50 protein-coding genes and 1 tRNA gene (2 of these 51 cut by a window edge) are annotated in these 57,506 nt (G+C 72.0%); 13 read left to right on the top strand and 38 right to left on the bottom strand.

Going from position 1 to position 57,506, the window contains the following annotated elements; genetic code table 11:
* Positions 1-766 carry the 3' portion of an MFS transporter gene (locus CUC05_RS07695; RefSeq protein WP_157965332.1) on the top strand. The gene continues 569 nt to the left of window position 1, outside the view, so the window shows 766 of its 1,335 coding nt (coding positions 570-1,335); its start codon lies beyond the left edge, outside the window; the stop codon is at positions 764-766.
* Here CUC05_RS07695 and CUC05_RS07690 read toward each other — a convergent pair.
* The 8 genes from CUC05_RS07690 to CUC05_RS07655 all read right to left on the bottom strand — a co-directional run bounded on the left by CUC05_RS07690 (position 763) and on the right by CUC05_RS07655 (position 13,133).
* Positions 763-3,435, bottom strand: coding sequence for a cell wall-binding repeat-containing protein (locus CUC05_RS07690; RefSeq protein ID WP_157965331.1), 2,673 nt, complete (start codon positions 3,433-3,435; stop codon positions 763-765). The genes CUC05_RS07695 and CUC05_RS07690 overlap by 4 nt on opposite strands.
* A gap of 64 nt (positions 3,436-3,499) precedes the next feature.
* On the bottom strand, positions 3,500-4,576 hold the full coding sequence (locus tag CUC05_RS25835) for a carbohydrate ABC transporter permease (protein ID WP_108665507.1): 1,077 nt from the start codon (positions 4,574-4,576) through the stop codon (positions 3,500-3,502).
* A gap of 2 nt (positions 4,577-4,578) precedes the next feature.
* Positions 4,579-6,222, bottom strand: a complete 1,644-nt coding sequence (locus CUC05_RS07680; protein ID WP_108665506.1) for a carbohydrate ABC transporter permease — start codon at positions 6,220-6,222, stop codon at positions 4,579-4,581.
* A gap of 74 nt (positions 6,223-6,296) precedes the next feature.
* On the bottom strand, positions 6,297-7,724 hold the full coding sequence (locus CUC05_RS07675) for an ABC transporter substrate-binding protein (protein WP_157965330.1): 1,428 nt from the start codon (positions 7,722-7,724) through the stop codon (positions 6,297-6,299).
* A gap of 70 nt (positions 7,725-7,794) precedes the next feature.
* On the bottom strand, positions 7,795-8,982 hold the full coding sequence (galT, locus tag CUC05_RS07670; protein ID WP_108665504.1) for a galactose-1-phosphate uridylyltransferase: 1,188 nt from the start codon (positions 8,980-8,982) through the stop codon (positions 7,795-7,797).
* An 85-nt stretch (positions 8,983-9,067) separates the two neighbouring features.
* Entirely contained in the window at positions 9,068-10,846 is a 1,779-nt protein-coding gene (locus CUC05_RS07665; protein WP_170127949.1) for a beta-galactosidase, read from the bottom strand.
* Positions 10,846-12,279, bottom strand: coding sequence for a glycoside hydrolase family 36 protein (locus CUC05_RS07660; protein WP_205712201.1), 1,434 nt, complete (start codon positions 12,277-12,279; stop codon positions 10,846-10,848). Before CUC05_RS07660 ends, CUC05_RS07665 begins: the two co-directional genes overlap by 1 nt.
* A complete protein-coding gene (locus tag CUC05_RS07655) occupies positions 12,276-13,133 on the bottom strand; it encodes a DeoR/GlpR family DNA-binding transcription regulator (RefSeq protein ID WP_108665766.1) in 858 nt (285 codons plus the stop codon). Before CUC05_RS07655 ends, CUC05_RS07660 begins: the two co-directional genes overlap by 4 nt.
* 106 nt (positions 13,134-13,239) lie before the next feature.
* On the opposite strand from CUC05_RS07655, the gene galK reads away from it, so the two are divergent.
* Positions 13,240-14,343: a galactokinase gene (galK, locus tag CUC05_RS24560; RefSeq protein WP_170127948.1), complete on the top strand. Its 1,104-nt coding sequence runs from the start codon at positions 13,240-13,242 to the stop codon at positions 14,341-14,343.
* A complete protein-coding gene (locus CUC05_RS07640; RefSeq protein ID WP_108665502.1) occupies positions 14,340-15,167 on the top strand; it encodes an aldose 1-epimerase in 828 nt (275 codons plus the stop codon). The genes galK and CUC05_RS07640 overlap by 4 nt, the downstream gene beginning before the upstream one ends.
* Positions 15,168-15,200: 33 nt before the next feature.
* Here the strand turns inward: CUC05_RS07640 and CUC05_RS25530 are convergent, their stop codons facing one another.
* From CUC05_RS25530 to CUC05_RS07615, 5 genes are all read right to left on the bottom strand, one after another.
* Positions 15,201-15,707: an HIT family protein gene (locus CUC05_RS25530; RefSeq protein ID WP_420810897.1), complete on the bottom strand. Its 507-nt coding sequence runs from the start codon at positions 15,705-15,707 to the stop codon at positions 15,201-15,203.
* Between the two features lie 487 nt (positions 15,708-16,194).
* The gene (locus CUC05_RS07630) at positions 16,195-17,187 is read right to left on the bottom strand and encodes a hypothetical protein (protein ID WP_108665500.1); all 993 of its coding nucleotides are present in this window, start codon (positions 17,185-17,187) and stop codon (positions 16,195-16,197) included.
* Between the two features lie 30 nt (positions 17,188-17,217).
* Positions 17,218-19,209 (bottom strand): threonine--tRNA ligase, encoded by a 1,992-nt coding sequence (gene thrS, locus CUC05_RS07625; protein ID WP_108665764.1) that lies wholly within the window; start codon positions 19,207-19,209, stop codon positions 17,218-17,220.
* Positions 19,210-19,275: 66 nt separating this feature from the next.
* Entirely contained in the window at positions 19,276-20,457 is a 1,182-nt protein-coding gene (locus CUC05_RS07620; protein ID WP_108665499.1) for a hypothetical protein, read from the bottom strand.
* A gap of 154 nt (positions 20,458-20,611) precedes the next feature.
* Positions 20,612-21,550 (bottom strand): hypothetical protein, encoded by a 939-nt coding sequence (locus CUC05_RS07615; RefSeq protein ID WP_157965328.1) that lies wholly within the window; start codon positions 21,548-21,550, stop codon positions 20,612-20,614.
* Between the two features lie 177 nt (positions 21,551-21,727).
* On the opposite strand from CUC05_RS07615, the gene CUC05_RS07610 reads away from it, so the two are divergent.
* Positions 21,728-22,933 (top strand): acetyl-CoA C-acetyltransferase, encoded by a 1,206-nt coding sequence (locus CUC05_RS07610; RefSeq protein ID WP_108665497.1) that lies wholly within the window; start codon positions 21,728-21,730, stop codon positions 22,931-22,933.
* A gap of 46 nt (positions 22,934-22,979) precedes the next feature.
* Here the strand turns inward: CUC05_RS07610 and CUC05_RS07605 are convergent, their stop codons facing one another.
* Positions 22,980-23,933: a helix-turn-helix domain-containing protein gene (locus CUC05_RS07605; RefSeq protein WP_108665763.1), complete on the bottom strand. Its 954-nt coding sequence runs from the start codon at positions 23,931-23,933 to the stop codon at positions 22,980-22,982.
* Between the two features lie 112 nt (positions 23,934-24,045).
* Between CUC05_RS07605 and CUC05_RS07600 the strand changes: the two genes are divergently transcribed.
* Together CUC05_RS07600 and CUC05_RS07595 are read left to right on the top strand one after the other, a co-directional pair.
* The gene (locus CUC05_RS07600; RefSeq protein WP_108665762.1) at positions 24,046-24,453 is read left to right on the top strand and encodes a rhodanese-like domain-containing protein; all 408 of its coding nucleotides are present in this window, start codon (positions 24,046-24,048) and stop codon (positions 24,451-24,453) included.
* Positions 24,450-25,055 carry a DJ-1/PfpI family protein gene (locus CUC05_RS07595; protein ID WP_108665496.1) on the top strand — a complete coding sequence of 202 codons (606 nt, stop codon included), beginning with the start codon at positions 24,450-24,452 and terminating at the stop codon, positions 25,053-25,055. Before CUC05_RS07600 ends, CUC05_RS07595 begins: the two co-directional genes overlap by 4 nt.
* Positions 25,056-25,071: 16 nt before the next feature.
* On the opposite strand, the gene CUC05_RS07590 is transcribed toward CUC05_RS07595, so the two are convergent.
* Entirely contained in the window at positions 25,072-25,917 is an 846-nt protein-coding gene (locus tag CUC05_RS07590; protein WP_205712199.1) for a MerR family transcriptional regulator, read from the bottom strand.
* Between the two features lie 60 nt (positions 25,918-25,977).
* On the opposite strand from CUC05_RS07590, the gene rpe reads away from it, so the two are divergent.
* Positions 25,978-26,667 (top strand): ribulose-phosphate 3-epimerase, encoded by a 690-nt coding sequence (rpe, locus tag CUC05_RS07585; protein WP_108665495.1) that lies wholly within the window; start codon positions 25,978-25,980, stop codon positions 26,665-26,667.
* Between the two features lie 97 nt (positions 26,668-26,764).
* Positions 26,765-26,840 (top strand) — tRNA-Val (locus CUC05_RS07580).
* Positions 26,841-26,956: 116 nt separating this feature from the next.
* On the opposite strand, the gene CUC05_RS07575 is transcribed toward CUC05_RS07580, so the two are convergent.
* From CUC05_RS07575 to CUC05_RS07545, 7 genes are all read right to left on the bottom strand, one after another.
* Positions 26,957-29,113 carry a DUF3152 domain-containing protein gene (locus CUC05_RS07575; RefSeq protein WP_157965327.1) on the bottom strand — a complete coding sequence of 719 codons (2,157 nt, stop codon included), beginning with the start codon at positions 29,111-29,113 and terminating at the stop codon, positions 26,957-26,959.
* Positions 29,114-29,158: 45 nt separating this feature from the next.
* Entirely contained in the window at positions 29,159-29,869 is a 711-nt protein-coding gene (locus tag CUC05_RS07570; RefSeq protein WP_108665493.1) for a hypothetical protein, read from the bottom strand.
* A 67-nt stretch (positions 29,870-29,936) separates the two neighbouring features.
* On the bottom strand, positions 29,937-30,950 hold the full coding sequence (locus CUC05_RS07565) for a prolipoprotein diacylglyceryl transferase (protein WP_108665492.1): 1,014 nt from the start codon (positions 30,948-30,950) through the stop codon (positions 29,937-29,939).
* Positions 30,951-31,060: 110 nt separating this feature from the next.
* On the bottom strand, positions 31,061-31,513 hold the full coding sequence (locus tag CUC05_RS07560; protein WP_108665491.1) for a cytidine deaminase: 453 nt from the start codon (positions 31,511-31,513) through the stop codon (positions 31,061-31,063).
* A complete protein-coding gene (locus tag CUC05_RS07555; protein ID WP_108665490.1) occupies positions 31,506-32,813 on the bottom strand; it encodes a hemolysin family protein in 1,308 nt (435 codons plus the stop codon). Before CUC05_RS07555 ends, CUC05_RS07560 begins: the two co-directional genes overlap by 8 nt.
* Positions 32,810-33,271, bottom strand: coding sequence for an rRNA maturation RNase YbeY (gene ybeY, locus CUC05_RS07550; RefSeq protein ID WP_108665489.1), 462 nt, complete (start codon positions 33,269-33,271; stop codon positions 32,810-32,812). The genes CUC05_RS07555 and ybeY overlap by 4 nt, the downstream gene beginning before the upstream one ends.
* Entirely contained in the window at positions 33,271-34,275 is a 1,005-nt protein-coding gene (locus CUC05_RS07545; RefSeq protein ID WP_108665760.1) for a PhoH family protein, read from the bottom strand. Before CUC05_RS07545 ends, ybeY begins: the two co-directional genes overlap by 1 nt.
* Positions 34,276-34,456: 181 nt before the next feature.
* On the opposite strand from CUC05_RS07545, the gene CUC05_RS07540 reads away from it, so the two are divergent.
* The gene (locus CUC05_RS07540; RefSeq protein ID WP_157965326.1) at positions 34,457-34,999 is read left to right on the top strand and encodes a hypothetical protein; all 543 of its coding nucleotides are present in this window, start codon (positions 34,457-34,459) and stop codon (positions 34,997-34,999) included.
* 22 nt (positions 35,000-35,021) lie between these two features.
* Here the strand turns inward: CUC05_RS07540 and CUC05_RS07535 are convergent, their stop codons facing one another.
* The 6 genes from CUC05_RS07535 to CUC05_RS07510 all read right to left on the bottom strand — a co-directional run bounded on the left by CUC05_RS07535 (position 35,022) and on the right by CUC05_RS07510 (position 41,360).
* On the bottom strand, positions 35,022-36,086 hold the full coding sequence (locus CUC05_RS07535) for a GGDEF domain-containing protein (protein WP_108665487.1): 1,065 nt from the start codon (positions 36,084-36,086) through the stop codon (positions 35,022-35,024).
* A 70-nt stretch (positions 36,087-36,156) separates the two neighbouring features.
* On the bottom strand, positions 36,157-36,600 hold the full coding sequence (locus CUC05_RS07530) for an AtuA-related protein (protein WP_205712198.1): 444 nt from the start codon (positions 36,598-36,600) through the stop codon (positions 36,157-36,159).
* A complete protein-coding gene (locus tag CUC05_RS07525) occupies positions 36,597-37,967 on the bottom strand; it encodes an acyclic terpene utilization AtuA family protein (protein WP_157965325.1) in 1,371 nt (456 codons plus the stop codon). The genes CUC05_RS07530 and CUC05_RS07525 overlap by 4 nt, the downstream gene beginning before the upstream one ends.
* Positions 37,964-38,554, bottom strand: coding sequence for a GNAT family N-acetyltransferase (locus CUC05_RS07520; RefSeq protein ID WP_108665485.1), 591 nt, complete (start codon positions 38,552-38,554; stop codon positions 37,964-37,966). The genes CUC05_RS07525 and CUC05_RS07520 overlap by 4 nt, the downstream gene beginning before the upstream one ends.
* Positions 38,547-40,214 carry an acetolactate synthase gene (locus CUC05_RS07515; protein WP_108665484.1) on the bottom strand — a complete coding sequence of 556 codons (1,668 nt, stop codon included), beginning with the start codon at positions 40,212-40,214 and terminating at the stop codon, positions 38,547-38,549. Before CUC05_RS07515 ends, CUC05_RS07520 begins: the two co-directional genes overlap by 8 nt.
* 81 nt (positions 40,215-40,295) lie before the next feature.
* Positions 40,296-41,360, bottom strand: coding sequence for an iron-containing redox enzyme family protein (locus CUC05_RS07510; protein ID WP_205712197.1), 1,065 nt, complete (start codon positions 41,358-41,360; stop codon positions 40,296-40,298).
* Between the two features lie 270 nt (positions 41,361-41,630).
* Here CUC05_RS07510 and CUC05_RS07505 point away from each other — a divergent pair, with 270 nt between their 5' ends.
* Complete coding sequence (locus CUC05_RS07505; RefSeq protein WP_108665483.1) at positions 41,631-43,838, top strand: molybdopterin dinucleotide binding domain-containing protein; 2,208 nt, start codon at positions 41,631-41,633, stop codon at positions 43,836-43,838.
* Here CUC05_RS07505 and CUC05_RS07500 read toward each other — a convergent pair.
* The 6 genes from CUC05_RS07500 to CUC05_RS07475 form a co-directional block, all read right to left on the bottom strand.
* Positions 43,828-45,000, bottom strand: a complete 1,173-nt coding sequence (locus CUC05_RS07500) for an FAD-dependent oxidoreductase (protein WP_108665482.1) — start codon at positions 44,998-45,000, stop codon at positions 43,828-43,830. The genes CUC05_RS07505 and CUC05_RS07500 overlap by 11 nt on opposite strands.
* Positions 45,001-45,015: 15 nt before the next feature.
* Positions 45,016-45,174, bottom strand: a complete 159-nt coding sequence (locus tag CUC05_RS07495; RefSeq protein WP_157965324.1) for a hypothetical protein — start codon at positions 45,172-45,174, stop codon at positions 45,016-45,018.
* Positions 45,175-45,462: 288 nt separating this feature from the next.
* Complete coding sequence (locus CUC05_RS07490) at positions 45,463-45,771, bottom strand: metal-sensitive transcriptional regulator (RefSeq protein ID WP_205712196.1); 309 nt, start codon at positions 45,769-45,771, stop codon at positions 45,463-45,465.
* Positions 45,768-47,981, bottom strand: coding sequence for a heavy metal translocating P-type ATPase (locus CUC05_RS07485; protein ID WP_108665480.1), 2,214 nt, complete (start codon positions 47,979-47,981; stop codon positions 45,768-45,770). Before CUC05_RS07485 ends, CUC05_RS07490 begins: the two co-directional genes overlap by 4 nt.
* On the bottom strand, positions 47,978-48,190 hold the full coding sequence (locus CUC05_RS07480; RefSeq protein ID WP_108665479.1) for a cation transporter: 213 nt from the start codon (positions 48,188-48,190) through the stop codon (positions 47,978-47,980). Before CUC05_RS07480 ends, CUC05_RS07485 begins: the two co-directional genes overlap by 4 nt.
* A gap of 42 nt (positions 48,191-48,232) precedes the next feature.
* A complete protein-coding gene (locus CUC05_RS07475) occupies positions 48,233-48,661 on the bottom strand; it encodes an HIT family protein (protein WP_108665478.1) in 429 nt (142 codons plus the stop codon).
* Positions 48,662-48,702: 41 nt separating this feature from the next.
* Between CUC05_RS07475 and CUC05_RS07470 the strand changes: the two genes are divergently transcribed.
* Positions 48,703-49,122 carry a nuclear transport factor 2 family protein gene (locus tag CUC05_RS07470; protein WP_108665477.1) on the top strand — a complete coding sequence of 140 codons (420 nt, stop codon included), beginning with the start codon at positions 48,703-48,705 and terminating at the stop codon, positions 49,120-49,122.
* 109 nt (positions 49,123-49,231) lie between these two features.
* On the top strand, positions 49,232-50,179 hold the full coding sequence (locus tag CUC05_RS07465) for an acyl-ACP desaturase (protein WP_108665476.1): 948 nt from the start codon (positions 49,232-49,234) through the stop codon (positions 50,177-50,179).
* 8 nt (positions 50,180-50,187) lie between these two features.
* Here CUC05_RS07465 and CUC05_RS07460 read toward each other — a convergent pair whose 3' ends face one another.
* From CUC05_RS07460 to CUC05_RS07445, 4 genes are read right to left on the bottom strand one after another with little or no spacing between them, the layout of a single operon-like run.
* Complete coding sequence (locus CUC05_RS07460) at positions 50,188-52,530, bottom strand: putative bifunctional diguanylate cyclase/phosphodiesterase (RefSeq protein ID WP_108665475.1); 2,343 nt, start codon at positions 52,528-52,530, stop codon at positions 50,188-50,190.
* Between the two features lies 1 nt (position 52,531).
* The gene (locus tag CUC05_RS07455) at positions 52,532-53,725 is read right to left on the bottom strand and encodes an FIST signal transduction protein (protein ID WP_170127947.1); all 1,194 of its coding nucleotides are present in this window, start codon (positions 53,723-53,725) and stop codon (positions 52,532-52,534) included.
* A 51-nt stretch (positions 53,726-53,776) separates the two neighbouring features.
* Entirely contained in the window at positions 53,777-54,415 is a 639-nt protein-coding gene (locus CUC05_RS07450; protein WP_108665473.1) for a TetR/AcrR family transcriptional regulator, read from the bottom strand.
* A 4-nt stretch (positions 54,416-54,419) separates the two neighbouring features.
* The gene (locus CUC05_RS07445; protein WP_108665472.1) at positions 54,420-56,525 is read right to left on the bottom strand and encodes a prolyl oligopeptidase family serine peptidase; all 2,106 of its coding nucleotides are present in this window, start codon (positions 56,523-56,525) and stop codon (positions 54,420-54,422) included.
* Positions 56,526-56,700: 175 nt separating this feature from the next.
* Between CUC05_RS07445 and CUC05_RS07440 the strand changes: the two genes are divergently transcribed.
* A protein-coding gene (locus CUC05_RS07440; RefSeq protein ID WP_170127946.1) for an ExeM/NucH family extracellular endonuclease crosses the window boundary here: on the top strand, positions 56,701-57,506 show its start. Its footprint extends 3,475 nt past the window's final position; 806 of the gene's 4,281 nt are visible here — the first part of the coding sequence; the start codon lies at positions 56,701-56,703; its stop codon lies off the right edge, out of view.

The following is a 57,506-nucleotide window of genomic DNA, read 5'->3' as shown; positions in this document are numbered from 1 at the left end:
GCTCGCCGGCCCCAACCTGCTGTCGGCGGTGGTGTTCGTGGGCGCGGCGGGGCTGGTGCATCGCTGGCTGCGCCCGGACCCGCTGGAGGTGCTGGGGGCGCTGCGCCCGGCGGCGCCGCGGACCGGTGCGCTGGTGGCCCTGAAGGAGCGGATCGGCGAGGCTGCCGGGCCGGTGCGGGCGGTCGCCGCCAGCCCGACCGCACGCCTGGCGGCCGGCGGCATGGTCGTCGGGCAGGCGGTGATGACCGGCGTGATGACCGCCACCCCGCTGCACATGCGGTCGGGTGCCCACGAGCTGCAGGTCGTCGGGTTCGTGATCAGCGTGCACATCATCGGCATGTACGTGTTCGCCCCGGTGGTCGGCTGGGCGGTCGACCGCGTCGGCCCGCGTGCCGTGCTGGCCCTCGGCGGCGTGGCGCTGTTCGTCGGGGGCGAGATGGCCTCCCACACCCGGGCGGAGGACTCGATGGGCGTCTTCGTCGGCCTGTTCCTCATCGGCATCGGCTGGAGCTGTGGCCTGGTCGCCGGCAGCACGATGCTGACCGCTGCGTTCCCGCCGCTGGAACGGGTGGGCGTGCAGGGCGCCGCCGACCTGCTCATGAGCGGGGCGGGCGCGCTGGCCAGCCTGTCGGCCGGCGTGATCTACCAGCTCAGCAGCTACGCCAACCTGAGCCACCTCGCCGGCCTGCTGGCGCTGACCATCACGGTGGCGGCGCTGGCGTCGATCCTCACCAGCGCCCGCCGCCGGTCCGCCCCGACCGGCTAGCGGGCGTAGGCAGCCCGGACCTGCTCCAGCACCCGATCGCTGACCGCCGCCGGTCCACCGGCGACGAGGATCCGGTCGGGGGCGTCCCCGCCGAGCGCCGCCGCGCTGGCGGGGCTCGCGTCCAGGTCGGTCGGGTCGACCAGCAGCAGGCCACCGCCGAGCCGTGCGGCCAGCACCCCGGCCCCCAGCGCGTCGGGGAACGCCGTCCCGGACGCGAGGACCAGCGGGTCCAGCCCGCCGCCACCCCGTTCGCCCGCGGCTGCACGCAATGCGGCGGCGGTGGCCCAGCGGTCGGCGCCACCTCGGCGGTCGGCCACGAACCCGCCGTCGGTCACGGCCTCCTCCACCGCCGGCGACAGCGCCGTCTCGGCACCGGCGAGGACGACCGTCGCGCCCGGGGGCAGCAGGTCGGCCAGCGCGTCGCCGGTCGTCTCCGACAGGGCGTCGGGGGCGGTCAGCAGCACCGGGACCACACCGGTCGCGGCAACCGACGATGCGGCCAGCGCGTCGGCGAAGGCGTCGCTGCGGGCGAGGACGACGGTCTCGGCGTCGCCACGCAGGGCCACGATCCGTTCGGCGATGGCACGGGCGGTGGCGGCCCGCTCCTCCCCTGCCAGCCGCACGACCTCGTACCCGCGGGCGGTCAGCTCGACCTCGACCGCAGCCGACAGCGCCTGCTGCCCACCGGCGAGGTAGACGGTTCCCACGTCCAGCCGCGCCAGCTCGTCGGCCACCGGGGCCGACAGGGCGTCGGGGGCGCTGAGCAGGAGGGGTCCGTCGACGGCCATCGCCAGCGGCCCGGCCGTCAGGGCGTCGGGGAAGTCCGCGGCGCTGGCCAGCACGGCGGCGTCGGCGGCCTCCCACCCCTCGACCGACAGCGCCACCGACGTGGCGATGCGGTCCGCACCGGCCAGCCGTCGCACGTCGAGCCCCTCCACCGGGGGCGGCTCGACCAGGCCGGCGGCCCGGAAGCTGTCGGAGTGCAGGCCGAACGAGGCGTCGATGCGCGGCAGCCAGCAGTCGTCGTTGTGGCGTCCCTCGGGGTAGACGATCGCCGTGTGCTCGACCATCTTGGCGGTCAGCTGGCCGTCCATGGCCTGCACGGCCTCGGCGAAGCGGAAGTCGTCGTCGGCGCAGGCGTCGAAGAAGTAGGCGAAGCTCGACAGGAAGTCCGGCGTGTGGCCGGTGACCTGGACCAGCGGGGCCTCGTCGGCGTTGGCGGCCATCTCGTCGGCGTCACCGACCAGCGGCGGCAGGCTGAGCGCACCCATGTGGCTGGCGATCGAGCTGAACAGGTCGGGGTTGGACCAGCCGACGGTGAAGGCCCCGTGGCCACCCATCGACACGCCGGACAGTCCCCGGAACGCCCGCTCGGGCAGGGTGCGGTACTCCGCGTCGACCTGCGGCAGCAACTCGTCGATGAACATCGACCGCCATGGGGTCACGGAGGAGTCGATGTACCACAGCGACTCGCCGTCGGGCATGACCACGATGGACTCCGCCAGCCCACCGGTGGTGAACAGCTCGTCCAGGCGGGCCTGGAAGTCGCGGGGTTCCCACTCGCGCGAGCCACCGTTGATGCCGTGCAGCAGGTACACGGTCGGGAACCGGTGGTCGGGCGCGTCGTAGTAGGACGGCGGCAGGTACATCACGTACTCGCGGCGCGTGCCCTCCACACCCGGTTCGACGATGTCGCGGAAGAAGCGGGAGTGGTTGCCGTCCTCCAGCCCCGTCGCCGGGTCGATGAGGAGGAACTCCTGGGTGACCGGCTGGAAGGCGAACGGTTCGCCGTCGCGGGTGCCGGTGATCGACCGGTTGGTGTCGACCAGCAGCCGGCCGTCGTCGGCGGTGATGACCTCGACCTCGGAGTCGGTGAGGGACAGGGTGCCGTCGGACTCCGCCAGCCATCCGGCCAGCTCGCGCTGCCGCCGGTCGGTGTCGCGGCCGTCGTGCACGTAGCCGTCGGTCAGGGTGGCCAGGAACGCATCCAGGTCACCGTCGGCGAGCGCGTCGGCCTGGGTGGCCAGCAGCTCGGTGACGGCCGCGGTCGTCGCCGCGTCGGCGGGCGAACCCGTGATGCCGTACACGACCTCGCGCAGCGACGTCTTGGAGAACAGGCCGACCGGTCCGCGGTACCAGCCACCGCCGCCGGTGAAGTCGTTCATCCGCACCGCGAGGACGTTGCGGCCACCGACGACGGGGGCCTCGGCGGGGACGGGGTACAGCCGACGCTCGAACCACTGGCTGTCGGAGTCGGGCGGCATCACACCGGTCCGGCCGATCTCCACACCGTTGAGGTAGGCGATGTCGGCATCGTCGATGAAGCCCATCGAGGCGACGAGGTTGACCCCGTCGATGCCGTCGGGCAGGTCGAAGGCCAGGCGGAACCACGCGAAGCCGTCGTAGTCGTCGAAGACGTCCTGGCCGCCCTCGGTGGGGACCTGCACCTCCTCCCAGGCGGAGTCGTCGAAGTCGGGTTCGGCCCACGCCTCGTCGTCACCGGTGGCGAACCGCCAGGTGCCCTCGAGGTCGATCGCCACCTCCTCACCTGCCCCGGTGCCGGCGTCGGCGGGCGGCACGGCGAACGGTGCCAGGACGGACACGGCCACGAGGGCCGTCGTCATGGCGAACACGGCGATGAACGCCACGAGGGCGCGGGTGATGATCACGTTGACTGCTCCGTTGTCGGCTCCGGCCGATCCCGCCCGGCGGTGGGATCGCACGTTCTGGGGGCTACTTGATGCCGCTCGAGGCGAGGTTCTCCACGAAGTACCGCTGCGCCAGCACGAACACGGTGACGGGCACGGCGATCGCGATCATGACCGCGGCGAAGATCAGGTTGGGGGTGTCGGCCGCACGGCCACCGAGCTGCTGCAACGACAGGGTCAGCACGTGGTTGTCGGTGTTGCCGGCGTTGATGACGATGAAGGGCCACACGAAGCTGTTCCAGGCGTACAGGAACATGAACGTCGACAGGGTGGCGATCGCCGGGGTGGACAGCGGCACGAAGATGCGCCACAGGATCGTCCAGCGGCCGGCGCCGTCGAGGACGGCGGCCTCCTCCAGCTCCTTGGGGATCGACACGAAGAACTGTCGGATGAGGAACGTGCCGTATGCGTTGAAGACGAACGGGAAGACCAGGGCGGCAAGCGAGTCGACCCAGCCGAAGGCGACCATCACCTGGTACAGCGGCACGATCAGGATGACGAACGGCACCATGATCGAGCCGATGTAGACGAGGAACAGCGCGTCGCGTCCGGGGAAGTCGATGCGGGCGAACGCGTAGCCGCCCATCAGGGAGGTCAGCACGGTGCCACCGACGACAAGCAGGGTCACGAGGATCGTGTTGGTCAGCGACCTGCCGAGGTTCTGCTGGTCCAGCACCTCCTCGAAGTTCTCGGGGCGAGGGCTGACGCTGTCGACCGTGGTGGCGGTGCGGATGTTGGCCTCGACGACGTCGTCGGGGTCCTCGGGCAGTGCGAACGCACCTGCGCCGCCACCGACGGACTCGACGAGGACGCGCTCCTCGCCGTCGATGTCGTACAGCGGGAGCGCCTCGTCCTGACCGGCCAGCTCGGCGGTGTCCTGGGTGTAGGGCAGGACGCGGGGCGGGTAGCGGAAGATGTCGTCGCGCGCCTTCAGGGACGCGCCGGCCACGACGAGGAACGGGAACAGCAGGCCGATGCCGACGACGGTGAGGACGCTGTACAGCCCGGCCCGACGCAGCAGCTCGCGGCGCCGGCCGCGCCGGTCGCTGTCGGCCAGGCCCGAGTCGACCCCCTCGACCTCGCGGGTGGTGGTGTCGGCCATGGTCAGACCCCTTCCACGTCAGCCCGCTGGCGGCGGAACTGCACGAAGGTGAACGCGAAGATCAGGAGGAACAGGACCCAGGCCACCGCCGAGGCGTAACCCTGGGCGAATCGGCGGAACCCCTGGTCGTAGAGGTAGACGACGGGGGTCAGGGTCGACCCCTGCGGGCCCGAGCCGACCGGGGTGTAGGTGGGGAACAGCACGACCGCCTCGCCGAACAGCTGCAGGGCGAGGATGCCGGTGGACGCGACCACGAAGAAGGTGGTGGGCGCGAGCTGCGGGAGGATGATGTAGCGGAACCGCTGCCAGCGGTTGGCCCCGTCGATCATCGCGGCCTCGGTCAGCGTCGGGTCGATGGACTGCAGGCCGGCGAGGAACAGCACCGTGTTGAAGCCGACGTACTGCCAGGCGAACACGATGACGAGGGAGATCAGCGCGAGGCTGTTGTCGCTCAGCCACTGCGGCTGGCCGGCGACCAGCTCGGGCGTCAGCGGCAGCGCCGACCAGGCTGCCGCCAGCCGGTCCAGCAGGTAGTTGACCCAGCCGACGGTGGCGTTGAAGAGCTGCCGCCAGATCAGCGCGACGGCGACGACGCCGGCGATGGAGGGGACGAAGTAGATGGCGCGGAAGACCTTGATCCCGGGCGCGTCGCTGTTGAGCAGCGACGCCAGGCCGAGCGCCGGGACCACCGACAGCGGGATGGCGAGGGCCGCGAACACGAGGATGTTGACGATGGACTTCCAGAAGACCGGGTCCTGCGCGCCGAGCACGATGTTGCCGAGGCGCAGCACCTCGGTGTAGCCGTTCAGCAGCACCTCGTTGCCGAGCTGTCCGGCCTCGGCGGTGGCGACGGTCAGCGACATGATCCGCACGTAGTTGGCCAGGCCGACGAAGTCGGGGGTGCCGAAGGCGTCCCAGTCGTTGAGGCTGACCCACAGGCTGAACAGCAGGGGGCCGGCGAAGAAGGCGAGGAAGCCCAGGGCGTTGGGGCTGACGAACAGCAGCCCGTCGAGGGTGGCGCTGCTGGAGCTGGTCCCACGAAGGTGGACGACGACGTCGTTGCGCCGGCTGCGGAACGCCGCGAACGCGCTGGTGACCGCGACGACCAGCAGGCCGAGCTCGGCCACGCCGCCGAGGCGACCGAGGAAGGTCAGCAGGCCGGGCAGCAGGCCGACGGCCAGCAGCATGGCGGCAAGCGCCCCGATGGCAACCCAGCGGGCCACCCGGGCGACCGGGGACCACGCGGTGGCCGCGAAGGCCAGGACGGCCAGCAGCAGGAACGGCACCCCGCGGGCGAAGGTCTCGCCGAGGGCGTCCATGCCCGTGAAGACGCCGGTTCGCTGCAGCAGCAGCGCGGCGGACCCCACGGCCGTCAGGTAGCTGATGACGACGGTGCCGAGCAGTCCCGAGGGACGTCGGCGCCGGAGCCCGATGATGGTGGCCACGTCGCCGGCGGCGAACGCGACCGCCGTGGCGACCAGGCCGGTCGCGACGGCGCCGCTGGGCTCCTCGGCCTGCTGCACGAGGACCGCCACGGCCACCGCGCCCAGGAGGTGCACGACGTGCCATGCGGTCATGGCCGTCGTCCACGTGGGCGCGGACACGGCACCGCTCCATCGCGACGGCGAGGTGGTCGTGGCGGTCATGGCGGCTCCGGGGTGGTGCCGCCGGGGTGCGCAGCGTGTCGCGTGCGCACCCCGGCGGGGTTGGTGTGGCTGACCTACTGGAAGGTGGCGTCCAGCGGCTCGCAGGCGGTCGCCTGGAAGTCCTCCAGCGAGACGTCACCGGCGACGAGCGCCTCGATCTGCGGGGCCAGCGCCGAGTCGAACGCGGGCCAGTCGCCCTGCCACAGCGGACCCTCGGCGACGGGGTTCTCGCTGATGCCGTCGATGAACGCCTGGTTGTTCTCCGGCGGGGTGAAGCCGAGGAAGGTGTCGATGACGGCAGGGTCGTCGGTGCGCGAGGGGATGTTGGCACCCAGCTCGGCGATGGTCCCCTGGACTGCACCGTCGGTCAGGCGGGTGACCAGCTCGAAGGCCTCCTCGGGGTGCTCGGTGTTGGCGTTGACGACGTAGGCGCCCCAGAACAGCCAGTTGGAGGGACCGCCCGGACCGTCGGGGAGCTTGACGACGTCCCAGTCGAAGGTGGCGGAGGCACGGGTACCGGGGGTGGCCCAGCGACCGTTCATGAACATGCCGACCTGACCGGCCAGGAACGGCGGCTCGGCGTCCTCGCCGTAGGGCACTGCGATGCCGTCCTGGTACAGGCCGGTCATGAACTCCAGGCCCTGGATGGCCTCGTCGGTGTCGACGGCGCAGCCGGTGCGGTCGTCGGTGAAGAAGGAGCCGCCGGCGGCGTTGATCCAGTAGCCGGGGTTGGCCCACCAGTTGTTCATGCCGAAGCCGTTGATCTGCGGGTCCAGCGCGGCGACGGCGTCGGCGACCTCGCGGAAGGCCTCCCAGTCCCACTCGCCGTTGGCGGCGAGCTCGCGCGGGTCGGCGGCGCCGGCCTCGGCGATGAGGTCCATGTTCAGGTACAGCGCGAAGGCCGACACGTCACGGGGCAGGCCCCACAGCGCGGAGTTGTCGCCGGCTTCGGGGGACACGGTCAGCAGCTCCATGACCTGGGAGTAGTAGGCGTCGTCACCGGCGTAGGCGTCGGAGGACTCGGCCATGTCGCGCAGGTCCATGATCAGGCCGCGGGTGGCGAAGTCGGCCACGTCGGTGCCGGGGATCCAGAAGACGTCGGGCGCCGTGCCCGCGGCGATCTCGGTGCGGAGCACGTCCTGGTAGGAGGAGGTCTCGGAGCCACCGGGCTCGTAGGCCAGCGTCACGCCGTCCCACTCGCCGTCGACGGTCTCGCTGACCTCGGAGTAGACCTCGATCTCGGCCTGGTTGTCGGGGCGGGTGCGCCAGCGCAGCGTGACCTCGCCGTCGCCGGACTCGTCGGCGGCGTCGTCGGCAGGTTCTTCCTCGACGTCGTCGGCCGGCTCGTCTGCCGGCTCCTCTTCCGGCTCGCCTGCGGTGGTGTCCTCGGTGGAGGCGGTGTCGCCACCGTCCTCGGCGTCATCGGTGCTGACCTCGCTGCCGCATGCAGCGGCGAGCATCGCCAGGACCAGAACGAGTCCCAGCCAACGGTATCGGCTCATCGTGTTTCCCTTCGGTTTCGACATCGGCCCGTTCGGGCTGACGTCACGGAACGCTGACAATGGATGTGCCTCAGCCGGCCGCCGGGAAGGCCGCCGGTGTGGCGAGGGAGAGGTGGGGGATCGTCCGGCGCGCGTCGGCGTCCGGGGCCACGGCCGCGGCACGCAGCAGCGCGGCGGAGTCCTCGGGGAGCGTGTCGTTGATGAACACGCCGAGTGCGGTCTCGACGCTGGCGCGGATCTTCAGCTTGGCCGGCGAGCGGTGCGGTGGGAGGAACTCGAAGGCCAACCGGTGGTCGGCCACCGGCGTGCCGTCGGCGTCGGCCGGCGCCTCGTGGCAGACCATCAGGTAGGCCATCGGGTCCTCCCAGACGTCGTCGTAGGCCTGGACGACGGTGCGCAGCGCCAGGGCCAGCGACACCCGTTCGTCGGCGGTCAGGTCCGACAGGCGGCCGACGCCGTCCCGGCGGGCGCGGACGTGGACCTCGAAGGGCCAGTCCGGCGCGAACGGCACGGCTGCCACGAACGCGTCGTCGACGAAGAGGCAGCGGTCGCTGGCGACGTCCTGGTCCACGACCGCCTGGGAGAGGGACTCGCCGGTGCGGGCGCGGTAGCGGGCCAGGGCGTCCACACGGTGGGCGACGGCGGGCGGGATGCGGTCGAGGGCGTAGATCTGGCCGTGGGGGTGGGAGAGGGTTGCGCCCACGGCCTCACCGCGGTTCTCGAAGACCATCACGACGCGGTTGGTCGGGTCGGCCCACAGCGCCGCGGAGCGGTCGGCCCAGATGAGGATCACGCGGGCGAGCTCGGCGTCGGTGAGCGTGGCGAGCGAACCGGTGTGGGTCGGCGTGTAGAGCACGACCTCGCAGCGGCCCCGGGACCGGTCGGTCAGCGGGTCGAGGCCCGGGATGGCCGGGCCGGCGGGCGCGGGCGGCGGGTCGGGGGTGAAGGACGGGAACCGGTTGTCGAACACGGCCGCCTGGTAGTCCATGGGGACCTCGGGGCCACCGGGGCACAGCGGGCAGGTCGACTTGGCAGCGCGGGCCGAGGGGGCGTGGGGCCGCGTGTTGCGGGCGGGCGACACCGCGACCCACGTGTCGCGAAGGGCGTTGTAGCGCTGGTGGATGGCCGGGGGTTCCGCAACGGCAACCGCGTCGTCGGCCGAGGTCATCGGCTGGTCAACCGTGCCGCCGTCCACGTACAGGTGCAGCCAGCGCCCGTCCGGGTGCTGGATGTCGCGTCGCTCGACCGTTTCCGCCATGTGTCGGAAAGGTGTACTAGTACTTTCGAAGTCTTGTCAAGTGTGGGTTCGGGTTTCGATTGCGAAACCCCCACGCACGGCGTGATCAGCGTTGAATATTGTTCAGCAGGGATGTCCACGCCCGCGAGGACGACGCCCCCATCAGGACCAGGCCACCTCGACGCACGGCGACCGGTGCCCCGTCCAGCGGCCCGCCGACGGCGCTGCCGAGCACGGCCACGTCGTCGTCCTGCACCTCCAGCGTCTCCAGCCAGGGCCCCGCGTCGCACGGCTCGGCGTCGCCGATCCGCACCCGTGACGGCGGGGTGTCGCGCGGCCACCCCCGGGGGCTGCCGGCCCGGTCGACCAGGGCGCCGAGGCGGCCGGTCAACCCGGACGGGGTGGCGGTGTCGACCCAGACCGCGTCGTCGTCGCGGACGAGGCTGCGTGGCCCGACCACGACCGTGACGCCGGCCTCGAGGGCGGCCTCGACGGTCGCCAGGCGGGCGGGCGTCACCCGGTGGAAGGCGGGGAGCACCACCAGCCCGTAGCCGGTCAGGTCGGCGTCGTCGCCGACGACGTCGACCACGTGACCGGCCGCACGAAGGGCCCGGTGCGCGGCAACCGCGAGCGTGCGATGGGACGCCCCGTGGGTCTGCGGCACGATGTCGGGGATCCACGCGTCGGCGTAGTCGGCGACCACGGCGGCGGTGGCAGGCCGGCGAGGGGGCGCCGTCGCGGGCAGGCGTCGGGCGGCCTCCCGTACTTCCGCGTAGGCGGGGGCCTCACGTCGGTCGTGGGTCAGCAGGGCGGCGTGGTGCTGCTCCTGCCCAGCACGGGCCATGCGCCAGCGGAACACGAGCAGCGTGTCGATCCCCTGCGTTGCGGCCTGGTCGATCCACTCCCCCACCTGTCCGGGCGGGACAGCGGGGTTGTCGCCGGTCCAGTTGACCGGGCCCGGCTGCTGCTCGACGACCCATGCCCGGCCGCCGCGCGCATCGACGCCGTCGCCGGCCTGCATCGCGGTCCCGCGTGCGAGGTCGAGGTTGAACGCCACCTCGGCGGGGTCGCCGAGGCCGTGGGGGTAGCTGTCGATCGCGCCGATGCCGTTGGGTCGGTGCACCGAGCGGGCGTCGATGTCGAGGTCGCCCATGTAGAGGTTGGTGAACGTCGGGACACCCGGCGAGTGCTCGGCCAGCACGTCGCGTTGCACGGCCAGTCCCTCGCAGACCTGGTTGCTGGCGAAGCGGCGGTGGGCGAGCTCCAGGCTCGGGTTGTGGACCGTCATCGTCGGTGCGGGCAGCTCGACGGACGACCAGTCGGGGTAGGTCATCGACCAGAACGCCTGTCCCCAGCGGGCGTTGAGCGCGTCGATGTCGCCGTAGCGGTCCTGCAGCCAGTCCCTGAACGCCTGCTGGCAGGCGGGGCACCAGCAGCGGGCCGAGTCGTGGTTGCCCGGCTCGTTGTCGATCTGCCACGCGTCCAGCGCGACGTGGGTGCCGTAGCGGCGGGCCAGCACCTCCACGATGCGGGCGGACTCCTCCCGGTAGGCGGGGGACGTGGGGCAGGTGTGCCGGCGGCTGCCGTAGGGACGGGCACGGCCGTCGGTGCCGGCGATGCGGATCTCGGGGCGTTCGCGCATCAGCCAGACCGGCGGGGTCGCCGTGGGGGTGCCGAGGACCACCCGCATGCCCGCGTCGGCGATGCCCTCGACGGCCCGGTCGAGCCAGCCGAGGTCCCAGCGGTCGCGTGCGGGCTCCATGGCCGACCACGCGAACTCGCCGATGCGGACGACCTGCAGGCCGAGGTCGGCCATGCGGGCCAGGTCGTCGGCCCAGTCCTGCTCGGGCCACTGCTCGGGGTACCAGCAGACCCCGAGCCGCATCAGGCCACCGCCCCTGCGGGTTCGCCGCGGAGCCGGCCGGCGTCGGCGTCGTCGACGTCGGGCTGCCATGTCGGGGCGGGGGTACCGTCGCTGGTCCGCAGCAGGTGGCGGGTCACCTCCAGGCCCCGCGCGTCGAGCCGGTCGAGGTGGTCGCTGGACACCGCCAGGCCGTCGAGGACGTCGAGGTAGCCGGCCCACTCCTCGCGCCGGCCGACCTCCTCGCGGACCAGGACGCAGTCGGGGTCGTTGATCCACAGCCGGCCGTGCTGCCAGGCGCGGGCCCGGCCGGCCTGCAGCGCACCCTGCATCGACGGCTGGGAGACGTCGCCGAGCGGTGGCTCCCAGACGGGGTCGATGTCGGGCGAGATGCGCATGGCGTCCACCCGTCCCACCGACGGCAGCAGCGGGGCGCCGCAGCCGAGCAGGGTGGCGTCGGGGCCGATGGCCTCGCGGATCAGGCGCAGCCCCTCGCCGTAGGCGTCCAGCGGGGCGATGTCGGCGTGGCGGCGGCCGGGTAGGGCACCGGCGTAGACGAAGTCGATCTTGTGGTAGTCGAACCCCCACGACCGGAGCGTCGAGAACAGCTCGACGAGGTGCTCGGCGGCGTCGGGATGGGTGACGTCGAGGACGCGGATCGGCTGGCCCCAGTGCTCGTCGCTGGCCAGGGCCCCGCCGACCAGCCAGTCGGGGTGCTGGCGGGCCAGGGCGGAGTTCGCCCCGACGCAGAACGGTGCGGTCCACAGGCCCGCGCCCATGCCCGCGTCGGCGATCCGGGCGGTCAGCGCCGACAGCGGGCGGGGGAAGGCGGCGGTGTTGCGGTCCAGCCAGTCGCCGATGTCGGCCTGGTAGCCGTCGTCGACCTGCACGACGTCGATCGGCAGGTCGGCGGCCACGGCCGCGTCGACGGCGGTGACGACGTCGGCGTCGGTGACGTGGGGGCCGTGGCAGTACCAGGAGCACCAGCCGGGCGCCTGCGGACGGATCCGGACGTCCAGCTGGCGGCCGAGGGCGTCCCCCCAGGCGGCCAGGGCCGAGGGGATGTCCCCGTCGTGCTCGGTGATCGCGACCTCGCCGTTGGCGGTGACCCTGATCCGGTCGCCGTCGACGGTGGCCCGGATGGACGGCATCCGTCGGTGCGGGTCGTCGGTGGCGATGATCGTGGAGGGGCCGTCGGGGTCGGGCTGCACGACCAGCAACCCCTCTCCCTGCATGCCGTGGTCCGGTGCGGGGGTCTCGGGTCGGTAGGCCATGGTCTGCCAGCGGGGACGGGCGGGCCGGGGGCTGGTGGCCGTGGCCCGGTGCACGCCGGCGGGGCTCCACGACTGCCAGCCGTGCTCGTAGACGACGGCGCGGTCGGGTGTGCACGGCATCTCCGCGACCTCGACGAAGCCCTCGGTCGTGGTCTCGGGGTGCGCGGGGGTCTGGCTGGTCATCGGTGGGCTCGTCCTTCTGCGGTCAGCGACCCCCTGACGTCGACGGTGTCGACGGCGAGTCCGGTCGCGCGGAGCTCGGCGACCACCCCGGACGGGGCCTGGTCGTCGGTGATGAGGAGGTCGACGTGGTCGAGGTCGCACACCTTGGCGAGGGCGACCTGTCCCAGCTTGGTGCCGTCGGCGACGACGACGCGGTGGGCGGCGGCCCGGATCATGCGGCGCTTGACGGTGCTCTCGGGCAGGTTGACGTTGGTCACCCCGGCGGTGACGTCGACCCCGTTGCAGCCGATGAAGGCCAGGCGTGCGTTGATGTGTTCCAGGACCAGCCCGGCCAGCGGCTCGACCAACGAGTGCTGCTTGGGGCGCAGCGTGCCGCCGGTCACCACGACGGCGATGCGGGGGTGGGCGACCTCCAGCTCGAGGGCGATGGTGATGGAGGACGTGAAGACGCTGACGTCGGTCAGGTCCTCGCGGGTGGCCAGCTCCTTGGCGATCGCGGTCGTCGTCGTGCCGACGTCGAGGATGATGGAGTCGCCGGGCTCGACCATGTCGACGGCCCGGGCGGCGATGGCCCGCTTCTGCAGCTGCGCGGTGGTGGCGGTCTCCTCGAAGGTCCGCTCGGGTTCGGCCATCGGCCGGGGAACGGCGCCACCTCGGACGCGCTTGAGGAGGCCGCGGTCCTCGAGGTGGTCGAGGTCGCCGCGGACGGTGACCTCGCTGACCTTGAACGCCTCGGCCAGGTCGGCCACGCGCACGAACTCGCGCTCGCGGAGCAACCCGACGGTGCGGTCACGGCGGATGCGCGCCGGGGTCGGTTCGTGGTCGTCCGGCTGCTCGGCACCGTCGCTGCCCATGCTCGCCTCCTCGGTCGTGGTGGGGTCGCCCGCACAGCCCATCCGGCTGCTTGTGGAACGGGTTGTGAAACCTTACGTTACGCGCCCCAACGAAAGGACGTGCAACGTGCGACGGGTGACGGCCTGGGCCCCCGGTCGGGTGAACCTGATCGGTGAGCACACCGACCACACCGACGGCCTCGCGCTGCCGATGGCCCTCGACGTCGGCGTGCGCCTGGAGGGCGAGGTGGGCGGCGACCGCGTCCAGCTGCGTTCCGCCGACGCGCCGGTGCCGGTGGACATCCCGGCGGACGGCTCCTCGGCACCGTCCGACGGCTGGGGTCGGTACGTCGCGGCCGTCGCCGCCGAGCTGCATGCCCTCGGGCGCCCGCCGGTGGGCGTGGTCGGGACGGTGTCGTCCACGCTGCCCCAGGGGATCGGCCTGTCGTCGTCTGCGGCGCTGGAGGTTGCGGTTGCGGTTGCGCTGCTGCGCGCGGCCGACCGTGCCCTTCCGGCGGTGGAGGTCGTCCGGGCGTGTCGCCGGGCCGAGCACGCCGCCGTCGGCGTGCCGTCGGGCGTGCTGGACCAGGCCGCGTCGGTGCTGTCGCGCAGCGGTGCGGCCCTGCTGCTGGACTGCGCCGACCTCTCCCACGAGGACGTGGCCCTGCCCGACGGGATCGCGGTGCTGATCATCGACTCAGGGGTCACCCGGCAGCTGGAGGGGTCGGGCTACGCCACCCGTACCCGCGAGCTGGGGGCGTCCCTGCACGTCCTCGACGGCCGGCGTCCCGCGGACGTCGCAGTTGCGGAGCTGGCGGCCTTGACGGCTGGCATGGACGACGTGCCGGCCCGTAGGCTGCGGCACGTGGTGACCGAGAACGACCGCGTGCGGGCCACCGTCGCGGCCTTCGCGGCGGCCGACCTGGGCACGGTCGCGACGTTGTTCGCCGACAGCCACGCCAGCCTGCGCGACGACTTCGAGGTGACGGTGCCCCAGACCGACCGGCTGGTCGACCTGCTGAAGGACAACGGTGCGCTGGCCAGCCGCATGACCGGCGGTGGCTTCGGTGGCGCGGTGATCGGGCTGGTCCACGCCGACGAGGCCGACGCAGTGGCCGAGGCGACCCTGTCCGCCTACGGCCGGGCGTACCCCGACCTGCGGGCCCGCACCGTCCTGACCCGGCCGGGCGCCGGGGCGGCCGAGCAGGCCGCCGACGTCCTGACGCCGTGACCGCCACCGATCCCCTCACCCTGGTCCAGGGCCGCATGCGGGTCGTGGTGGACCCGGCGGCCGGCGGACGCCTGGCGTCGTGGTCGGTCGATGGCCGCGAGCTGCTGCTCGGGCCGGACCCGTCGCGGGGGCCGATCCACTGGGGCTGCTACCCGATGGTCCCCTGGGCCGGCCGGGTGCGCGACGCGCTGATCGCGTGGGAGGACGAGCAGGTGCGGCTGCCCCACCCGGCCGGCGACCATGCCCTGCACGGCGTGGGCTACCTGATGCCCTGGACGGTGGTGGGCCACGACGCCGACCGGGTGGACCTGCGGCTGGAACTACCCCGGACGGATCGCGACGTGGAGGGATGGCCCTTCGGCGGGGTGGTCGAGCAGACGGTGACCGCGGTCGAGGACGGGGTGGCGCTGTCGATGACCGTGACCGCCGGCGACCGGACGATGCCGTTGACGGTCGGCTGGCACCCATGGTTCGTCCGCCACCTCGACGGGGTCGGGGCTCGGGTGGCGCTGGCGGCCGGACGCATGCTCGAGCGCGACACCGACGGGCTGCCGACCCACCGATGGACGACTCCGTCCGCCGAGCCGTGGGACGACTGCTTCACCGACCTGTCCGCCACCCCGGCGGTCGTCTGGCCCGGGCTCGGGCGGGTCGAGGTGACCAGCGACCTCGACCACGTCGTGGTCTTCACCGAACACCCCGAGGGGGTCTGCGTGGAACCCCAGTCGGGCCCGCCGGACGAGGCCAACCATGCCGAGCCGCGGGTGGTCAGGGCTGGTGAGTCGTTCCGTTGCACCGCGACCCTGCGCTGGACGTCCGGCTAGCTCACCGGTGGCCAGCGGTCGGGGTGCCCCGGGTCACTCGGCCGCGTCGAACGCGGGCTTGAGCATCGCGTAGGTGTCGGCCATCAGCTGCGGGAGGACGCGTGTCTGGCCGATGACCGGCATGAAGTTGGTGTCGCCGCCCCAACGGGGGACGACGTGCTGGTGCAGGTGGTCGGCGATCCCCGCCCCGGCGACGGTCCCGAGGTTCATGCCGACGTTGAACGCGTGGGGGCCAGCGGCGGCCTTGAGCGCCCGGATGGTGCGCTGGGTGAGGGCCGCGATCTCGGTGACCTCGTCGTGGCTGAGCGCGGCGTAGTCGTCGGTGTGGGTGTAGGGGATGACCATCGCGTGGCCGGGGTTGTAGGGGTAGGCGTTGAGCAGCACGAACGCGTGCTCGCCCCGGTGGATCACCCGCTCGTCGTCGCCGTGCTCGTCGGCCAGGCAGAACGGGCAGCCGTTGCTGGAGCTGTCGGGATCGGTGACGTACTCCAGCCGCCACGGCGTCCACAGCCGGTCGTACCGGTCGATCCGCGGGTCCAGCGGGTCGGCGTCCGGGTCGGTCCGGTCGGGTGCGGTGCCGTGGGGGTCGCTCGTCACGACGCAGAGCCTACTGACCCGGCCGACCCCGAGGCAGCCCCTCCCCTCCTCGAGGGCGGCACCCCCTCCTCCCCCGGGTGGCCGTTCTCCCCAACCGGATGGAATCGCCTCCTGAATCGGGCATCCCGTCGTGGCGTGGAGGCGATTCCGTCGGATGTCCCCGTCGGCGGATCCTGACCCACTTCCGCCCCTGCGACGGGCCGGTGGGGACGGTTCCGTCACGGCCGGCGTCGCTGACCTGCGGAAACGGCGTCGCGTCGCCGTCGCCGGGGACGAATCCGTCAGGGAGTGGGGACGATTCCGCCGTGGGGGCGGGCTGTTCCGGCGGTCGATCCGGGTCGACGCGGCCGTGCTGGTGGAGGCGATTCCCACCGCCGGCGGAGGCGATTCCATCCGGGGAGGGGGGCCGGGGGGGGCAGGCGAGGGAGGGTCAGCCGCCGAAGCCGGGGACCAGCGGGTCGAGGCGGGCCAGGAGCTCGACGGCGATGCGGCCGCCGAGGTCGTCGCGGCCGTCGATCTCCACGACGACGAGGTCGCCGTCGGCCACGACCGTCACGCTGTCGGCGATGGCGCTGGAGTCGAGCTCGGAGATGCGGGCCACCTCGGCGCGGGGGTCCTCGATGCCGACGGCGGCGGCCACGACCTGCGGCCCCTCTCCCACCTCGGGCAGCGAGCACACCATCGTCGTGCCGACATCGTCGGCGTACACCGTGACGCCGTAGCAGCCGCGTTCGTCGGCCAGCGCCACGAGGCGGCGGACCGGCTCGACGTCGGCCATCGTCGGCCCGGTGCCGGACAGCGCATCGATGCCCGTCGACACCGTGCTGAGCCCCAGCACGCCGTCGACGACGGTCAGGGTCACCGGACGGCCCAGCTGGTCCAGCGGGTGGGGATCCTCGAGGGAGGGCTCGAGGTCCTCACCCTCACCGAGGCGCCACGGCGGGCCGTCCTCGCCCAGCACACCGGCCATCGCGTCGACGTCGATGCGGCCGGCGCCGACCGTCGTCTCGGTCGGCGGGGCGGCGGCGTGCACGACCCAGTCGAGCTCGTCCAGGTTCCACCCGGCGACGGCGGGCAGCTCGTCCAGCAGCGCGGCGCCGAGGGTCTGCACGAACCGCGGCAGCGGCACCGCCACGGGACCGGCGCCCACGCCGGCGAGCGCGACCAGGCTGTCGGTCGGGTCCCCACCCGACGCGGGCCACTCGACCCCGGCCAGCTCCGCCGCCGCGGCGAGGTCCCCCATGGTGACCTCGACGGACTCCTCGGCGGGATCGATCAGGGGCAGCAGCGCCAGCCGCTGCTCCCACTGACCGGCGTCGACGCTGGCCCCGGACTCGACGTCACCGGACTCGCTGCTGGTCCCGCTGCACGCGGCAGCGGCCACGGCGAGGCACAGCACGAGGACGACCCATCTCCAGTGCATGTCCTCAACCCCTCGGCCGGGCCGGCAGCGTCACTCGGGCTGCGGGCCCACGCGCTTCTCGGCGACCTCCAGCGACAGCTCCTCGGCGAAGTCGTCGAGGGGCACGCCCTTGCGCTGGTCACCGTAGCGCGGCCGGATGGCGACGGTGCGGTCCGCAGCCTCCTGCTCGCCGACGATCAGCATGTACGGCACCTTGTTCGCCTGGTGCTTGCGGATCTTGGCGCCCATCGTCTCGTCGCTGGTGTCGACCATCGCTCGACGACCGGTGCCGATCAGGTAGGCCTCGACCTCGGCGGCGTAGTGCAGGTGCGCGTCGCTGATCGGGATGACCACGGCCTGGGTGGGGGCCAGCCAGGTCGGGAACGCCCCGTTGAAGTGCTCGGTGAGGACCCCGAAGAACCGGTCGAGCGAGCCGTACAGGGCCCGGTGGACCATGAAGGGCCGCTCGGACTCGCCGCTGTCGTTGGTGTAGCTCAGGTCGAACCGTTCGGGCAGGTTGAAGTCGATCTGGATGGTCGACAGCTGCCAGGCCCGACCGATGGCGTCGGTGACCTGCACGTCGATCTTGGGGCCGTAGAAGGCGCCTTCGCCCTCGTCGACCACGTAGTCCAGGCCGATCTCCTCCAGGGCCTGCTCCAGCGCCTTCTCCGCGTGGGCCCAGCCCTCGTCGGTGCCGACGGTCTCGGCCTTGGCCGGCCGGGTCGACAGGGCGATCCGCGAGGGGGTGTCGAACCCGAAGGCCCGCAGGACGTCGAGCGCGAACTCCATGCAGCCCCGGGCCTCGGCGACGACCTGGTCGGCGGTGCAGAAGATGTGGGAGTCGTCCTGGGTGAACCCGCGGGCCCGCAGCAGGCCGTGCACGGTGCCGGACTTCTCGTAGCGGTACACCGTCCCGAGCTCGGCGAGGCGCAGCGGCAGGTCACGGTAGGACCGCTGCTGGGACCGGTAGACCAGCACGTGGAACGGGCAGTTCATCGGCTTGGGGTAGTAGTTGGTCCCCGCGCCGTCGCCGGAGGGGTCCATCTCCATCGGCGGGTACATGCCGTCGGCGTAGAAGTCGAGGTGGCCGGAGGTCTCCCACAGCTGCGACTTGCCGATGTGGGGGGTGTAGACCGGCTGGTAGCCGCGACGACGGACCTCCGCGCGGATGTAGTCCTCCATCTCCTGGCGGACGATCGCCCCGTTGGGATGCCACACGGCCAGGCCCTGCCCGAGCTCCTCGGGGAAGCTGAACAGGTCCAGGTCCCGGCCGACCTTGCGGTGGTCGCGCTTTCGGGCCTCCTCCTGCTGGTGGAGGAACGCCTTCAGGGCCTTCTTGGACTCCCAGGCGGTGCCGTAGACACGCTGGAGCATCTTGTTCTTCTCGCTACCACGCCAGTAGGCACCGGCGACCCGCTGGAGGGTGAACGCCGGGATCCACTTGGTGGTCGGCACGTGGGGGCCACGGCAGAGGTCCTGCCAGTGGCCGCCGTCGGGCTTGTCGTTGCGGTAGATCGTGATGCCGGAGTCCCCGGCGGGGGCGGTGGGGTCGTCGGCGGCGGCCTCGCCGTCGGTGATGATCTCGACCTTGTAGGGGTTGCCCTCGAAGGCGGCCAGCGCCTCGTCGGTGGACACCTCGACCCGCACGAACGGCTGGTCCTCCTTGACGATCTGGACCATGCGGCCCTCGATCTTCTTCAGGTCCTCCTCGGTGAAGGGCACCTCGGGATCGAAGTCGTAGTAGAAGCCGTTCTCGACCGGCGGGCCGATGCCGAAGTTGGTCCCCGGCCACAGGTCGGTGACGGCCTGGGCCATCACGTGGGCGGCGGAGTGGCGGATGATGAACCGCCCGTCGTCGGAGTCCGCGGGGATCGGCTCGACGGACTCGCCGTCCTCCAGCACCCGGTCCAGGTCGACCATCGTTCCGTCGACCCGGGCCGCGACGACCATGCCGCGGATCGCACCGAGCGACTTCAGGGCATCCTGCGCCGTCGTGCCGGTGGGGACCTCCGCGGTGGCATCACCCGGTCCGTACACCTTCATCACGTCCGACACGTCAGCTCCTTGGTTTCCTGTGGTTGGGCAGGGCGGCCAAGGATAGCGAACGGGCTAGACCCTCCGGACCAGCGCGTTGCACGACGGGCAGCTGGCCGATGCCTCCCCTTCGGGCAGCGCGACACGGTCGTTGCAGCCGACGCAGACGATGGCCGGCCCGCCGACGTCGATGCGACGGCCGCATGCATCACACACCACGGTCGTGGCCCCTTCCAGCACGGTCAGGTCGTACCCGCAGCCGGTGCAGTGCCGGCGCTCCCCCGTGGCGGTCGGCCGCTGGTAGGCGTGGTCGAGCTGCAGCCGTTCGACCAGGACCTCCCCGTCCGCGGGGTCCAGCGACGGGAGCCACCCCTGGGCCAGCCCCGAGCGGAACAGCCGGTCGGCGACCACGCCGGGCATGGCGTCGGGGTCGAGGGTTCGTACCGCCGACCCGTCCAGCAGGACGCGGGTCCGCTCGGCCTGCTGGAGCAGCACGTCGACGAGCGGCCAGAAGGTCTCCGCCACGACGCGGGGGCGGGTCCGCTCCCCCGGTGTCCGGCCGGTCATGGCCTGCAGGCCCATCGCCGCGAGGTTGCCGCCCGTCCAGCGCAGCTTCTGGGTCAGCCCGATCACGCGGTCCTGCAACGCCGCGTGGGTCGCATCGAACGTGGTCAGCACCGCCAGCTCGGTCTGGTAGGTCACCCACCGCTGCCGGTAGGCATCGTCGTTGTAGGCCCTCGGCGGCACCGTCCACGGCGTCCAGGCCGCCTGGGCCTCCATCAACGTGTGGGTCAGTGCCCGGAAGGTGTCCACGTCGCCGGCCCGGCCGGCTGCCATCGCCGCGGGCCGCAGGCGGTTGCCGACCCGCGCGAACGTGGCGACGTCGGGATGGCTGTAGGCCTCTGCCATCGCCTGCTTCAGGTCGTAGTCGGTGACCTGCCCGCAGAAGTCGCAGTACAGCATCGGCCGGACCGACGGCAGCTCCTTGCCGCCCCCGCAGGCCGCGCAGATGGTGCGCTTGACGAACTCGCTGGGCTCCGGCAGCAACGCCGTCATGTCCATCGACCCCATCGCCCGCCGGATCGCCGCCTCCGCGGCGTCGATGTCGACGTCCGACACGGTGGCGTCGACGGGCATGGACGCCTGCTGCAGGGCGTACCCCTCCCACTTGTCGCGCTCGGCCGCGACGTGGGCTCGGTACTCCGGCGTCTGCTTGGCGCGGAGGTGCCGACGGATGGTTCGGAGGGCCTCGAACATGGCCGCACGGTACCGAAGGCGACACTGTCGGGGGAAGGGGTCGGCCGGTGATCGGTTCCCCCGCGAACGGGTTCGTCGACCGTCCCCCAACGGGGAAACGGCCCCGACGATGTCGGGGCCGTTCGGCGTCAGCGGGGCGTTCCCCGAGAGGCGGTCAGCAGTCGTCGCCCTCGCACCCGTCCGCCCCGAATTCCTCCGAGACCGGCTCGTCGTACGCGTCGTCCCCGTAGCACTCGTCGCCCTCGCAGCCGTCGCCCCCGAAGGCGTCCGGGTCCGGATCGCCCTCGGGGTCGTACTCGGGGCCGTCACCGTGCCCGTCGGAGTACTCCTCCGCCGGGTAGGTGTTGCCGTACTCGTCACACGCCAGGCCGTTGGCCTCGAGGGTCTCCGGCGACGGGCACTCCGCGTCGTAGGCCTCGTCGCCCTCCGGGTCGTACTCCGGCCCGTCACCGTGCCCGTCGGAGTACTCCCCCGCCGGGTAGAGGTTGCCGAACTCGTCGCACTCGAGCCCCTCGGACTCCAGCACCTCGGGGGCAGGGCACTCGGCGTCGAACGCGTCCTCCTGCCCGTCGGCCCCGAAGGCGTCGGGGTCGGGGACATCATCGTCGACCGACCCCGGGACCCAGTCGGCGCAGTTGACGTTCCACGTCTCGATCGCCAGCCCCGTCGCCGCGTCGACCGCCTCGGCGTCGACATCGGCGTCCTCGGTGAAGACCAGCGCGTCCGTGGCCAGCAGCTCCAGCCCCTCAGCGAGCTCCTCGTGGTCGTCCCCGAGCTCGGCGATGATGGTCTGCACGTCGTCGAACAGCTCGATCTGGGCGTCGAGCTGCTCGTCGTCCTCGATGCCGTCGGCCTGGATCAGCAGGTTGGTGACGCGGTCCAGCGCCGGACAGAACACGTCGTCGTCGACGCCCGTCACGCGCAGGTCCGGCTCGCCCTCGGGCTCCGTGGCCTCCTCCTCCGAGGCGGTCTCCTCGGTGGTGGCCTCGGCCTCGGACGGCTCGGCGTCGCTGACGGCAGCGGTCTCGCCGCCGCCGCAGGCGCTGAGCACCACGACCATCAGGAGGGCGGCAATGACGCGCAGTTCTCGCAAGGTGATCCCCGTTCAGTTGAAGGCAGCGAAGACTACCCAGCGTACCCGAGGGCCCACCCGGATGGGCGGATGGTGGGGCAGACGGCGGACCGAAGTCGCAGGGCGGGGCGGCCGCGGCCTACGCTGTACCGGCCGGAATCAACGAGCCCCCCACCGGCCCCCACAGGAGGAACCCGGATGCCCGAACCAGTCATCGTCGCCGTTGCCCGCACTCCGATCGGACGTGCCGGGAAGGGCTCGCTCGTCGACATGCGGCCCGACGACCTGGCCGCCATCGCCGTCCAGGCGGCCATGGACAAGGTCCCGGAGCTGGACCACCACGAGGTCGAGGACCTGCTGCTTGGCTGTGGCCTGCCCGGCGGCGAGCAGGGCTTCAACATGGGCCGCGTCGTCGCGACGCTGCTCGGCTGGGAGACCGTCCCCGGCGCGACGATCACGCGCTACTGCTCCTCGTCGGTGCAGACCATGCGGATGGCCGCCCACGCGATCAAGGCCGGCGAGGGCGACGTGTTCGTCACCGCCGGCGTGGAGACGGTCAGCCGGTTCGTCAACGGCTCCTCCGACACTGGCCCCCACAACGAGAAGTTCGCCGACGCCGAGGCGCGGACCGCGTCGATGGCCGAGGACGGCGCCGACTCGTGGGCCCCGCCCGAGGGGCTGCCCGACATCTACATCCCGATGGGCCAGACCGCGGAGAACGTGGCCCTGCTGAAGGGTGTGTCCCGGGAGCGGATGGACGAGTTCGCTGCCCTGTCCCAGCAGCGTGCGGTGGAGTCGCAGAAGAACGGCTTCTTCGACCGCGAGATCACCCCGGTCGACCTGCCCAACGGCACCACGATGACCCAGGACGACGGTCCCCGGCCCGGCACGACCGCGGAGAAGCTGTCGGAGCTCAAGCCCGTCTTCCGTCCCGACGGTCGTATCACCGCCGGCAACGCGTGCCCGCTCAACGACGGCGCCGCCGCGGTGGTCGTGATGTCCGACACCCGCGCCGCCGAGCTCGGCATCCAGCCGCTGGCCCGGATCATCTCCACCGGCGTGACCGCCCTGAACCCCGAGATCATGGGCCTGGGTCCCGTCGAGGCGTCCAAGCAGGCGCTGGCCCGCGCCGGGATGACCATCGACGACGTCGACCTCGTGGAGATCAACGAGGCCTTCGCCGCCCAGGTCATCCCCTCCGCCGACGACCTCGGCATCGAGTGGGACAAGCTGAACGTGAACGGCGGCTCCATCGCCGTCGGCCACCCGTTCGGCATGACCGGCGCCCGGATCATGAACACGCTGCTCAACGGCCTGCAGACCGCCGACAGGACGATCGGCCTGGAGACCATGTGCGTCGGCGGTGGCCAGGGCATGGCCATCGTCGTGGAGCGCCTCCACTAGACCGCACGACCCGGCGCCAGGGGCCCGCCGACCGGCGGGCCCTTCTTCATCCCCCGAACCGAGCCCGATAGGCGGTGGGGGTGGTGCGCAGGTGGCGGCGGAAGTGGTGCCGCAACGTCACCGCGGCACCGAACCCGACGGCCCGGGCGACCTGCTCGACCGAGGCGTCGTCGGCCAGCAGCAGCTCCTGCGCCCGCGCCAGCCGCTGCTGTACCACCCATCGTCCGGGGCTGGTGCCCAGCGACCGCTCGAACCGCCGGGTGAGGGTGCGCGGGCTGACGTCGACACGATCGGCGAGGTCCGCCAACGACAGCGGCCGGTCGAGGTTGCCGACCACCCAGTCCTGGAGTCCGGCGAGCCAGTCCTCGGCCACCGGAGGGGGCGCGGACACGTACTGGGCCTGGCCACCGTCGCGGTGCGGCGGCATGACCATCCGGCGGGCGATCGTGGCGGCGACCTGCCCTCCCCAGTCGTGGCGGATGAGGTGCAGGCCGGCGTCGATCCCCGCCGCCGACCCGGCCGAGGTGAGCACGTCGTCCTCGTCGACGTACAGCACGTCGGGGTCGACCCGCACCCGGGGAAACCGGCGGGCCAGGTCCTCGGCGAACAACCAGTGGGTCGTGGCACGACGTCCGTCGAGCAACCCTGCGGCGGCGAGGGCGTAGGCGCCGGAGCAGATGCCGACCACCCGCCCGCCCGACGCCACGGTGTCGTGCAGGAGGCCGTGCACGGCGACGTCGAGCGGCCTGTCGTCCATGGGCCAGCCCGGGACGACGAGGGTGCCCACGCCGCGGGCGTCGTCCAGCCCGTGATCGGCCGTCACCGCGAACCCGCCGGTGGCCCGCAGCGGACCGGGGTCGGCGGCGACGACGGTGACGTCGTAGAAGCGGCCGACCTCGGGGCGGTCGAGGGCGAACAGCTCCACGGCGATCCCGAACTCGAAGGTCTTCAGGTGGTCGTAGGCCAGGATCGCCAGCCGGTCGTTCGGGCGATCGCGCATCAGCAGTCCCGCCCGTCCGGGCTGGAGCTCCACGGCGAGGGTGGCGTGATGTTGTCGATGGTTGACATCCAGCCACATGGTGCGCGCGGCCGGGCTCGCTGACAATGGCCGCATGCCCTACGCCACCGACATCCCGGCCGCCCCGGCCGCCGACCTTGTCCGCCACTACCGCGCCCGACTGGCCGCGGAGACCGACTGCAGCGACGTGCACGCGACCCTCCGGGACCACCCCGACCGCATCGTCGTCGTCGACACCCGATCCCCGGAGGCCTTCGCCGCCGGCCACGTGCCCGGCGCCGTCAACATCCCGCCGGAGAGGATGACCGCCGATGGGCTCGGCGCCCACGGCGACGTGCTGTTCGTCACCTACTGCTGGGGTCCGCACTGCAACGGCGCGACGAAGGGCGCCGCGCGCATCGCCGAGCTCGGCTTCCCCGTCAAGGAGATGCTGGGCGGCGTCTGGGGCTGGGAGATGGAGGGCTTCGCGCTGGCGCGACTCGTGGCGGAGGTGCCGGCGTGACGATCGCGGCCCTGCTGCTGTTCGACGGCTGTGACGTCATGGACGTCACCGGCCCCTACGAGGTGCTGCTGACGGCCAACCGGCTGGCCTCGCGCTGGGTGGTGGACGTGCCGTTCCAGGTGCGGACCGTCAGCCTCGACGGACGGTCCGTCGTCGCCTACGGCGGGCTCGGCCTGACCCCCTCCCACGGGGCGTTGCACGACAACCACGACGCGCACCAGCTGATCGTGCCCGGGCTGATCGACCTCGAGGCGGGGCTCGGGAACCGGGCGCTGCTCGACGGGATCGCGCGGGCCGGTGCCCACGTCGACCGGGTGGCCTCGGTGTGCACCGGCGCGTTCCTGCTGGATGCGGCCGGGCTGCTGGGCGACGGCGAGGCGACCACGCACTGGGAGGACGTCCCCGCCCTCGCCGAGCAGCGTGGCCGGGGCGTCACCCGTGACGACGTGCGCTGGGCCGTCGACGGTGACGTGGTCACCTCCGGCGGCCTGTCCTCGGGGATCGCGATGGCCCTGCACCTCGTCGAGCAGGTCGCCGGCCGGCCGCTGGCCGAGGCGACGGCGACCCAGATCGACTACGTTTGGACCCGCGAGCGGGGGTGACGGGCGAGGGCGCCGATCACTCGAAGGGCCACTGGACCTCGGTGAGCTGCTCGCCCTCCGGCACCTGGCTGGGGTCGTTTAGGTACAGCTCGCGCGCCGGGAAGCTCGGCGTGTGGCCGTGCTCGGCGATCCAGCCGGCCAGCACGTGGTAGGCGCCGCCGATCTCGTCGTACGCCCCGTGGTGCATGGTCGTGGCCACCGTCCCCCCGTCGACGACGCGACGAACCATGTCCCCGTCGACGGTGATGGGGCCGGCGGGCTCGGCGATCGGCAGGGCAACCTCGAGGTCGCCCGACTGCTCCTCGTCGATGACGTCGTGGTACAGCACGGTGGGTGCGCCGGCGAGCTCGGCCGCCGATCCCATGACGGTGGCGTACAGGGTGTGCATGGACTCCCCGATGGCCGTGCTGATGCCGGCCTTGTCGGTGTGGCGGCGGATGCTGACCACGGTGATCGGGTCGATGGTCCTGGTCGTGACGTCGTAGGGCACGAGGGGTTCCTTTCCGGTGATGAGGCGCTGGACCGTCGTCAGTCGTCGCTGCTGGACCCTGACCGACTCGGCGAGGCGCTCGCGATGCCGGTCGAGGAGCTTGTCGACCACGTCCGGTGCGGTGCCGTCGGCGAGCAGGGTCGCGATGTCGTCCAGCGACATGTCGATCCCGCGCAGCAAGCGGATCGCCTCGGCCTGCCTCGTCTGGGTCAACCGGTAGTACCGGTAGCCGGACGAGGGATCGACCTCCGCGGGTTCCAGCAGGCCGATGCGGTCGTAGTGCCGCAGGGCCTTGATCGACAGGCGGGTCATTCGGGAGAACCGCCCGATCGGTACCAGCTGTTCCATGACGTCGAGGATGGAGTCTCCCATCGTGGGAGGGTCAAGGGGACGATTCGGGTGGCTTCGTGGGCCGGTTACCCTCCACCGGCGATGACTTCCACGCCGCGCCCCACCCTGATCGTCCCGTCCGTCCTCCCGGCTGACTTCGCCAACCTGGGGAGGGACTGCGTCGCGCTGGAGGAGGCCGGCGTGGACCGCATCCAGTGGGACGTCATGGACGGCGTCTTCGTGCCGAACCTGACGTTCGGCCCGGACACGATCGCGGCCTGCCGTCCCCTGGTGGACGTGCCGTTCGAGGCCCACATCATGGCCGAGCGGCCCGAGGACATGCTCCCCCGCTACATCGAGGAGGCGGGCTGCGAGATCATCATCCTGCACCCCGAGACGCTCGGGCAGCCCCACCGTGTGTACCAGCAGGTCAAGCAGATGGGCGCCAAGCTCGGGATCGCCCTGTCCCCCGCCACGCCGCTGACCCACGTCGAGCACGCCATCGACCTCGTCGACGAGATCGTGCTGATGACGGTCAACCCCGGCTTCGGCGGCCAGGCCTACATCGCGTCGATGGAGCCGAAGATCCGCATGACCGCGGAGATGATCGCGGCCAGCGGTCGCGAGATCGACCTCGAGGTCGACGGCGGCATGAACGCCGACACGATCGCTGGCGCTGCCGGTGCCGGCGCCAACGTCTTTATCTCGGGCAGCGCCCTGTGGAAGTACGACAGCTTCGCCGAGGGCGTCACCGACCTCCGCACCCGCGCCAACGAGGCCCGCGGCCTCTGATCCACCCGGGGCCCGGTGGCACGCCGGACCGACTAGGCGATCGCCTATCCGGCCCGCTATAGTTTCCCGTCCCACCGACCGCTGGTCGATGAACTACGGGCTCGTAGCTCAGTGGGACGAGCGCTCCGCTCACACCGGAGAGGTCGCTGGTTCGATCCCAGCCGGGCCCACCACAGGCGCCCTGACGCCCACCACAGGCGCATCGACGCCAACCACAGGCGCACCGACGCCCACCCCAACAACGCCGATGTGCATCGCACATCGGCGTTCGTGTGACACGGGCGGGGAATCAGCCGACGGCGACGATGTTGCCGACCGTCGGGTGGGGCCAGCCGTTGGCCAGGCAGGCGCCGATGCCGCCGGTCTGCTGCATCATCACGGGGGCGAGCGTGCCCGGACGCAGGCAGAACTCGTGGCCGTACCCCAGGCCGTGCCCCAGCTCGTGGCTGACCAGGTACTGCCGGTACACGGTGACGTCGCTGTGGAACGGGGCCACCCCGGTGTTCCAGCGGTCCAGGTTGAGCATGGCGCGGAACCCGTCCCAGCACGACACGCGCCCGCCGGTGCGAAGGCCCACCCGGCCGCAGTAGTAGTCCACCGTCTCGGGACGGGCGACGACGACGCGAAGGTCCGCTGCCGCCGAGCTGCCGATGCGTTGCAGCGACCGGGTGCCGTCAGCGGTCCAGCCGCGCGGGTCGAGCAGGATCTCGGTGACCTCCGCCGCGACCGCGTCGACGTCCAGGCCGGTCGATCGCTCGACCTCGACGCTGAAGGTCCGCAACGGTCCGGCGCCCACCACGGGGCTGCTGCCCCCGGCGACGAGGAACCCGTCGCTGGAGACGCTGGTGAGCGGGGACAGCTCGACCTGACCCACGAACCGCAGGTGCCGTCGTGCCGTGCCGGCCCCGACCAGCGCGGTCACGTCGATCCGTGCCGGGGTCCCCGGTCCGGGCGGTTCCAGCGCCTCGGGAAGGCGGGGCCGCTGACCGCCGGTCCAGACGGCCCGCCCGTCCTCGACGGCGACGTCGCCGGTCCACTCGAAGCCGAGCAGGTCGACGTGCACCTCGGCCCGCTCCAGCGGGACATCAGCGGACAACGTGACCGACAGGCCGTCGGTGGCGTCGATCAGCGGTTCGACCCCGGGCTGCCCCACCCCGTCGACCCACTCGGCGTGCAACGCCTCGGCCTCGGCCGCGGTGCCGCCGACGAGGACGACACGGTCCGGCCGGTGCGCCGCGACCCAGGCGCGGCCCTCGTCCAACCCGAGCAGCACGGCCCGGTTGTCGGCGGCCGTGCGCAGCGCGACGACGCCGAGGTCGGTTCGTGCCGGGTCGACGACGACCAGCGCCTCGCCAGCCCGACGGGATACCAGCAGGTCGTCGCTGAGGACCGCGCCCTCCCCGAGCGCCTCGACGACCGCAGTCCGTGCCTCGGCCGAGAGGTCCGAGGAGGCCAGCACCGTCCGTGCCGCGGCGATGCGCGCCAGGGACACGGGGGACGGCACGGCACCGTCCACCAGCAGCACCGTGGCGCCCAGGCGGGCCGCGGTCTCGGCCGCACGCACGGCCACCGCGACGGGCGCAGCAGGGGCGACGACCACGGCGTCCAGCGCCGCACGGGCGGGATCGGACTCCGGGAGGGCCGCCAGCTGGTCGGCCGCGGCCAACGACATCGACTCCAGCGTGCCGGCATCCAGCCTGACGGCCGCGAACCCCGCGTCGCGCAGGTCGCCGACGACGACCTCCCCGATCGCCGCCTCGTCCCCCGCCACCAGCACCCGCACGTCGTCGCCGACGTCGCGCAGGGCGGTCCACACCTCCCCGGGCACCTCCAGTCGCGGCACGGGCAGGACCCGCGCGTCCACGGCAACGGCGGCGGGCATCACGGCGGTCGCCGCGGGGTGGTCGGGGTTGACCAGCACGACGGTGCGGGAGGCGCCGGTGACCCGTGCCGCGACCATCGAGGGATCCGCCGCGACGGGTTCGACGGCCAGGCCCGACACGTCGACGGTCCAGCGTCGCAGGATGCGGCCATCGACCTCGATGCCCACCTCGTGCGGGCCGGGTGACAGCGTCGCCTCCACGCCACGACGTGCGCTGAGCGGACCGTCGGGGTCGACGAACGGCCCGGACGCACGTTCGCCGTCCACGAGGAAGCGGACACGGTCGGGTTCGACGCCGTCCACCGCTGCGGCGATCACGACCGGGCCGGGGGCGACCACCGCGTTGGGGGCCGGGACCGGGTCGCTGACGCGCGCAGGCAGCAGGGCAGGCTGGTCGGCGATGGAGGTCTGGGAGGTCGCGGGCGGCGGGACCGCCACCGCGAGCAGCACGACCAGCAGCGTCAGCGCCATCGTGGCGACCACGGAACGCGATGCGCCCGCACCGCCGCCGCCCAGCACCCGTGCGGGCGGGCCTGCCGGTCGGTCAACGGACGCTGTGCGCACCCCGCACACCATGCCAGCCACGACGACCGGTGAGGGGGAGGCCCGTCAGCTGCCGGTGAGCGCGGGATCCTCGGCGCGGAACACCACGGTCTCGCCCGTGTCGCGATCCAGCGACACGTCTATGCGGGCTGCGCGAGCCGACACCGGACCGCGGAACCAGCTGACCTGCTGGTTGACCGAGGCGTGTGCCTCGGTGTGGATGCGTTCGCCGGTGGCGTCGTACAGCGTGATGACGTAGGGCGCCCGGTCATCGGTGCCACGGACCATGACGGCAAGGGAGCCCTGCTCGACGCGGGCGACGCCCTCCACCCCGGCGGCCTGCTCAACGACCGTCCACGGCTGGCCGAAGTTGATCACAGCGGTGGACTGCTGCTCGGCGACCAGGGCGGCCTGGAGGCTGTCGTTCTGGCCACGCAGGACGAAGTTCCAGACGCTGAGCACGATCACGAGGAGGATGACGGCGATCATCACGCCACGGCCGGCCCGGGGCACGACGTTCGCCTCGGCCTCGGGGCCCTCGTCGTCCTCGCGTTCCTTGATCTCCACCCGCTGGGCGGCCCGCTCGCGGCGTTCGGCACGCTCGACGTCGGCGAGGTCGGAGGCGATGGACCGCAGCTCGCCCACCCGGGCGCGGCACTCGCCGCAGTCAAGCAGGTGGGAACGGAAGGTGCTGGCCTCCCCCGGATCCAGGGATCCCATGACGTGCCTGACCGCAAGGTCCTCGAAGGGCCTGTGCTGATCGTGGTCGCCCGGCATCCTGCTCGCAGGATACCGACCGACGACCCGACCCGGGGCGGGAAATTCGACCCGATTCGAGGAGCGGTCAGTCCTGCTCGTCGGGGTCGCCCTCGGCGGTCCCCTCCGGCACGGTGTCGGTGGACGACACCAGCACGCCGTCCTCGTCGTCCTCCGCCGCGCGACGTGCCGCGTCGGCGGCGGCGAAGGCCTCGGGGCGGGTCCATGGCGCCCGTTCTCCGGGCACCCACGCGTAGGGGGTGGTCGTCCACGGCTTGGTGACCAGCAGCCACGCGATGGCGGTGACCACCAGCGCGATCCCCGTCAGCTGGGTGCCGGTGAACGGGCCGATGAGGTCCTTGTCTGCGGCGCGGGCGAAGTCGGTGATGATGCGACCGCCGCCGTACGCCAGGCCGAAGGTCATGCCGAAGAACCCGTCGAACCGGCTGCGTCGCTCCAGCGCCAGGATCAGCAGCAGGACGACGAGCCCGGTCAGGAAGTCATACAGCGCGGTCTGGTGGACCGCGGTGTCGAAGCATCCCTGGACCTGCGGGCCGGTGAAGGGGTCCGGTCCCACCCAGCCGACGTCGCGCACGTACTGCTGGGTGCAGCGCCAGCCGAGCGGCGAGTCGGTCGCGTCGCCGAGGTGTTCGCCGATGATCAGGTCGCCGATGCGACCGACGAAGATGCCCAGGGCCAGGCCCGGTGCCAGGGAGTCCAGCAGCAGCGGCAACGACAGCCGGTGCTTGACGATGTAGGGCACCGCCAGGATCACCCCGCCGGCGATCCCGCCGAGCAGCGACAGCCCGCCGTTCCACACCTGGAGGACCTCGACGAGGTCGAACTCACTGGGACGGGTCGCGACGAAGAACAGCCGGGCACCGATGATGCCGCCGATCGCGGCGCGGGTGACGATCGCGGAGATGACGTCGGGCACGTGCGTGACGGGCCGGCGAGCCACGCCGCGGACCTCGGCCCGCTTCAGCATCAGCTGGGCGCCGAGGAGGAAGCCGACCGCGACGAACACCCCGTGGGGGGACACGGCGAAGTCACCCAGGATGTGGATGCGCTCGATGATGGGCCAGGACAGCTCGGCGAGCATTCGGGAAGCCAGTCTGTGGACGGTCGGTCTCGGGGCGGGGCGGTCGTGCGGCCCGATCGTAGGGCTGCGTCACGGGGACTGCCGACGAGCCACCTGCCCGGTCGAGCAGATCAGCCGTGCTCGAGCCGGTGCGGACCGAAGCCGTGCGGCAGCAGGTCGGCCAGCCGGTGCACGGCCACGTCGCCGGACTCGCCGGCGGCGATGACCCGCAGCTCGGGAGCGAACTCGAACAGCACCTGGCGGCAGGTCCCGCAGGGGGTGGTGGGCCCGTCTCCGGACCCGATGACGGCGATGGCCTCGAACCGCTGGTGCCCAGCCGACACCGCGGCGACGACCGCGGCCCGTTCGGCGCAGATCGTGGAGGGGTAGGCGGCGTTCTCGACGTTGCAGCCACCCACGACGGGGCCGTCGGCGACTCGAAGGGCGGCCCCGACGCGGAAGCGGGAGTACGGCGCGTATGCCCGCGCCTGGAACGTGCGGGCAGCGTCCAGCAGGGCCCGGTCGGCGGCGTCCAGCGCGTCGACCGCGACGGTCGACCCAGCGGTGTCAGCCGTGTCAGGCATCGCTGTCGCGGCCGGCGGTGGCCATGCCCTCGGCTGCCTCGACGGCCTCGGGATCCATGATCCGCTCGACGGTGACCTCGGCGATCCGGCGTCCGCGGACACGGTCGGCGGTCAGGCGGAGCCCGTCGACCTCGACGGTCTCGCCGGGTCGGGGCACGTGGCCCAGCGTGCCGAACAGCAGGCCGCCGACGGTGTCCCACTCCTCGTCGGGCAGCGTCGTGCCGGCGAGGTCGGACAGCTCGCCGATCTGCAGGCGGGCGTCGACGCGCCAGCGCCCCTCCTCCAGCATCTCGACCAGGGGTTCCTCGGAGTCGTACTCGTCGATGATCTCGCCGACGATCTCCTCGAGGACGTCCTCGATGGTGACGATGCCGGCCAGCGCGCCGTACTCGTCGACGACGACGGCCATGTGGACCTGCTCGGCCTGCAGCTCGCGCAGCAGCCCGTCGACGGACTTCAGCTCCGGGACCACGTAGGGGTCGCGGATCAAGTCGGTCCAGTCGCCGTCCTCGGTGCCCTTGCTGTGGATGCGCTGCAGGACGTCCTTGGCGTACAGGACACCGGAGACGTCGTCCCGGTCCTCGCCGTGGTGCACGGGGATGCGCGAGTAGCCGTTGGCGAGGATGACCTCGACGACCGAGCCGAGGGGCAGCAGCTCCGACACCATGACCACGTCGGGTCGGGGCACCATGATCTCGCGGACCAACGTGTCGGACAGCTCGAAGATCGAGTGGATCATCGCCCGTTCCGCCGGCTCGATGGACTGGCCCTCGGCCTCGTCGATCAGGTCGCGGATGGCCTCCTCGGTCACGAAGGCCTCGGCGCCGTCCTCGGCACCGGGCACGATCCGGGCGCCCAGCCACACCAGGACGGTGGTGACCGGACGGAGGAGGGTCGAGGCGAGCACGACGCTGCGCGACATGCGGCACGCGACGTCCTCGGCGCGGCGGAGGGCGACCGACCGGGGCACGAGCTCCATGCCGACGTAGCCGAGGATCGTCATGACGAGGGCGGCCACGGCGATCGAGCCGACGCTGTTCAGCCAGGTCCCGAGGATCGCGGTCATCATGGCGACGGCGGTCACGAGGGGCACGACGACCAGCAGCGTGAGGGCCGCCCAGCTGCGCGCGGAGTCCTCCAGCAGCGCGGCGACGCGGGAGGCGCTCGCCCGGTCCTCCTCGACGAGCCGGGCGGCACGGGCGACGGTCATGCGGTCCAGGGCTGCCCGGGCGGTGGCGTACCAGCCGCTGATCAGCACCAGCACGATGACGGCGAGGCCCTGCCATCCCTGCGCGGTCACGACGAGCCCTCCTGGTCCCCGGCGGCGGCGAAGTCGGCGAGCAGCCGGTCGGTCAGGCCGAACATGATGCGACGTTCCTCGTCCTCGGCATGGTCGTGGCCGAGCAGGTGCAGCAGCCCGTGGACGACCAGCAGGTCCATCTCGGCCTGGGTGGTCTTGCCGTGTTCGGCGGCCTGGGCCTCGGCGACCGCGGGGCACAGGACGACGTCCCCGAGGATGGAGGGGGCGTCGGTCGCCTCACCGGGGGCGTCCAGCGGGAAGGCCAGCACGTCGGTGGGTTTGTCGCTGTCCATGTGGGTGCGGTTCAGCTCGTGGATGGTTGCGGTGTCGACCGCCATGACCGACACCTCCATGGAGGACGACACTCGTTGTTCGGCCAGCACGAAGCTGGTCAGGCTGGAGAGCCGGTCGGTGTCGACCGGGACGTCGGACTGCTCGTCGGCGACGAAGACGGCCATCATCGACCCCTGGTCGGCCGGTCGGGGCCCTTGGAGCCCCCGCCGGTGGCCGACGCGGGTCGGTCCCCCGTCTTCCTGGAGGTACCGCCGTCGGCAGGCGCGTCCCAGCGGTCGTAGGCAGCCACGATCTCCTGCACGATGCGGTGGCGGACGACGTCGCGGCCGGACAGCTCGGCGAAGCCGATGCCCTCGATGCCGGTCAGGATGCTGCGCACCACCTGCAGGCCGGAACGGGTGTCGCCGGGCAGGTCGACCTGGGTGACGTCACCGGTGACCACGGCCTTGGACCCGAACCCGATGCGGGTCAGGAACATCTTCATCTGGGCGGGGCTGGTGTTCTGCGCCTCGTCGAGGACGATGAAGGCGTCGTTGAGGGTGCGCCCGCGCATGTAGGCCAGGGGGGCGACCTCGATGATCCCCCGCTCCATCAGGGTGGAGAGGTTCTCGGCGTCCATCATGTCGTGGAGGGCGTCGAAGAGGGGGCGCAGGTACGGGTCGATCTTCTCGAACAACGTGCCGGGCAGAAAGCCGAGCCGTTCACCGGCTTCGACGGCCGGACGGGTCAGGATGATCCGGTTGACCTCCTTGCGCCGCAGCGCGAGGACCGCCATGGCCATGGCGAGGTAGGTCTTGCCCGTGCCGGCGGGACCGATGCCGAACGTGACGGTGTTGGTGCGGATCGCGTCGAGGTAGAGCTTCTGGCCGAAGGTCTTGGGACGGATCGAGCGACCACGATGGGTCAACGCCTCGTCGGAGAGGACCTCGGCGGGGTGCGGGTGGTCGGCCTCGCGCACCATGTCGATGGTGCTCTGGACCGTGCCGGGGTCGAGGGCCTGGTCCACGTCGAGCAGGGCCACCAGCTCGTCGAAGACCTGGATGACCTGACCGGCAAGGGCACCCTCGCCGGTCACGGTGACGTCGCTTCCGCGCACCAGGATGTCCACCTCGAAGGCGTCCTCGACCAGCTTCAGCAGCTCGTCACGCGTGCCCAGGAGGGCGACCATGGAGTGCTGGGCCGGGATGGTGGTGGTCAGGACCGTGCTGGAAGACTCTGTGCTGGTGGTCAAGAAGCTCTCGTGGAACGAACGTCGACGGACCCCATCGAGTCTAGATGGCCGGCACCCCGCCCACCGCTGGCCGTCCGAGGTCTGTTGACGGCCGGATGGCCGGTACCCTCCGGCGTCCGTGACGTCCCGCCCTGCCGCCGCTGCTCCCCACCTCCGAATGGCCTCGTGGCCGGTCGCGGTGGTGCTCGTGCTCGGCCTGACCGGGTGCAGCGCCTTCGGGGTCCGTCCGTCCGTGGCGACCGAGGACGCCCGGGCCCTGCTGACCACCGCCGTGGGCCTGGCGGTGAGCGGCGAGCTCGACCAGCTCTGCGAGCTGGCCCCCGAGGACGCGTCGACCTGCCGGGACTCGATCGTGGACTTCGGCCACGCCGTGCCGGGCGAGGGGCCCCGGGTCGCGTGTGTGGTCGCCGCACCGGACGTCGGCCCGCTCCGCAACGGCCGGGTGGTGGTCGTGGAGGGCATCGACGCCGACGGGGTGGAGTACGTGACGGAGTTCGTCGCCTACAACGACGGCACGGGCGAGGTCGTGCTGGATCCGGTGTGGTGGAGCGGCCTGACCATCGGCAGCTACACCGAGACGGCGGTGACGTGGCGGTTCGACTCCTCCTCCACGACCTGCGACCGCGGGGGCATCGAGGTCGAGGCGGACACCGACCAGTAGGCCCCGTGGGCGACCGGACTGCCTATCGGGGTTGCCCGTGCAGGCCAGACGACCGCCTGGGACCGGCTGGTTCGCTGCGGACGACGACGCGGTTCCTGCCCGACTGCTTGGCGTCGTAGAGCGCCAGATCCGCCCGGCGCAGGCAGGTCGTGACGGTGTCGTCGGGCCGCAGAACGGTGACGCCGAAGCTTGCGGTCACGCCGACCGCACCCCCGACCGCCTCGAGCGCACGCCGGCACCGTTCGGCGACCGCACGGGCCTGCGACTCATCGGCCTCGTGCAGCAGCGCGACGAACTCCTCGCCGCCCCAGCGCCCGACGACATCACCGTCGCGGATCGCCGCCGACGCGATGGCTGCGGTGCGCTGCAGCACCTCGTCGCCGACGTCGTGGCCGAGCGAGTCGTTGATCCGCTTGAAGTGGTCGAGGTCGAACATCAGCACCGCATCGGGATGCCCACCGTCGTCGGCTCTCGACAGCGACGCACCCAGGTACATCTGGAGCTGGCGACGGTTGGGAAGGCCCGTCAGCTCGTCGAGGTACGCCAGCTCGGCGCTCTGGTTCGCCTCGCGTGCGCTCTCCTCGCTGCGGGCTGCGTGGACCGAGAGCGAGCGATGGATCACGATCATGACGCCGAGCAGCAGCCAGATCTCCAGCATCCCCGCTGCGCTGTTGTTGCCGACCAACGGCACGCCTCGCTCGACCATCACCACGGATCCGATCGTGCCGACCCCGAGCGAGACCATCAGGGCCGTCCGCGACCCGAACGCGAGGAAGGCCCCGCCGGACGCGACCGCCACACCGCGGAACACGAGGCTCGACGCCTGGTCCGGTGTCGCGCCCTTGTCCACCAGGGACCCCATGGCGACGACGACCAAGCCGATCCCGACACAGGCCAGCGCCTGCAGGGCTGCTCGGGCCGACATGCTCGACCGGCGCACGGCGACGATCAGTCCGATGTCGACCACGGCGCCGATCCCGTAGCCGACCCGCAGGTACGGCTCCGTCGCGACGACGGCGAGCAGGGTCAGGAGGAGCAGGACGACGCGAAGCACCGACTCGATCCGCCGTTCGAAGGTGTTCTCCACCGTATGTCCGCCTCGTGCCCTGTTCGTCCCGGGCGGCCCACAGGCTGATCCCCCGGAACGGATGAGGCTATCAAACCGAATCGACGTCAGGTCTGTCCACCGTGCGTGACGATGCGGTCCCGGCCAGCCACTCGGCCGTCGCCCACGGGTCCGCCGGCACCCGCAGGTCCGGATGTGCGTCGGCGAGCGCCTCGGGGACGGACACCTCGAGGCGCAGCACGGCGCCAGCCAGCGCCTTGCCCAGGTTGTCGGCCCGCAGGCTGGAGGGGCCGCCACCGGCCAGCGCATCGCGGGCCAGGAACTTCAGCGCCCACACCTTGGGGACCTCCCAGCGGGACACCTCCCCCTCGACGAGGTGGCCGTAGTGGGCCTTGACGATGTCGGCGGTCAGGACCTCGACGAGGTGGTCGTAGGCGGCTTCGGACCGGGCGAACACGGTGATGTCGGAGTCGTTGCCCTTGTCGCCGGGACGGGCGAACGCCAAGCGGTTCAGCAGGATCGTGGTCTCGGTCACAGCGTCTCCAGGACGACTCGGCGGCCGGACTCCACCGCGGCGGCATCGACCAGCCCGGTGTGGATGCGCAGCAGGGAGGAGGGCTTGGGGCGGGCCCGGCTGGCGGGGGTCAGCCCGGGCATCGGGGCCGACAGCGCCATGGGGATGATCTGGCGCGCGGCCCGCATCGCCGCATCGGCGTCGGCGGTCTTCCACGCCAACCGCAGGACCACCTCGGCGGGATCGGGGTCGGTGGGTGCGGCAGGGCCGTGCAGCGCGTCGACGCCGAACAGCTCGACGTGCCAGTCGAGCAGGTCGATGCCGGCCTCGGCGATCCGCTTGCGGGCGATGCGGGCGGCGGAGCGGGCCTTCGCGGGGGCGTCGGGCCAGCCGAAGGCGAAGGAGGCGTCAGCGGCGTAACCGTTGCGGCTGGCCCCGACGGCCTTGTAGGTCCCGGTGGCCGGACGGCCGACCACCTCGTCGACCCGGACCCGGTCCCCGCCGAGGTCGGTCAGCCGGACCGACGTCATGTCGACCACGACGTCGGGGGTCAGGTAGGCCGTCGGGTCCCCGACCTCGTACAGCAGCTGCTGGCGGACGGTGTCGAAGTCGCAGCGTCCGCCGGCGACCTCGGGGGTGAAGACGTGGGCGGTCCCGTCGCCCGTCACGTCGGCCAGCGGGAAGGCGTAGCGCCACGGGTCGGGCGTGGTCCACCACTCCCCTGCGTTGTTGCCGCCCGTGGACTGGCCGGAGCACTCCAGGAGGTGCCCGACGACCGTACCGGCGGCAAGGCGGTCCCAGTCCGACTGGGCCATCGGTGGCCCGTCGGGTGTGTCGAGCGCCCAACCGTGTTCGTGGACCAGCGGGGCGAGGAACAGGGCGGCATCGGCGACCCGACCGGTGATGACCACGTCGGCGCCCTGCTGGAGCCCCTCGACGATCCCGGCGACCCCCATGTAGGCGTTGGCGAACTGCAGGTCGACGGGCGCAGGGAAGTCCTGCGGCAGCAGCTCGGGTCGGCCGAGGATGTCGTCGCCGAGGACGACGGCGACCTTCAGCCCGGACAGGCCGAAGTGCTCGGCGGAGGCCTGCAGGAGCTTCAGCGCCCCGAGGGGGTTGATGCCACCGGCGTTGGTGATGACCTTGGTGCTGCCGGCGAGGACGGCCGGGAGCAGCTGCATCAGGTACAGCGGCAGGTCTCGGGTGTAGCCGAGGGCCTCGTCGCGCTGGCGATCCTTGGCGAGGATCGCCAGCGTCAGCTCGGCCAGCGCCTCGAGGCACACGTAGTCGGGCTGCTCGGTCAGCAGGTCAGCGATGCCCGACGGGTCGTCGCCATAGAACCCCTGGCCGCCCGCAACGCGGACGGCACCGTCAGGGCGCGGTCTCATCTGGTGCTCCATTCTTCCCTGCCGACGGCGAACAGGACCTGTTCGTGGCCGCCTGCGTGCACGGTGGTGCCGGTGTCGGTCAGCCCGACCTTCCGCATCACCTGCTGGCTGCGGGTGTTGTGCGGGACGGTGATGCTGATGATCCGGTCGAGGTCGAGGGTCGCGAATCCCCACTCGACCGCGGCGCGGGCGGCCTCGGTGGCGTAGCCCCTCCCCCAGCGGTCAGGGTGGACCAGCCAGCCGACCTCGACACCGGGCCAGCCCTCCGGCTGCCACAGGCCGACCCGGCCCAGGAGCGCACCGGTCGCGGCGTCCTCCACCGCCCACTGCCCGAAGCCACGAAGCACCCAGTGGCCGGCGAACATCGCCATGACCCGCCACGTCTGCTCCAGCTGGGTCGACCAGGCGTGCGGCGGGTCGGGCAGGCCGCCGTACCACTCCGCCACCCTGGGGTCGTACTGGATGCGCGTGAACGGGTCGAGGTGGCGCTCCTCGAAGGCCACCATTCGCAGGCGGTCGGTGTGGAGCGTCGGCGCGATCAGGTGGCGTTCGGGCACGATGTCGCCGGCCCCCCGGCGGTCAGACAAGTGCGGTCGATCGGGGGTAGGCGACGCTCGGGTCGGTCATGACGTTGACCATGTACGGCACGCCGGCGTCGAACCCGCGGCGGATCGCCTGGGCGATGTCCTGCGGCTTGGTGACGACCTCGCCGGCACCGTTCATGGCCTCCACGACCTGGTGGTAGGGCAGGTTGGGCTGCAGGTCCGCGGCGGCGTCCCAGCCGTTGTACATCGCCTGCATCGGGTACTTCTCCAGCGCCCACATCCCGTTGTTGCCGACGACCATGACGACCGGGAGGTTCTGGCGGACCAGCGACTCGACGTCCATCAGGCTGAAGCCCGCGGCGCCGTCGCCGAGCATCAGCACCACCTGGCTGTCGGGGTGGGCGATGCGTGCGGCGGCGGCGTAGCCCATCCCGGTCCCGAGGCAGCCGTAGGGGCCGGGGTCGAGCCACCGGCCGGGCTGGTAGGACTGCACGTAGCGGCCGGCGTAGGACACGAAGTCGCCGCCGTCGCCGATGACGACGGCGTCGCGGTCGAGGACCTCCTGGAGGGCGCCGTAGACGCGGGCCGGGTGGATGGTCTCGCCGTCCCCGGTCAGCAGGTCGGTGTCCTCCTCGCGCTTGGCCTGCTCGACGTCGGACAGGCCGGCCAGCCAGGTCCGCCGTTCGTCGGCGAGGTCGCCGGATGGGCCACCGGTGTGCTCTGCCAGGGCGGTCAGCAGCGGGCCCAGCGAGCCAGCGGCCGTGGCGGCCGGGTCGGCGTGGGTGGACAGCTGGGCCGGGTGATCGGCGATGTGCACGGTGTCGGCGGCACCGAAGCTGCCGAAGCCGAGCCGGAAGTCCAGCGGGGTGCCGATGACGACGACGAGGTCGGCGGTCTTGAACGCCGCACCACGCGCCCGCGACAGCACCTGCGGGTGGTCCGCCGGCATGCAGCCCCGCCCCATGCCGTTCTGGATGACCGCAGCGCCGGTGGTCTCGGCGAGTGCGGTGAACGCCTCGACGGCGCCGTCGAGCCACACGTCGGTGCCGCCGATGAGGACGGGGTGGCTGGCGGCGGCCAGCCGGCGGGCGATCCGGGCCACGTCCTCGGGGTCGTGGGGGTGGGTGTCGGGGGCCATCGGGTCGGCGATGGTGTTGCTGCTGCCCGGGCTGAACACCACGTCCATGGGGATGTCCACGAACGTCGGCCCACGATGGGAGGAGCCCGCCACGCGCAGCGCCTCGGCGACGGTCGGGGCGACCTCGTCGGGCGTCATCGCGGTCACGGCCTGCTTCGTCAGCGGCCCCATGAACGCGGTGTGGTCGATCTCCTGCAGGCTGCCGGTCCCCCACGTCGCCGCGGGTGCGCGGCCGCCGATGACGAGGATCGGCGACCCGCCGAACCGGGCGCTGGCGACCGCGGACACGCTGTTGGTGACGCCGGGTCCGGCGGTCAGGGCGGCCACCTGCGGACGTCGGGTCAGCTTGGCCAGGCCCTCGGCGGCGAACGTCGCGGACTGCTCGTGGCGGAAGTCCCACAGGGCGACGTCGGCCTGCCGGCACCCGTCGTAGAGCGGGAAGATGTGCCCGCCGGAGAGGGTGAAGAGGTTGTCCACCCCCGCGGCCTTGAGGGCGTGCATCGCCAGCGCGCCGCTGGCGATCGGCTGCTCGGGCTGGGCGTTCTCGGACGCGGGGTCGGACATGCGGTCGGGTCCTCTCGGCTGCTGGGGTGACCGGGGTCAGGTGAGCCTAGACCGATCCACCCCGCCGACGGAATCCGACGCTCAGCGGTCGCCGTTCGCGGGCTGCGGCGGCATGTCGACCTCGCGCCGCAGGCTGGTCCGGCCGGCGTCGAAGGCCGCCCGGATGTGGCTGCTGAACCTGCCCTCCACCGCGGCGAGCGCGCGTGCGCCGAACAACACGTCGGGGGCCAGCGTCGGGTCCTGGTCGACCAGGCTCTCGGCCATCTCCAGCGCCTCGAACTGGTGGCTGGCATCGGCGACGACGTGGGTGTCGTAGAACAGGCAGGTCCAGTCGTCGGCCCCCAGCCGGCGCAGGGCCCTGGCGTACTGCGTCATGGGGATGACCGACGCCATCTCGAAGCCCGAGAGGTGCCCGATCAGCGCGCCGCGGTGGCGACGGTGCAGGCCGAAGAGCGAGATCAGGTTCACCGTCGACAGCGTGACGCCGGGGATGTGGTCCAGGTAGGCGCCGTAGGTGGGGTCCAGGCCCATGCGCTGCATCGACATGCCGAACAGGCCGGCGTGCATGTCCGCGGTCACCCCCTCGCCGTACTCGTCGGCCTGGATGTGCACCAGCCGGGCCTTGGGGTCGCCTGCCAGCCGGGGCAGCGCCCAGGTGTGCGGGTCGGCTTCCTTGCGCTGGTACGCCGATCGCTGGACGGTCAGCTCGACGAGCTGCGCCCATGTCCCCTCCGTCGCCATGCGCACGGCCAGCATCTCCGGGTCGGGTTCCTGGGGGGCCAGGGCCCACAGCTCGTCGGCCAGGTCGAACCCGGCGGGCAGGCGGCCGACCTCGTCGCGGACCCGCTCCTCGAAGGCGCGTTCCAGCTGCGCGCGGTGGGCCAGCAGGGCCGGGTCCCACTCCCAGGTGTCGTCGATGCCCTCCAGCCCGCGGTAATGCAGCTCGTAGCACAGGTACAGGGCCAGCGGCGCGTCCTCACCGGTCAGCGGGTCGTCGGTCGGCAGGGGCAGGTCGGCCATGGCCCCCGGGCGCTCCTGCAGCTGCTTGAGCAGGGCCTGGCTGGCCTCGCCACGGGGCTCGGGCAGCGGGCTGGGACGGCCCTGGTCGATGATGGTCGGTCGTGCGGGGCTGGTGGCGGTCGTCACGGCGGCGCTCCTGTCGGGTCTTCGGGGAGGGCGGGGCGGCCGGGGGTCGGGGCCGTTGCGTCGCGACTCGTGAAGTGTGCGACTGCGTTGTGTGTGCCCCGGAGCACCGGACTTCACTCCTCGACGCGGCGTGTCGCGGCAACCGAGTGCTCGAAACCGCCGGGTGGTCGCGATGCTGAGACCTGATCTCGGAGGTCATGGCGTTCGCCCCACGGATCGGCGAGGGTGACTACAGTCACGTCAGCCGTTGGTCGACCCGGAGGACCCGAGATGAGCACCCACTTCCACACCTGTCCGCTGTGCGAGGCGACGTGCGGACTCGCGATCGAGGTGGTCGACGGGCCGCAGGGCCTGCCGATCGTCAACAAGGTGCGTGGGGACGACGAGGACGTGTTCTCCGGCGGGTACGCCTGCCCCAAGGGCCTGGCCATCAACGAGCTGCACAACGACCCCGACCGGCTGCGCGCCCCACTGGTCGACGGCGAGGAGGTGTCGTGGGACCGGGCCTGGCAGGTCGTGGCCGAGCGACTCGGCGGCCACCTGGAGGCCAACGGCCGTGACTCGATGGCCATGTACCTGGGCAACCCCAACATCCACAACCTCGCCGGCCAGCTGTACGTGCCGGCCCTGGCCAAGGCGGTGGGCACCCGTCACATCTTCACCGCCTCGACGGTGGACCAGCAGCCCAAGCACGTGTCCGCGGCGCTGATGTTCGGCGAGAAGCTGTCCATCCCCATCCCGGACGTCGATCGCACCGACTTCCTGATGATCCTCGGCGCCGACCCGATGTCGTCCAACGGGTCGCTGATGACCGCACCCGACATGCCCGGCCGCCTGCGGGCCCTGAAGTCGCGTGGCGGCCGGCTGGTCGTCGTGGACCCCCGGACCTCCACCACCGCCCGCATGGCCGACCTGCACCTGCCGATCCGGCCGGGCACCGACGCGCTGCTGCTGGCGGCCATCGCCAACGTCCTGCTGACGGAGGACCTGGCAACCCCCTCGCCGCACGTGGCCGGTGTCGAGGCCCTGCCGGCGGCGCTGGCACCGTTCACCCCGGAGGCCGTCCAGGCCGCCACCCGCCTGCCGGCCGCGACGATCCGCCAGCTGGCCCACGACCTGGCGGCCGCCCCCTCGGCGGCGGTGTACGGCCGCATCGGCACGTGCACGGTGGCGTTCGGGACCACGACCTCGTGGCTGGTCGACGTCGTCAACGTGCTGACCGGCAACCTCGACCGGCCCGGTGGCGCGTTGTTCACCACCGCCGCGGCGGGCCAGAAGAACAGCTCCGCGGCGGTCGGGGCGCGCGAGACCCGCTTCGGCCGGTACCACACGCAGGTCAGCGAGCTGCCGGAGCGGTTCAGCGAGTTCCCGTCGGCGGCGTTCGCCGAGGAGATCCTCGACGGGCCGATCCGCGGGCTGATCACGGTGGCGGGCAACCCGGCCCTGTCGATCCCCGACTCGCGGCGGGTCCAGCGGGCGCTGGAGTCGCTGGACGTGATGATCTCCGTCGACTGCTACCTCAACGAGACGACCCGCCACGCCGACGTGGTCCTGCCCGTGCCGTCGGTGCTGGAGCGCCCCCACTACGACCTGGCGTTCATGCAGCTGGCGATCCGCAACGTCGCCAAGTGGTCCGATGCGCTGTTCCACACCGACCAGCCGCAGGAGTGGGAGATCCACGCCCGGCTGGCCGGGATCGCCCAGGGCATGGGGCCCGACGTGGACCCGGCGGCGGTGGATGCCTTCGTGCTGTCGACGGTCGTCCAGCGCGAGGTCTCCGCACCGGGATCCGTCGTGGCCGGGCGTGACGTCGACGAGCTGGTCGCCGAGCTCGGCACCGTGCCCGGCCCCGAGCGCATGGTGGACTTCCTGATCCGGGTGGGCCCGCACGGCGACGGCTTCGGTGCCCGCCCCGACGGCCTGACGCTGGCGCGCGTGAAGGCCGCCCCGCACGGCATCGACCTGGGCCCGCTCGAACCCCGACTGCCCGAGGTCCTGCGCACGGTCAGCGGCAAGGTCGAGGTGGCCCCCCAGATGCTGCTGGACGACCTGCCCCGGCTGGAGGCCTCCATGACCGCACCGGCCGAGGGGTTGCTGCTGGTCGGTCGGCGCCACCTTCGGTCCAACAACTCGTGGGGCCACAACCTGCCGTCGCTGGTCGGCGGGACGAACCGCTCGACGCTGCAGATCCACCCCGACGACGCCGCCTCAACGGGGGTCGTCGACGGCGCCATGGCCGTGGTGGCGTCGGAGGCGGGGTCGGTGCAGGTCGAGGTGGAGGTGACCCCGCGGATCTCGGCGGGGACGGTGTCGATGCCGCACGGCTGGGGTCACGGGCAGGAGGGCACCCGCATGCGGGTGGCGGCGGCCCACGCCGGCACCAACTCCAACGTCCTGACCGCCCCGACCATCGACCCGCTGTCGGGCAACGCCGTCCTCAACGGCATCCCCGTCACGGTGACGGCCGTCACCCCCTGATCCCACGGGGGCTCGCCGACTGGGCAAGGCTGTCGGCGATCCGCCGACCGGCGTGGCGATGGCCGTACAGGTTTCCGGCCACGGGGCCGAGCCGCAACGCCGCTGCCGCGCCGGCCACCCACACCGGTGCGGTCCCCCATCGCAGGTCGGGCTCGAGGTCAGGCAGCCCTTCGTGGACCGGGACGGGATGCGTTCGACAGGCTGCTGCCAGCACCGGGTCCCGGTTCGGATCGACCTCCCCACCGGTCCCCAGCCACACCTCGTCGACGGAGGTGGTGCGCCCTTCGGCGGTCAGGACCGACACCTGCCCCGCCCCGGCGACCGCCTCAACGACGTCGTCCGGGGCCCACAGGTCCACCCCCTCGGCGCGACGCAGCGCCCGGAACGACCAAGCGGGCATGCTGCCGCCGCCCCTGGCCCGCCGCACCGCGGCGGCTCGGTCACGTGCGCCCAGGGCAGCGAACGGTCCCATGCGGCTGTGCCCCAGCCACCGGGGGTCGACGTCCATGCGACGTACGGTCGGCGCTCGCCGCGCCACGAGGACGACTCGGGCCCCGTCGGCCGCCGCGCCCAGTGCCAGGTGCGCGGCCGAGAGTCCTCCCCCCACCACGAGTACACGCCGTCCGTCGAGGTCGCGACCGCGAAGCCGTCCACCGTGATGCACCGCGCCTGCCGGCAGCCCTGCCACCCATGCCGGGACAACCGGCCGTCGGGGGTTGGTGGCCACCACCACGTGATCGGCGAGGATCGTTCGCCCGTCGGCCAGCTGCAGGGTCGCGTGCTGGGCCAGGCGGGCGTGCACGACCTGGCCCCGATCGACCACACCACCGAGGTCGTAGCGGTCGACGAGGTCCGCACAGAACCGGGCGAACGCGCCCACCGTGGGCAGGTCCAGGCCGTCCGGCCGCCGGATGTCACGAACCCGATCGATCCGCCGCAGCATGGCGAAGGGTTCCGGATGTGGGTGGTGCACGACCGGTGAGCGGAGGTGGGCGATCCGCTGGCTCGCCATCTGGTGGTGCCAGGTCGCGAGCCAACCGCCTGCCGGATCGATGACCCGGAGGGCATCGGACCGGCACAGCTCGGGCTGTTGCCGTGCCAGGGCCACGCAGGCCGACAGCGCGGCCGGGCCTGCCCCGACGACGAGGATGGGGACGTCCACGGGCGACCAGCCGGGTCAGCCGTCGAGGCCGGTGAGGTCGGCGACGGCCCGGCAGACCGCGGATGCGGCCACGCAGGTGATGGCGGCGTCCCCGTCGATGGGCTGGAACGCGGCGGTCAGGAGATCAGCCGTGCCCCGGGGCACGGCCAGTCCGGTCGTCGACGCAACCGCCATGCGGCGGTTGCCTCCCCATGTGCGTTCACCAAGCATCAGGTCCTCCACCTCCGGTCCTCGTCCGGACCTAATTCCCGGACGGCCGCACACCTTAATGGGAACCGATGTCATTTTCATAAACGAGCTGCGGTCGCCGCGCGCGTCCCGCGACGCCTGTCCGGCGGCCCGCTCGACGGCGCACCAGCCGGCGTTCGCGACGTGCATGCACGATGCGGTCAACCCGGCGGCTGACGACGTTCCGGTCGTCCAGGACCACGACCAGCGTGCGCCCGTGCTGGTCCGACCGGGTCAGGCCTTCAGGAGGCGGGCGATGGCGTTGGTGGCCTCGGCGAGGTGGACGTCGGCGGCGTCGGGGTCGCCGGACTTCGCCGCGTCCAGCACACATCCGCGGAGGTGGTCGTCGACCAGCATCAGGCTGACCTTCTCCAGCGCACGCTTGACGGCCGTGACCTGGGTCAGGACGTCGATGCAGTAGGTGTCGTCCTCGACCATGCGCTGCAGGCCGCGGACCTGGCCCTCGACCCGGCGGAGCCGCTTGAGCAGCGCCGCCTTGTCGTCCTGGGCGACGTAGCCGGGGTCAGTGGGATCGGTGCTCACGCCCGTCCCTCCGCCCCGAATCGGCGCAACCGCAGGCTGTTGAGGACCACCGACACCGACGAGAAGGCCATGGCCGCACCCGCGATCGCAGGCGTCAACAAGCCGAGGGCCGCCACGGGGATGGCCAGGGTGTTGTAGCCGAACGCCCACGCCAGGTTCTGGCGGATGACGCGCTCGGTCGCGCCGGCCAACCGCATGGCGGTCGGCACCTGGGCGAGGTCACCACGGACGAGGGTCAGGTCGCTGGCCTGGATGGCCACGTCGGTGCCCGATCCCATCGCCACGCCGAGGTCGGCCTGGGTCAGGGCCGGGGCGTCGTTGACGCCGTCACCGACCATCGCGACGACCAGGCCCTCGCCCTGGAGGCGTTCGATCTCGGCCTGCTTGTCGCGGGGCAGCACCTCGGCCAGCACACGGTCGATGCCCACTCGACGGGCGACCGCCACGGCGGTCCGGGTGTTGTCGCCGGTCAGCAGCGCCACCTCGACGCCGAGGTCACGGAGGTCGGCGACCACGTCGGCGGCCGAGTCCTTGACGGTGTCGGCGACGCCGACCACGCCATGCACGGTGCCGTCCCATGCGACGAAGACCGCGGTGATGCCGTCGGCCTCCAGCGCCGACCCGGCGTCCTCGAGCTCAGCGGAGAGGGACTGGCCCTGCTCGGCCATCAGGCGACGTGTGCCGACCCACCGACGGACACCGGCGACGTCGGCCTCGACGCCGGCACCGGCGTGGGAGGTGAACGATGCGGCATCGGGCAGTGACCCGGCGTCGCGGGCGGCCGAGACGATGGCCTGTCCGATGGGGTGCTCGGAGTCGATCTCCACGGCACCGGCCACGGGCAGGACGTCGTCGGGCCCCACGACGGAGGCGACCGACATCCTGCCGGTCGTCAGCGTGCCGGTCTTGTCGAACACGACGACGTCGACGTGGCGCACCTGCTCGAGCGCCTCGATGCCCTTCACGACGATGCCCATGCTGGCGGCACGGCCGGTGCCCACCATGACGGCCACGGGGGTGGCCAGGCCGAGCGCACAGGGGCAGGCGATGATCAGGACGCTGACCGCGGCGGTGACGGCGGCCGGCACGTCGCCGGTCACGGCCAGCCAGATGCCGACCGTGGCAAGGGCGATGACGATGACGGCCGGGACGAACACCGCGGACACGCGGTCGGCCAGCCGCTGGGCCTCGCCCTTGCCGGCCTGCGCACGTTCGACGAGCGCGGCCATCTGGGCCAGGACCGTGCGGGATCCGACGGCCTCGACCTCCACGGTCAGGGCGCCGCCGCGGTTGACGGTCGCCCCGGTCACGGCGGATCCGGCGGACTTCTCCACCGGTACGCTCTCGCCGGTCAGCATCGACTCGTCGACGGCGCTGGCACCGTCGACCACGGTCCCGTCGACGGGGATGGTCTCGCCCGGACGAACGCGCACGCGGTCGCCGACGGACAGCTCCATCACGTCGACCATCCGCTCCGCTCCCCCGTCGGGGTCGATCAGCCGGGCCTGCTTGGCGCCGAGCTCGAGGAGGGACTGCAGCGCATCCCCGGCGCGGGCCTTCGCACGCGCCTCGGCGTAGCGGCCGGCGACCAGGAACACGACGATGAAGACGGGGGCGTCCCAGTAGCGGGGCATCGCGCCGGCCAGCCACTGGACGGTGGAGTACCCCCACGCCGACAGGGTGCCCAGCGCGATCAGGGTGTCCATGTTGGTGGTCAGGGCCCGGGCCCGACGCCACGCCTCGTGGAGGAACGGCCAGCCGACCCCGAAGGTGACGCCCGTGACCAGCGTCCAGGCGAACCAGCCCTCGGCCCACATGGGCATGCCGGCCAGCATGAACCCGCCGAACAGCAGCGCGATCGGTGCGCCGACGAGCAGGCGGCGCTGCCACGACCGTTCGTGGGCGGCCTGCTCGGCCCGGCGGTCCTCGGCACGGCGGTGCGGGACCAGGCCGTAGCCGATCCGGTCGACGGCGGCGACGAGCGCTGCGTCGTCGACGGGGGTGTCGCCCGACCCGCTGCCCGAGCCGTCGGCGAGCCGGACATGGGCCATGCCCGTGGCGTAGTTGACCCGGGCATCGACGACCCCGTCCTGCTTGGACAGGACGCGCTGGACCCTGGCGGCGCACGACCCGCAGGTCATGCCCTCGACGTCGAACTCCAGCTCCAGGTCGATGCCGACGTCAGCGGCGGGACGGGAGAGGTCGGTCATCGCGGCACCTCGTACCCCTGTTCCTCGATCGCGGAGACCAGGGCGTCACGAGTCACGACGGACTCGTCGTAGGTCACGGTGACGTTGGTGGACTGGACGTCGACCTCGGCGGAGGTGACGCCGTCCATCGGCTGCAGGGCACCCTCGATGGAGGCCTTGCAGTGACCGCAGTGGATTTCGGGAACGGAGATGGTGTCGGTGGTAGCCATGCCACCAACTATACCCCCTAGGGGTATTGGTTCAACCTCGAATCATCCGCGATCGCTGACCCCGGCGGCGCCGAGCTCGCGCAGCGCCGCACGCAACCGTGCGCAGGCCTCGTCCAGCGCCGCCGCGCCCGGGTCGGGGTCGACGTTGGCGAAGCTCAGGTCCTCGAGGGTGTCGATGCCGGCCAGGTGGATGTGCAGGTGCGGGACCTCCAGCCCGGCGATCATCAGCCCGACCCTGGTCGGCGACCACGCGGCCTCGATCGCCCGCCCGATGGTGTGGGACACCTCGAACAGGTGGGCACGCAGCTCGGCGGAGGCGTCCAGCCAGTGGTCGACCTCCTCGCGCGGGACGACCAGGGTGTGGCCGGGGGTCAGCGGGTTGATGGTGAGGAAGGCCACGCAGGTGTCGTCCTCCCAGACGAACCGTCCGGGGAGGTCTCCCTCGATGATCTTGGTGAAGAGCGTCGTCATGATGCGCAGTCTGCACCGAGGCGCCGTTAGAGTGCGCCGACATGACCACAGTCACCCCGTCGCCACATCCGCTCCGCGCCCTCGTCGAGTCGGGCAGCCACCACGGCATCGAGGCCCTGCTGCACCCCGACGTGCAGTTCCGCTCCCCCGCCGTCCACACCCCCTACGTCGGCCGCGAGACCTGCCTGCACCTGCTCGGGCACGTGGTGGAGGTGTTCGAGGACTTCCGCTACGTCGACCAGATCGACACGGGCAACCGGACGGGACTGGTCTTCCGAGCCAACGTCACCGCTCCCGACGGCAGCACGAAGGCGGTCGAGGGCTGGGACTACCTCACCCACGACGAGGACGGCCTGATCACGGAGTTCGCCGTGATGGTCCGCCCGCTCAGCGGCCTGATCGCGCTGGCGCAGGCGATGGGTGCACGCTTGGAGGCGGACCCCGCCCCGACGGCTGGCTGACCCTCCTCGGGATTCCCCTTCGGACACCTTCCGCGGTAACCTACGCTCGCGTAACCTACGCTTGCGTAACCAACAGCTCCTCGCACGACCGCCGATGAAGGATTCCCCCATGTCCACCCGCCCCCGCCTGACCGACGCCGAGCTGCTCAACGAGCTCGAACCCCGCGCCGAGGCCTACCTCGACCGCCACATGGACATGGTCGAGATGTGGTACCCGCACGACTACGTGCCCTACGGCGACGGCCGGGACTTCGAGTCCGAGCCCTGGACCCCCGACCAGCCGACGCTCACCGGCGTCGCCCGGACGGCGTTCTTCGTCAACCTCATGACCGAGGACAACCTGCCGTCCTACCACCGCGAGATCTACGACATGTTCGGCAAGAAGGACTCGGCGTGGATGACGTGGGTGCACCGCTGGACCGCTGAGGAGGGCCGCCACTCCATCGTCCTGCGCGACTACCTGGTCCTGACCCGCCAGGAGGACCCCAAGAAGCTCGAGGACGGGCGCATGTCGGTCATGGAGGAGGGCTACGACAAGGACGGCAAGAACACCCTCCGCGGGATGGCCTACGTGTCGTTCCAGGAGCTGGCCACCCGCGTCGCGCACCGCAACACCGGCCGGTACAGCAAGGACCCCGTGGCCGACCGGATCATGGAGCGGATCTCCAAGGACGAGAACCTCCACATGATCTTCTACCGGGACATGCTGAACGACGCCAAGCACGTCGACCCCAACGGTGTCGTGGAGGCCATCGCCGACGAGGTCATCGGGTTCCAGATGCCCGGCGCCGGGATGCCCGACTACAACCGGATGGCCATGCAGATCGCCATCGCCGGCATCTACGACCTGCGGGTCCACCACGACGACATCGTGTGGCCGATCCTCCGCAAGCTCGGGATCTTCGAGATGGAGGGCCTCGACGCCGCTGCGGAGAAGCGCCGTGAGGAGCTGGCGGACTTCCTGACCGCGCTGGACGGCATGGCGACGCAGTTCGAGGAGAAGCGCGCTGCCAAGCAGGCCAGGGCCGCCGCCCGCGACCAGCAGCTGGTCAGCTAGCTGGGCAGCTAGCTTCTCTCGGGGTCGTCGTGGCTGCGCACGGCGACCGGGGCCTCCTCGGGCGGCAGCAAGCCGATCAGGTCCGCCGGGGGTGTCGGACGGGCCAGCAGGTAGCCCTGGGCGAAGCGGCAGCCCAGCTCGGCGAGGCGAGCCAGCTGCTCGTCGGTCTCCACGCCCTCGGCCACGACCTCCAGGTCCATGGCGTCGGCCAGCCCGATGATGGCCTTCACGATGGCCAGGTCCGCGCGATCGGTGACCAGGCCGGCCGTGAACGACCGGTCGATCTTGATCTCGTCGACGGGGAAGCGCTTGAGGTAGGACAGCGAGGAGTAGCCGGTGCCGAAGTCGTCGATGGACAGCCGGACGCCGAGCGCTCGCAGCGACCGGAGCATCGCCTCGGTCGCGTCGATGTCGTCGAGCAGGACGCTCTCGGTGATCTCCAGGCCCAACGCGTCGGGCGGCAGCCCGGTGGACTCCAGGACCGCAGCGATCGAGCCGACGAGGGACGTGTCACCGAACTGGCGGGCCGACAGGTTGACGCTGACCCGGAGGTCGGCCAGGCGGGGGTCCTGTTCCCGCCAGCGGGCGACCTGACGGCAGGCGCGCCGAAGGACCCACAGGCCGATGGGGATGATGAGGCCCACCTCCTCGGCGAGGGGGATGAAGCGATCCGGCGGGACCATGCCGACGTCCGGCCGTTCCCAGCGGACGAGTGCCTCCACCCCGACGGGTGAGGGCTGTCCCAGCTTGTAGACGGGTTGGTAGTGGACCCGCAGCTCGTCGCGGGCGATGGCCCGGCGCAGCGACTGCTCGGTCTCGACACGGTCCAGCAGCTGGGTGTGCATCGCCCGGTCGAAGACCTCGATGCGTGCGCGGCCTCGCTGCTTGGCGCGGTACATGGCCACGTCGGCGTCCCGCAGGACCTCTCCGGCGTCGCGCCCGTCCGCGGCCACGGTGACGCCGACGCTTGCGGTGATGACGATCTCCCGGTCCTCGCCCACGTGGAGCGGCCGCGAGACGGCCCGGGTGATGCGCTCGGCCATGCGGCGGGCCTCGTCGCGCTGGAGGTTCTCGGCAACGACGACGAACTCGTCGCCGGCCAGCCGGCCGACCAGGTCGCCGGGGCGGACGCAGGCCCGCAGGCTCTGCGCGACGCCGACCAGCACCCGGTCGCCGACGGTGTGGCCGAAGCTGTCGTTGACGTTCTTGAAGCGGTCGAGGTCGACGAACAGGACGGTGACGTCGTGGCCCCGTCCCTCGTAGAGGACCATCTCGAGGTGTTCGCTGACCAGGGAGCGGTTGGCCAGCCCGGTCAGGCCGTCGTGGTTGGCCCGGTGGACGGCTTCGCCGTAGGCGGTCCGCATCGCCTCCATGGCGCTGGCGTCGTTCAGGGCCATCGACACGTGGCCGGCGAAGGAGTCGAGGACGTTGCGCGTGGCGGTGCCGTAGGTGCGCGGGTGGCGGCTGGCCACGACGAGGCAGCCGATCACCCGGCCGTCCTGCTGCACCGGGGCGGCCATCGCCGACCTCACCCCCAACGACTCGATGTCGGGTGCCCGGAAGCTCGAGCTGTTGTAGTCCTCGACGGCGATGATCTGCTCGCTGCGGATCGCGTGTCCGACCAGCCCGACGTCAGCCGGTCGGTGCGTGGCGATGACGTGCTCGTGGCCGGACCGTCCGACCGACGCCGCGAGGCGCAGGACGGACCGGTCGTCGGGCTCGAGCAGGCGCAGGACGGCGATCTCGTGGTCCAGCACGTCGGCCGCACCTTCGGCGATGAGGTCGAAGACGGTCTGCAGCGGCTTGCGCTGCAGGATGCTTCGTTCGATCACCCCGAGGCGTTCCAGCAGCTGCTGGCGCCGCTGGAGCTGCAGGAGCAGTCCGCGGTTCTCCGCTGCGGTGGCTTCGGTCCGGTGTCTGAGGGTCCGTTCGACCTCCAGCGCCCGCAGGGGGCGCAGCGCCAGCGCGAGGACGCCGGCCAGCATGTCGAGCAGGGCGTGGTCCTGCTGACCGAACGGTGCCGCGGTCCGCATGACCAGCAGCCGCAGGCGCTCGTCGTCGACCGGCACGTCCACCCGTGCGACGTGGCAGATGCCCGTCCCGGGCACCTCCGCGATCGACCGGTCATCGGCCGCGATGGCCGCCAGCACCTCCATGGGCTCGCGACCACGACGGAAGCCGACGGAGGCCAGCACCCGTCCACCTCGCGTGATGACGGCGAACTCCGCTTCCACGGCGATGGCCGACCGCTGGACCGCACCGGTGAGCGCGGACTCCTCGTCGAGGTAGGACCCGACGGCGGCGAGGAACCCGGCCAGCTGCTGGGCCGTCCAGTCCGGACGCGGGGACACCTCACCCAAGGGCCAGCACCACCAGCGAATGGTTCAGGTACCCGTGGATGCCGGACAACCGTCCGAACTCCCCGTAGCTGTACACGCCGCAGACGGGTCCGCCGACGGCCGCGTCGAGCAGTGCGCCTTCCTGTCGAACACCCTCCGGGCCGAGGACCGCGTGGCGGGCCACGCAGTCGAACGCCACCACCGCCGCCGGCGGGCCGTCGGGGAAGGGCTCGAGGGCCCCTGCAAGGGCGCTGGAGGTGGCACCGAGCACCGCGTGCCGATCGCTGTCCATGACCCAGGCCTGGCCGCCGGGGGGCACGGCTGCCGCGATGTGGATGGTGCGAGCCTCGAAGTCCGCGGCCGCGACGTGGCGGACCTCCTCACCTGCCAGCTGGGGCAGTCCCAACGGGCGGGTGAGGGCCCAGCGGCTGAACGCCTCGCCGTCGTGCCGGGCCGCCTCGGGGGCGTCGGTGACCTCGAGGTAGACGTCGAGGGCAGGGCGTCCGTCGAGCATCTCCACGACCGCACCGTGGCTGCGGGTGACCTCCAGCGGCCCGTTGGCGCGGTGGCATCCGTGTCCGCGGCCCACACCGAGCGGTCCGTCGGAGGAGATGGCGGCGGCCACGACCGCACCGGTCATGATGTGGTCGTCGTGCAGCTGTGCGGTGCCGTCGAGCACCCCGGCCATGCCGAGCCCACCGCCCACGATCGGCACGTCTGCGCCGGCCACGCGGTACGCGCCGAACACCAGCTCGTCGGCCGCCTGGATCGCGCCGTCGGCGATCATCAGCAGCACCGTGCTGCCCTTCTCCTCGACCTCGTCCAGGCACGACGCCACGGCCTCGCCGGCGTCGGCCACGTCGCTGCCGATCCCCGTGGAGGCCGTGGCCACCGAGAACCCGTCGCCGCCGAGCGCGGTGATGGTGACCCCGTGCGCGCTGCCGTCGTCCGGAGCGACCAGGCCGTTGCTGGCGCCGCCGATGAGGGGGGCCGATGGCACCACGTCCCGGACGCCCGCCAGCACCTCCGTGCCGTCGATGGCCGCGTCCCAGAACACGATCAGCAGCGCGGCGTCGGTGTTCTCGACCGCCGCCAGGGCCGCGTCACGCGCGGCAACACGGGGGACGGGGTCGTCGCCGCGCCCCACGCCCACCCACCGATGGGATGGCAGGGTGAGTGGATCCTCGCGCTGGGGCAGGGGTCGCATGCCTGTCCACATCGGCAGGTGAAACGGGCTCGTGAGCACTGCCCCCTGTCATCAGGGTGACGTTTCGGTGTTCGTTGGTTTCGGCGGGTCGAGGGACGCCACTGGGTTGGCCGGCAACCCCTGGAGGCCGTGGTAGGCGAGCGCCGTGATGTGTGCGGCGACCGTCGCGGCGTCGGGCTGCTGGACGGGCGCCCACCACGCGCCGACGTGGGCGACCATGCCGACCAGCCCACCGGCGTAGATGATCGCCGTGTCCGGATCCAGGCCGCTGCGGACGAAGAAGTCCTGCAGCACGCCCTCGGCCTTGGCGGCGATGTCGGCCAGCAGCCCGCCGATGCCGCCGGTCCCGAGGCTCGACGGCGAGTCGCGGGTCAGCACCCGGAAGCCGTCGGGATCCTCCTCGATGTAGTGGAGGAAGGCCATGGCCGAGGCGTGGACCATCTGCCGTCCGCCCGCCTCGCCGTGGATGTAGGAGGTGATCTTGTCGAGCAGGCGGGTGGACTCGCGGTCGACGACGACGGCGTAGATCCCCTCCTTGCCCCCGAAGTGTTCGTACACCACGGGCTTGGAGACGCCCGCCCGCGCGGCGATCTCCTCGACCGTCGCGCCGTCGTAGCCCACCTCGGCGAAGACGGCCTTGGCGACCCCGACGAGCTGGTCGCGGCGTTCCCGAGCGGTCATGCGTGCCATGGCCTCACCCCTTCGCGTGTCGGATGGTGGGCCGCCCGTCGTCGGAACCCGACACGGCTCCGGGGTGGTCGGCCGGGTCGCCGAGGTGGTGGACGAGGAAGGCGAGGACGTCGGCTCGGGCGTCGATCACCTTGGAGGTGGGCGTCCCGGCGCCGTGGCCGGCCCGGGTGTCGATCCGTGCCAGCACCGGGTTGTCGCAGCCCTGGGCGCGTTGCATCGCGGCGGTGAACTTGAAGGAGTGGGCGGGCACGACCCGGTCGTCGCGGTCGGCGGTGGTGATCAGGGTGGGTGGGTAGCAGGTGCCCTCGGTCAGGGTGTGCAGCGGGGACATCCCGAGGATGCGCGGGAAGTCGTCGGGGTCATCGGGGTCCCCGTAGTCGCTGGTCCAGCCCCAGCCGATGGTGAAGCGGTGGAATCGCAGTAGGTCCAGCACACCCACCTCGGGCACGCAGGCACCGAAGGCCTCGGGGGCCCGGATCATGCTCGCGGCGGCGGTGAGCCCGCCGTTGGACCCGCCGGTGATCGCCAGCTGCGGCGGTGTCGTCCATCCCTCCTCGACCAGCCACGAGGCGCACGCGAGGGCGTCGTCGAAGGTGTGGTGCTTCTGGTCGAGCCGTCCGGCGTCGTGCCACGCCCGTCCGTACTCGGCCCCGCCGCGGAAGCAGCCGACGGCGATCGTGCCACCGCGTTCCAGCCAGGCGGTCCACCACAGCCGGAACTCGGGGGTCAGCGGGATGCCGAACCCGCCGTAGCCGTACAGGATCGTCGGCCCGGGGCCGATCGTGTTGGTGCGATGGATGACGAACATCGGCACGACGGCGCCGTCGGTGGACTCCACCATGACCCGCTCGGTGACGGCGTCGGGCACGCCGGCCGGCGACGGGGTGACCTCGCGCAGGGCGGGCGGTCCGGCGGACAGGTCCAGCCGGTGCACGCTCGCAACGCTGGTGAAGGAGGAGAGGGAGAGGTGCACCGCCGTGTCGTCGCTGCGACCGGTGATGCTGCCGACGCTGCCGAGGTCGGGTAGGTCGACGACGGTGATCCGGGCACCGTCGCGGTCGTGGACGGCCAGCTCGTGGACGGCGTCCACCACGCGGACCACGACGAAGCGACCCGCGACCCACCTGACGGCGACGAGGGCCTCGGCGCGTTCGGCGAGGACCTCGGTGGGCTGGGTGGGGTCGTGGGCGTCGACGGCCAGCAGGCGACCCGAGGGCGCACCGGCGTCGGTGCGGACGAACAGGGTGTCGCCGTCGCTGCCGACGACGGTGTACTCACCGTCGAAGTCGTCCAGCCAGGGGCGGATGTCGGGGGTGGCCGGATCGCCGTCGAGGGCGGCGAGGTGCAGTCGGGTACGGGGTTCGGTGCCCTGCCAGACGGTGACGACCAGCCAGCGGCCGTCCTCGGTCACGGCGGGCGAGAAGCCCCATTCGGGTTCGTCGTCGCGTCGGTGCACGACGGGGTCCGGGCCGTCGTCACCGAGTCGGTGGAGGCGCAGCTGGTGGTGGGTGTTGGTGGCCGCCATCTCCGTGCCGGCCTCGGGCGGGTCGTAGGCGCCGTAGAAGAAGCCGCTGGAGTCCGGCAGCCATGCGGCGCTGGCGAACTTGGCCCAGCGGACCTCGTCGGGCAGGTCCATGCCGGTGGCGACGTCGCGGACGTGCCAGGTGATCCAGTCCGACCCGCCGTCGGAGGTGCCGTAGGCCAGCAGGCGGCCGTCGGGGCTGAGCGCCACGTCGGCGAGCGAGACGGTGCCGTCCTCGCTGAGCTCGGTGGGGTCGAGCAGGACCCGCCCCTCGGCGTCGGGTGCGTCGGCGGTCCACAGGACCGGCTGCTCCTGCACCCCGGTGTTGCGCATCTGCAGCCACGTGTCGGCCCGGTGCCACGGGACTCCGACCTTGGGGTGGTCCCACACCGCGGCAAGCCGGTCGCGCAGCTCGTCCCGTTGCGGGATGGCGCCGAGGTGGGCGTCGGTGACGGCCTTCTGTGCGGACACCCAGTCGGCGACCTCCGGGGACTCCTGGTCCTCCAGCCACCGGTAGGGATCGGCGACGGTCACCCCGTGGATCACGTCGACGACGGTCTCGTCCCGGCGGGTCGTGGGTGCACGCATGCGGCCATCCTGCCCGATGGGTCGGTCGGGCACCGACGCCGACCACCGTCACTCGTCAGCCACCGGATGTTCACGGCACCGGCAGACCCGGTGTTCACGCACGTCGACGGCGACGTTGCTAGCGTCCCCCCTCGCACGTCAACCGCCATCGCCACCATCCACACCGGGAGCCTCCATGTCACTCCGCCGTCCCTCGATCCTCGTCGCGTTGTTGGCGCTGGTCGCCAGCCTCCTCGCGACCAGCCCAGCCCTGTCCATCCCGGCTGCTGCCGCCTCCTGTTCCGGTGCGCCGGTGGTACACGAGGACTTCGAGGACGCCACCGTCACCTACACCCCGTCGGTCGCTGAGTTCAGCGACCTGGCCGGTGACTTCTTCACCCGCACGGACGGCAGCAACGTCGGCGGCTTCTACGAGATCGCCGGTGTCCAGGGCACCAGCTACTTCGCCGCCATGGACACCGACGGCGACGGGCAACCTGCGGTCCTCACCCTGGACTGGACAGGACTGGACGTCACGGGCATGACCGGGCTGGAGTTCTGTGGACTCTTCGCCGAGGACGACGACGGGACGAACCAGGACTGGGACCCGGACAGCTCGGTGCTGGTCCAGGCGCAGCTCGACGGCGGTGGCTACGACACCGTGCTGGCGTTCGAGTCCACCGGTGACACGAACACCGAACCGGCCCTCGACACCGACTTCGACGGGGTCGGAGACGGAACAGCGCTCACCGCGACGTTGACCCAGTTCGCTGCTGGCATCCCCGGCACCGGGTCGACGCTCGACCTGCGGATCATGATCAGCAACCTCGACGCGGGTGACGAGGACATCGCGTTCGACAACGTCGTCGTCACCGACGGCGCGAGCCCCGTCGTGCCCGAGCTGCTCCTCACCGAGGTCGTGGTCACCCCGACCGCCGCGGAGTTCATCGAGATCCACAACCCCGGTGGCGCGAGCGTCGACCTGTCCGACGTCTACCTCAC

Source organism: Euzebya rosea (genome assembly GCF_003073135.1).
Taxonomy (GTDB): domain Bacteria; phylum Actinomycetota; class Nitriliruptoria; order Euzebyales; family Euzebyaceae; genus Euzebya; species Euzebya rosea.
Note: the sequence above shows the minus strand (reverse complement) of the source record. Positions and strands in the feature narration are given on the sequence as shown.

Coding starts and splice junctions, on each gene's coding strand:
- CUC05_RS07505 (WP_108665483.1), top strand. CDS start 41,631: ATGAGCACCCACTTCCACACCTGTCCGCTGTGCGAGGCGACGTGCGGA.
- thrS (WP_108665764.1), bottom strand. CDS start 19,209: ATGAAGGTGTACGGACCGGGTGATGCCACCGCGGAGGTCCCCACCGGC.
- CUC05_RS07655 (WP_108665766.1), bottom strand. CDS start 13,133: ATGGGCAGCGACGGTGCCGAGCAGCCGGACGACCACGAACCGACCCCG.
- CUC05_RS07665 (WP_170127949.1), bottom strand. CDS start 10,846: ATGCGGCTCGGGGTCTGCTGGTACCCCGAGCAGTGGCCCGAGCAGGAC.
- CUC05_RS07560 (WP_108665491.1), bottom strand. CDS start 31,513: ATGCCTGACACGGCTGACACCGCTGGGTCGACCGTCGCGGTCGACGCG.
- galT (WP_108665504.1), bottom strand. CDS start 8,982: ATGGCGGAAACGGTCGAGCGACGCGACATCCAGCACCCGGACGGGCGC.
- CUC05_RS07680 (WP_108665506.1), bottom strand. CDS start 6,222: ATGACCGCCACGACCACCTCGCCGTCGCGATGGAGCGGTGCCGTGTCC.
- CUC05_RS07495 (WP_157965324.1), bottom strand. CDS start 45,174: ATGGCGGTTGCGTCGACGACCGGACTGGCCGTGCCCCGGGGCACGGCT.
- CUC05_RS25835 (WP_108665507.1), bottom strand. CDS start 4,576: ATGGCCGACACCACCACCCGCGAGGTCGAGGGGGTCGACTCGGGCCTG.
- CUC05_RS07610 (WP_108665497.1), top strand. CDS start 21,728: ATGCCCGAACCAGTCATCGTCGCCGTTGCCCGCACTCCGATCGGACGT.
- CUC05_RS07590 (WP_205712199.1), bottom strand. CDS start 25,917: ATGGGAGACTCCATCCTCGACGTCATGGAACAGCTGGTACCGATCGGG.
- CUC05_RS07485 (WP_108665480.1), bottom strand. CDS start 47,981: ATGACCGACCTCTCCCGTCCCGCCGCTGACGTCGGCATCGACCTGGAG.
- CUC05_RS07605 (WP_108665763.1), bottom strand. CDS start 23,933: ATGCGCGATCGCCCGAACGACCGGCTGGCGATCCTGGCCTACGACCAC.
- CUC05_RS07470 (WP_108665477.1), top strand. CDS start 48,703: ATGACCACAGTCACCCCGTCGCCACATCCGCTCCGCGCCCTCGTCGAG.
- CUC05_RS07675 (WP_157965330.1), bottom strand. CDS start 7,724: ATGAGCCGATACCGTTGGCTGGGACTCGTTCTGGTCCTGGCGATGCTC.
- rpe (WP_108665495.1), top strand. CDS start 25,978: ATGACTTCCACGCCGCGCCCCACCCTGATCGTCCCGTCCGTCCTCCCG.
- CUC05_RS07600 (WP_108665762.1), top strand. CDS start 24,046: ATGCCCTACGCCACCGACATCCCGGCCGCCCCGGCCGCCGACCTTGTC.
- CUC05_RS07515 (WP_108665484.1), bottom strand. CDS start 40,214: ATGTCCGACCCCGCGTCCGAGAACGCCCAGCCCGAGCAGCCGATCGCC.
- CUC05_RS07450 (WP_108665473.1), bottom strand. CDS start 54,415: ATGGCACGCATGACCGCTCGGGAACGCCGCGACCAGCTCGTCGGGGTC.
- CUC05_RS07660 (WP_205712201.1), bottom strand. CDS start 12,279: ATGACCAGCCAGACCCCCGCGCACCCCGAGACCACGACCGAGGGCTTC.
- CUC05_RS07465 (WP_108665476.1), top strand. CDS start 49,232: ATGTCCACCCGCCCCCGCCTGACCGACGCCGAGCTGCTCAACGAGCTC.
- CUC05_RS07570 (WP_108665493.1), bottom strand. CDS start 29,869: ATGCCGGGCGACCACGATCAGCACAGGCCCTTCGAGGACCTTGCGGTC.
- CUC05_RS07525 (WP_157965325.1), bottom strand. CDS start 37,967: ATGAGACCGCGCCCTGACGGTGCCGTCCGCGTTGCGGGCGGCCAGGGG.
- CUC05_RS07545 (WP_108665760.1), bottom strand. CDS start 34,275: ATGGTCGCCCTCCTGGGCACGCGTGACGAGCTGCTGAAGCTGGTCGAG.
- CUC05_RS07475 (WP_108665478.1), bottom strand. CDS start 48,661: ATGACGACGCTCTTCACCAAGATCATCGAGGGAGACCTCCCCGGACGG.
- CUC05_RS07480 (WP_108665479.1), bottom strand. CDS start 48,190: ATGGCTACCACCGACACCATCTCCGTTCCCGAAATCCACTGCGGTCAC.
- ybeY (WP_108665489.1), bottom strand. CDS start 33,271: ATGGCCGTCTTCGTCGCCGACGAGCAGTCCGACGTCCCGGTCGACACC.
- CUC05_RS07620 (WP_108665499.1), bottom strand. CDS start 20,457: ATGTTCGAGGCCCTCCGAACCATCCGTCGGCACCTCCGCGCCAAGCAG.
- CUC05_RS07630 (WP_108665500.1), bottom strand. CDS start 17,187: ATGCACTGGAGATGGGTCGTCCTCGTGCTGTGCCTCGCCGTGGCCGCT.
- CUC05_RS07445 (WP_108665472.1), bottom strand. CDS start 56,525: ATGCGTGCACCCACGACCCGCCGGGACGAGACCGTCGTCGACGTGATC.
- CUC05_RS07565 (WP_108665492.1), bottom strand. CDS start 30,950: ATGCTCGCCGAGCTGTCCTGGCCCATCATCGAGCGCATCCACATCCTG.
- CUC05_RS07455 (WP_170127947.1), bottom strand. CDS start 53,725: ATGCGACCCCTGCCCCAGCGCGAGGATCCACTCACCCTGCCATCCCAT.